The following is a 56995-nucleotide window of genomic DNA, read 5'->3' as shown; positions in this document are numbered from 1 at the left end:
GCCGGGCGACCGGCCACTCGGGGCCTGGGCAGTGACGTATGACAGTAAGCGCCCTCCGTCCCTGGAGAAGCTCGCCTTCATGACCACTCTGGCCGATCTGGCGGGCCAGGCCCTGAGGCGCATCAGGTTGCAGCAGGCCCACGTCGAGCTGTCCACGGCGGTCCAGCAGAGCATGCTCCCCACGCTCCCCGAGCACCTCCCGGGCCTGGAGGTCGCCGTCCGCTATCAACTCAGCCGGGACGGGCTGGATATCGGCGGAGACTGGTACGACGCGTTCTTCTTGCCCGACGGTGCGGTCGCACTCGAGATCGGCGACGCCCAGGGGCACGACGTGGATGCCGCGGTCTTCATGGGACAGGTGCGCTCGTCCATGCGCGCGATCGCCGCCCACGAGCCTGAGCCAGGAACGGTGCTGACACGCACCAACGAGTTGCTCACCACGATGGACGCACCACGCTTCGCCAGCTGCACCATGCTGCATGTCGATCCGCGCGACGGTCAGGTCATCGGCACCAGCGCAGGCCACGTTCCGCTAGTCCACGCACGCGAGGACGGCAGCCACTGCATCCGCACACTTCCCGGAGGGCCTGTCCTGGGAGTCCTGCCCGATATCGACTACCCCGAGGAGACCTTCACTTTGGAGGAAGGCACCGCGCTGGTCATGGTCACCGACGGCCTGGTCGAAGGACCGGGCCTGACGCTGGAAGCCGGACTGGAGCGAGCGGGAACACTGGCCGGCCGCGCCCTCCATGACCGCCTCGACGTCGAGGCCACGGCAGACCTCATCCTCGATGCCGTGCTCGCCGTAGACCACCTCGACGACGTGGCCGTGCTGGTCATCCGGCGCACCTAGGAGGTGCTCGGCTCGGGAAGGATCGCGGCGGTTGGGCGCAGGTGACCTACCGGCGCTACGCCCTGCGCCGGGTGCCGGGGCGAGCGTCCTGCCCTCGCTCTTCGTGAACGGCGTGCAGCCGACTGACGATGGCCGGGTTGTAGCGGCGCGGATGTCGTCGCCGTCTGCCGCTCCAGGGCGTGGCAGTTGCCCTCTGACCACGACAGACGACAAGTCGGAACAGGCTTTTTACCGTGAAAGCTAATTCTGCAGGAAGGATTGCAGCATGGCTGTCACTTCCTGTGGCTTCTCCTCTGTCACGAAGTGTCCTGAATTTTTCAGGACACGTCCCTCGACGTTCTCGGCGTAATCACGCCATTGGTCAACGATCATTCCACCGAAGGAATCCTGCGCGCCGACGGCGAGGATGGCCATCTTCAGTTTGCCCCGGGCCAGGAACTCCTTGTTCTGCTGAACGTTCGCGCGGAGCTGACGGTATACGCTCATCCACGCCGTCGTGCGGCCGGGCTCCTTCAGGAAGTGGGCGTAGTAGTCATAGTCCGACGGCGTGAACGGTGACTTGTTGCCCACCAGGTACGCAGTGATCATTTCCTGGATGAAGACACGCTCGTGACCGGCGATGAGGTGTTCGGCGAGAGGCATCTGGAACATGCCCCAGTGCCACGGCGAGGGCTTGTTCGGGTCAACGTTCAGAACGGGGAAGCTGTAGGCGCTGTCATCCGCAATGGGGGCTTCCATCACGGCCATGCGGCGCACCTCCGACGGCCACTGCGCCGCGTAGGCATAGGCGACCCACACGCCAACATCGTGGCTGACTACCTGGATGCCGTTGTTGAGTCCCAGCTGCTCGAGCAGTTGATGCACGTCCTCAGCCAACTGCGCGGCCTGGTAACCACTCTTCGTGACCTGTGAGTCGCCAGTGCCACGCAGGTCGACGGCGATCACGGTGTGGGTCCTGGAGAGCGGACCCATCTGCTGCCGCCACTCGGCCCACGTCTGAGGGAACCCGTGGATCATTACCACGGGCGAGCCTTCGCCGCCCTGCATGTAGTGCATACGGAAGCCATTCACTTCCGCGTACTTGGACCGAAAACCAGCAGGTGGTTGAGATTGCGGGTAAGTCGACGGCGACGGCTCCACCATTGAACTATGCCCGCGGCTTTCGCCCCATCCTCCGGAGCCCGAGGTGACGGAGATTGCCAGGAGGGTCTTCAATGCCGCGATGAGCCTGTTGGTCTTTCCTATTCCGATGCTCATTGATGCACCTACTTGGAGTCGCTATCTCGTTATTCCACACTAGACGTGTGAGTACGGTGAAGCCACCCATCGGTCCGGCGCAGTACCTTACCGAAGGTCTCACGCCACAGGCCGTTCAATACCCCTCGGAGTCACTGCCCGGCGGATGCGGAGCTTCGCGTCAGTGCGGCCCCCTAGGCGCCGCACTGACCTGTCCGGGACTCTCCACCGGGAGCTGAGTCACGGATGGAACCGCCACCGGCCTTCAGAGACGACATCCATCTTGCCGTCCCTGACACGAACGGCTGTCTCGTCGTCGATGAAGTAGATCGGAAAGTCCGCCCGCGCAACGATGCGATCAGCCCAGGCGTCATCCCGCTCGGGAAAATCCGGCGAGTACAGGTGGGGCTTGAGATACCAGTCGAAGAGGCCGAACGGCGGCTCCACGGTCGTCGCGCCGAGCACGTGGAGGTCCGCAGTGTCCCCGATGACGTCGGCGGAGTGCCCGGTGAGATGACGACTGAAGATCATTGATCCGGCGCTGACCCCCACATAGACCCGGTTCTCCAGCGCCTCCAGGAAGCCGTCGGCCAAGCCGTTGCCGGTGATGCTGCGCGCAAGGTGGTAGTGGTTGCCGCCCTCGACATAGATGACGTCGGCGTGGAGCAGTCGGTCGAGCACCATCTGCCGGGGCAGGCCGTTCAGCTCCAGGACGTCGAACTCCCGCCAGCCGAGGCCGTGCAGCCGGTTCATGTCCTCGACCACCCACCCGTGGTCCCCGGGCTCGGCGACCGACGCCGTGGGAACGAACACGACGTTCGCCGATCCGAACGGCTTTCCCAGCATGTCCCGCAGCGCATCCCGCAGTGTCTCGTTGCGCAGGCCACTTGCCGTCAAGAGAAAGTCCATCGGGCGAGCCAAGCACGACTGGCGGGCGCGCGCAACGGACCTAGGTTCCACCCCCTCGTGGCCGACCGGGGCGGACCGCCCAAGAAGCGCCTGGGCTGGGCACTGAGAGCCGTCGGGGGGACCATCCCCTCAGGACTCGTCGGCGAGGAAGTGCTCGGCCAGGGGGGTGCCGGCGAACTTCTTGTTCATCTCGCGGGAGAAGAGCAGCAGCGTGTTTCGCGGCCGATGGAGCACCGCGAGTTCCTGGGCCTGGCCGGCGGCGTCGCAGGTGACCGTGACGACGACCTTCATGGGCTCGCCGAGGACCGAGGCCTCGTAGATCTCGAGGAAGCCGTTGTCACCGAAGTCTCCGGTGAAGCTGAAGTCCTGGAACTCATACAGTTCACGGGCCTTGACCACGATGGCGCGAACCGCTTCCGCGCCACGCGCGGTGCCGTTCATGGCAGCGCCTTCCAGGGTGACGTCGTCGGCCAGGTTGTCCAGCCACCACGGGTAGTAGCTGAGTCCCTGGCGGTCGGTGTCACTGCTTTCCACGTTCGCCATGTCGTGTCTCCTTCGAAGATCCGGCCGGGGCGGCTTGCGTATCGGTCGGTTGCCGGTGATTCCGACGACAAATACGAGCATATGCTCTTAATTCATCGAGGGCAAACCTGCGATCCGGCCGTGCGGGGCGAGGCCTGTCGGGGACCTCGACACTAAGCGTATATGCTCCTATTGCTGAGGCCCGGCGAACCCGCTGGTCACATATCGCTCGACGTTCCGGCAGAGGCGCCAGCGCACGCTGCCGCCGAGGCGACATGTGCACCGAGCCCTCGGGCGCGACTGACAGGTCTGCACGACATGCGCCTCTCTCAACATGTACTCCCGGTGCAGGGAGGTGCTCACCTGGACACCGGGGCGAAGGAGGCCACGTCGATGGACGTGAGGCATACACCCAGGCCACCTGGGATGCTCGAGGACGAGTGGGAAGCCCTCCGGCCCGCCGTCTTCGGAGCGGCGTACCGCTTGCTCGGTAGCGTGGCCGATGCCGAGGACGTGGCCCAGGACGTATGGCTGCGGGCAGCCACAGCCGACCTACGCGACGTCCGTGATGTGCGGGCCTGGCTGGTCACGGTGGCAGCGCGACGGTCGTATGACATCCTCAAGTCCGCCCGCGCCCGCAGGGAAACCTATGTCGGGCCGTGGTTGCCGGCGCCCCTGCTGACGGGGCCGGACGCCTCTGAGCCGGTGTTGGTCGACGAATCGGTCGGATCCGCGATGCTCCTGGTGATGGAAGAACTGAAGCCGCCCGAGCGTGTGGCCTTCATACTCCATGACGTGTTCGGTCTCGAGTTCAGCCGCATCGCCGACGTGCTCGGCGTCTCCGTGGCGGCCGCCCGACAACTCGCCTCACGAGCACGGCGGAAGGTGGCCGGGGCCAGGCAGCGCACCGTAGCCGCCTCCCGGGCGGAGCGCGAGCGCCTCATCGCCGCCTTCCGCAGCGCCTACGAAGCGGGGGACATGGCCGCCCTGGTGCGTCTGCTGCACCCCGATGCCGTATATGTCACCGACGGTGGCGGCAGGGTCGCCGCGGCGCGCAAGCTCATCCGGGGCGGCGCGCGCATCGCCATGGTCATGATGCGGGCGGGGCGCCTGTTGCGCGCGGACGGTATTGAGGTCATCGAGGTCGGAGGCGAGCCGGCGCTCCTCCTCCGCAGGGATGGGCGAGCCGTCTCCGTGGACACGGTGGAGATCAAGGACGGCCTGATCACCGCCTACCGCAGGGTCCTCAACCCGGACAAGCTTGCGCACGTGTGATCCTCACGCCGGGCGGGGCGCTCCAAGGACACACCGTGCTCTGCTTGACCGGCATTCTCCGCGAGGCCGGCCGGTCCGGACGTGCCCTGGCACCGGGCAGGAGGCGTGCCACCCGCGGCAACGCCTCCTGACGCGGGGTGGCCTCAGACTTCCGAGTGCAGGCCGTCGTTGGGTATGTGGACGCGCTGGACCGGCGTGTGGGTGCTGCGGTCAACCAGCGGTGCGGTGGGGGTGCGGTCGATCTGCAGGCTGAGGAATTCGGGGCGGCTGTAGTGGCCCCGGGCGTCCATCAGGCGCTTGCGCCGGTCGATCATCGTGAGGTCCAGGTCGGCGATCACCTCTCCCTCACCCGAGGTGAGCGGCTCGCCGATGATGCCGCCTTCGGGGTCGACGATGGCGGTGAAGAACCCCTGGGAGAACACCCCGGCCGGGGCACCGGTGTCCGCCGCGAGCTGCGCCCGCTGGTCGGCGTCGAGCCAGGCGGTGGCGTTGACGACGAAAGCGGCTGCCTCCAGCGCGTGCTGACGGATGGCCACCTCCATCTGCGGCGCGAACAGCGGACCCCCGAACGCGCCGGGGAACATGGCGGCGTGGATCTGCTCAACGTCGGCGATCAGGGCGTAGCGGGCGAGGGGCTGGTAGTGCTCCCAGCAGGCGAGCTGGCCGACGCGGCCGACGGCGCTGTCCACGGCACGCAGCCCGGAGCCGTCGCCCTGACCCCAGACCATGCGCTCGTGGTACGTCGGCGTGATCTTGCGGCGGCGCTGGAGCAGCGTGCCGTCGGCATCGAACAGCAGCTGTGTGTTGTACAGGGAGTCGCCATCACGTTCGTTGACGCCGATCGAGACGACCACACCGGCTTCGCGGGCCGCCGCGCCGATCGCATCCGTGTCGGCGGACGGCACGGTCACCGCCTCCTCCATCAGCCGCAGGTGCTCCTTGGCCATGGTGTAAGGCGGCTGCACGAAGGAGAAGTAGGGGTAGTACGGGACAACGGTCTCCGGGAAGACCGCGAACCGGACACCCTTCCGTCCCAGCTCACGGATCTTCTCCACCACCTTCCCGACCGTGCCCGCACGGCTGTAGAGCACGGGGCTGATCTGGACGGCAGCTGCCTTCACAAGGGTCATGACGGGGTTCCTTCTCACGATGCGGGGTCAGCGAACTCTCGGCGGTTGCGATGACCGGAGGCGGGGCTCGGCAGGCACTGGAACCGGCCTCTTCAAGAGGCCTGGAGCCGGGGAAGGCGCTGAGCTGCGCGCTGACCACTCTCTTCAGGCGGCCCCTGCGGGCCACCACCTCACCAATAGGAGCACATGCTCCTATTTGTGGAAGGGCAAGAGAACGACACGTCTGCACCACGTTGCCACGAAAGACCTCGCCTGTGCGCGACGGACCCAAGCACAGCCGCACGAGCGCCCAGCACAGCTCAGTCGCAGTGTTCACTCAGCCCAGGGATCGAAGCCGGTGTCGAGGACGGCATCGAGCAAGGCGCGCATCCGGGCCGCGTTCTCGGCACCGAACTCCTCCTCGAATTCGGCCTGCACCCCTTCCCACCGCGGGAGTGCCGCCTTCATCCGGGCCAGGCCGGCGGGCGTGACGGCGACGATGCGTGCACGGCGGTCGGTTGCCGACGGCTCGACGGTGACGAGTCCCTCGCGAGCGAGGGGCTTGAGGCAGGAGGCCATGGTCGTGCGGTCCATGGCGATCACGTCGGCAAGGGCGGTGATCGTCATCTCTTCGTGAACGCAGAGCTGCTGCAGGATGCTGAACTGCGTCGCCCGAAGGCCGAGCGGGGCCAGCGCCTTGTCGTACGTCGCGCCGAGGTACCGCGACGCCTTCCGCAGCGCCAGGTTGTTGCACAGGTCCGCCTTCGACGTAGCACTTGCCATTGCGTCCTCCACAGGCTTCCCGTGCACTATACGAGCATCTACTCTTAATTGGGAAGGCCCACCAGCCGTGCCGACGTGAGGTCGGACCCCTCCTCCTGAATGACCCAGAACACATCGCATTGCCCTTCCGAAAATTGGAGCATATGCTCCCATTTGTTCCTCGTGCGTGCACGCATGCCGCATGCAGGGACGCAAGGCAGCTCGTACAGGCGCAGCGTCACGCCATCGGGCACTGGCCGCGCCCCGTCGCCTGGCGTCTTGCCCCGCCGGCGCCGTTTGATCACCACCGCAAAAGGAACCGAGTGTGAACCCCTCCCCCATCGAACCGCCCGGCCAGGTTGGTCCCGGCATGCCGTCATCGCACCCGGACCAGCCGCCGCGCCAAGTCTCCCGGCGCGCTTTCGTCGGTGGCGCGGCAGCCGTGACTGCCGGTCTCGCGCTCACCGGTGTCTCCGCTCTGCCCGCCACGGCCGCTCCGCGGCAGAACCCGAAGGGCTTCGGATCCGTGTCCGGTGTTCCCGGGCTCCCCGAAGGGTTCCTTCGGACGTTCACCAGCCGGATCATCCAGGCCGGTGGCATACGTCAGCACGCCGTCGTCGGCGGCGACGGGCCGCCCCTGCTCCTGATACACGGCTGGCCGCAGAACTGGTACGCCTGGCGCATGGTCATGCCGGTGCTGGCGCGGAACTTCACCGTCATCGCCGTGGACCAGCGCGGGATCGGGCTGACCGACAAGCCCCGCGACGGCTACGACACCGCCACCCTCGCGAACGACCTGGCCGCGCTGATGGACACCCTCGGCCACGAACGCTTCGCGGTCGTCGGCCATGACACCGGCATGCCGATCGGCTACGCGCTCGCAGCGGACCACCCTCACCGCGTCGACCGCCTCGCCGTCGCGGAAGCCATCATTCCCGGTGTGACGCCCTCGCCGCCTCTGCTCGGCCCCGCCCAGGCCAACAACATGCTCTGGCACTTCCCCTTCAACCGGCTCGACGACGTCAACGAGCTCCTGGTCGCAGGCCGGGAGGACGTCTACTTCGGGTGGCAGCTCGACACCAAGGCCGCGCGAAAGCTGCCCGACTACGCCGTCCGGTACTACATCGAGTCCCTCACCTCGCACCGCCACGCGCTGGGCGGCAGCTTCGGCTGGTACCGCGACCTCGACACCACTTTCGCGCAGAACGCCGACCGCGTGAAGCGACGCCTGACCATCCCCGTCCTCGCCATCGGTGGAGCGCAAAGCGTCGGAGAGGGAGTGACGACCACCATGAAGCTCGCGGCCGACGACGTGCAGCCCCTGGTCATCCCGGGCAGCGGCCACTGGGTTGCCGAGGAGGCCCCACAGGAACTGCTGGCGGCACTCACCGCGTTCCTGGCCCCTTACCGCGCCACCGCCGCGGCAAGGAACCGCGGGTAGGCGCCACAAGGGCGACCTGGACCGTCTGTCGTAGCGAGCGCGGCAAAGCCGCCCTGCCTCCAAGCCCGCACCCACCGGTCCAGCGTCCACCGGGTCACGGTTCACCTGCCGCCCGAACGGATCGGTGTGCTCGGCCTCGGCGATCTGCCGACACAGCCTGCCGCGCTGTCCGGCCGAGAGCTGCGGATCGACCAACTCCTGGATCAGCGAATACCGGAACAGGGCCACCTGCCGCGTCTTCTCCGCCCGGCGGCGGTCCTCCTCGACGGACACCATGCGGCCTCCACGCTCCCCTCTGGGTCACGACCACCCGGTGACAGGTAGTCACGACACAGCGTCGGCGCCGACACGGTGCGTGCCCAGAGGCGACTGGTGTTGATCGACTCCCACGGACCGGCCCGGACCAGGCCCCGCCCGCGGCCCCCCGGGGCGGCCGGGGCGGCCGGACTCAGACCGGCGTGGAGAAGCGGCGGCAGACGTGGACCCGGGCGAACTCGCCCCGCAGTCCCTCTTCGTCGGCGAGCGTGGCGTGCAGGAACAGTGCGATGGGCCGCAGGCCTGCTCGGGCAGCCTCGATAGCGTGGCCGGGTTCACCGGACGAGGCGTAGTGGTCGGCGTAGACGTGCAGGTAGTGGTCGCTCTCGGCGAAGCCCATCGCCCGATACCAGGCCAGGGTGTCCGCGTCGTCGCGCGTCCAGGCATCCAGCATGGAAGCCCCGGCGGCCCGGGCCCGCGAGCGGGTCTTCTCCAGCAGTCGGCGGCCGATGCCGCGGTGCTGGTGGTCGGGGTGGACTGCGACGGTGTCGATGGTGGCCAGGTCGCCCTCGACGCTGGTGTCCATGATCCCGACGAGGCGGTCGTCCTCATCGACCGCGACCAGGTCCAGGCCCGGGGCCGACGTGCCGGGCCTGGCCTGCAGAACGTCGTCGAAGTAGGCAGTGGTCAAGAAGGCCAGCACCCGGCAGTGCAGCCAAGCGGTCTCATCGGCGGGCGTGTACTCGCGGACGGTGTAGTTCACAGTCGTGATCCTCTGCAGGCGTGGTGGTGTGCGGACGGTGGCTGCAGAGGCGAGAGATCACGCCGCAGATCCTGGCCGACCCCGCTGACGGTCGGCAAACGAGTTTCCCGCTCCCTCGGACCCGGTGCCGGCTACCTGGGGTCGGCCGCTGGTGCCAGCAGGGCGCCGCGGCTGAACCGGCATGCGAAACGCCAGGTCAACAGTCCCTCCTGGCTCCATCAGCGCCGGGCCGCCTCCGCCGCCACAGCAACCGCCACCACCGCGTCCGCCATCGGTGACCCGGCAGGTGGCGGCCATCTCCAGCCCCGCGCCGACCACCTCTGCCGCATCCGCCCTGCGCGGCAGCACCGCCTCCGGCAGCAGCACATGGGTCGTCGCGCAGGCAGGGCACCGCGTACGGCGGGGCCTCAACATCAGCCCCGCACCGAACCGGCCCCGGATCCTACGAGGCCACGCATGCCACCAGCCCGCCAACGGCCGGGCGCACCTCGGACAGGCCAACTGGTCCTGACGCAGCACGTGTTCCACCCGAACCGGGTCCATGTCCACGATGAGCACCCGGCAGCTCCCGCCCCGCCCGCCGTGTGCACCATGTCGTCGCCCACGAACCGCAAGAAGCCTGCCCCGACCTCCACCGAGTCAAGTGCACTGTGAATGTCGCGGACCCGCCCCTACGTCGTCATCCAACGTGTCGTCCAACGAACAGCGGGCACCCACCCAAGGGATCGCGTCGCCTCCCTTGGCCGGCACACCGGCCCCAGGGATGTTCCGCCTCCTGCCAAGACGCCCTTGGCCGATGGCACGCAAGCGCTCCTTCGTCACCAAGTCCCTCCGCACCCGTCACATTGGCGGTGGCTGTCTCGTCCACCTGAGGAACTGGCAGTGGAGCGGGCCTGCGGATCGCGCCGCCCGGCCAACTCCTGACCGTATTCGCTCAAGGGCAACGAAGTTGCCTGGCTGCGCACTGAGCCACCCGTAACGATCACAGGAAGGGGCGGAATCATCGTGATCACAACTACCGGGCACGACAGGGGATCTGCCGGACTGGCTGCGGTAGTCACTGCCGCGGCACAGGAGATAACTCCATGACGGCAGTGCCGGAATGCGCGATATACGCGATAATCGCGGTGTTGTACATCTATGCTCTGGTTGACTGCATCAGGACCCCCGAAGCCCGCATTCGAATGCTGCCCAAGGCGGGCTGGCTCGTCATCATGGTCCTGACCCCGCTCCTGGGCGCCATAGCCTGGCGAAACCTGGGCAAGCGGTCCCTTCCTGTCGAGGGCCGGCCGTCCGCGGACTGAGCTCGGTTACTCGCGGCTCCCTGTCGGGTCGCAGCACCGATCACACCCTTTGCTCATGACTGCGACCAGCACGGTCGCTTCGCGGCGGACGGCGGGCTGTCGCGCCTTCGCGCGGCTCACGGCCGTATCCGCGGAGGGGTGACGAAGGCGCCGGGCAGCGCTCCGAGCCATCGGTAACACCCTCGCGCGCCTGCGTAGGCGCCATGCACGATACGACCTCGCAACCACAAAGACCCGAAAGGCCGCCAATGAAACTCCGCAAGGTAATTGCCAGGACCGGTTGGGGCGTTGCAGGTACGGCCCCTGTCCCGAGCGGCTGCGGAGCCGGATGACTACTCGCGGTCACGCCCTGGATGGTCGACGATACGTACGCCTTGATCGCGGAGACTCCGGGCACGGCGTTGCCCTACACGATCCAGAAGTGATCACTCCGCGCATCCTCCGGCGGAACACGGGCCGTTGGCGGATCGAAACCACTCCCCTCCGCCGAAGAGCCTGACGGTCCACCTTGCGTCACAGGCCCGCACGGACGGCTGTGACGCCTTCCATGTCAATCCCCGCCAGACTTCGAGGAACCAATGACCTTTTCCTTGGCCGATCTCGACTCACACGACCCGCACTGGAACAAGCGCGGCGCGTTCCACGTGCCGTCAGGCAAGGGCCCGACGGTGTGGGCCGCGGGTGACGTCTACACGATCAAGGCCACGGGTGCGCAGACGAACGGCGGGATGGGCTTCATCGAGGCCACGGTTCCGGCCGGCGGCGGACCCGTTCCTCATGCGCACCCCGAGCAGGAAGAGACGTTCTACATCCTCGACGGGGAGTTGGAGTTCCTCGACGGGGACCATCTCTTCACCGCGGTCGCGGGCGACTTCATTCACATCCCCCGGGGGGTCCGTCACCGCTTCAAGAACAAGGCCAGCCACGCCGCAAGGATGATTTTCATCTTCACGCCTCCGGGTCTGGAACAGATTTTCGTCGATCACGCCCTCCCCGCCAGGCCCGGTGAGGCGCCACCGTCGGTCATCGACGACGACCAGCTCGCCCGGTTCGACATCATGGCCGGGCTGGCGAAGTCGATCATCCTTCCAGAACCCTCCTGAACTCCACACCACCCAACGGCCCGGCCGCGTTGCGGCAAACGAGGGCGCCAGGTGGCCGTCATGCACGGGGGCATCCGCCGACAAGGCCGCCGCTCACCTGGTCATGGCCCGACTTCCGCCAAGTGACCACATCGCACACAGGAGTACCAAGCATGCTCGAAGGATTCGAAGACGGCTACGCCGAGGTGAACGGCACCCGGCTGCACTACACCACTGGAGGCGAGGGCGAGCCGCTCGTCCTCATGGACGGATGGCCGCGCACCGTGCACGCTCTGCGCGAACTCCTCCCCCCACTGGCGCGGCGCTTCCGCGTCATCGCCGTGGACTACCGCGGGCAAGGCGCCTCGGACAAGCCCGCCGGCGGCTACGACAAGAAGAACATGGCGCAGGACGTCTACGAACTGATCCGCGGCCTGGGCCACGAGCAGGTCCACATCGCCGGCGGGGACATCGGGGCGATGGTCGCCTACAGCTTCGCCGCGAACCACCCCCGGGCCACGAAGAAGCTCGCCATCTGGGAGGGCGGACCCTTCTCCCAGATATTCCTCGACGTCATCAGCCCCTTCCCCACCCCGGAACAGCCGAACGCCTGGTGGTATCCGCTGAGCCAGGTCGACGGCCTGCCCGTCAAGCTGCTGGCGGGACGGTTCCGGCACATCATCGACTGGTCGACCGAGCACCTGGCGCTCCACCCGGAGCGGATCAGCGAGGAGAGCCGTGCCCTGTACGCCGCGGCTTACGACGCGCCCGAAGCGGTGGCCGCGGCCTTCGGCGTGTACCGGACGTTCCACCAGGACCTGGCCGACAACAACTCCTACCCGCCGCTGACGATGCCTGTCCTGGGACTGGGTGGCCAGTACGTCGCCGTGGTGCAGGCGATGATGGAGGGCAAGGCCACCGACATCCGCTACGCCACCATCGCCGACAGCGGCCATTACATCGCGGAAGAGCAGCCTGCAGCGCTCGCCGCCGAGCTGGAGAAGTTCTTCGGCTGACGCCTTCGCACTCTCGCGGCGCGTTGTCACACCCGTGCGGGCAACGTCGTCTTCTTGACGGCGCTCAGACCTTACGACGGTATCGGGGACGGCGGCACCAGCCTCACGGCGGCAGTCCTCGCCGCCCGTGAGTCCCGGGCGGCGAAGCATCGCCCGATCAAGGAGCGGCCCCCGCACTGCCGAATGGGCGCCGCCTCCGGTCGCCGTTCGACTGTCGGCGGGGCACCCGTGCGAACTCCCTCGTCGACCTGGCAAGAGTCGAATTTCGCATGTGCCGAGGCCCCGAGCGACCCACGCCTTCCGATCGGAGAAATACTGTTGAATTCCTTTGCCCTGCATGCCGGTTCGATGTTCGACGGATACACCCTGTCGGGTCCGGCCACTGTGCATGTTTCGGGGGACCGTATCGTGCGCGTCGACCGAACCGGCGCGGTGCCCGCCGACGGCAGCGACGTCATCGACTTCGGCGCCTCAGCCTGTCTGCTGCCCGGCCTGATCGACACTCACGTCCATCTTGCCTTCGACGCCGGACCGGACCCTGTGACATCCCTGGTCTCCGCCTCCGACAGTGACCTGCTCGCACACATGCGGGCCGCCGCCCAGTCCGCCCTACTGGCTGGCATCACCACGATGCGCGACCTCGGCGACCGCGGCTACCTCTCGCTGACTCTCGCGGAGGAGATGACCAAGCACACGGAGCAGGGTCCGGAGATCCTGGCCGCCGGCCCTCCGCTGACCACGCCCGGCGGCCACTGTCACTTCCTCGGCGGCGAGGTCGAGGGCGCCGAAGCGCTCCGTGCCGCCGTCCGCGAGCGTCACACCCGCGGCTGTACCGTCATCAAGATCATGGCCAGCGGCGGCCACATGACACCCGGTTCGGTGCCGCCGCACGCATCCCAGTACAGCCTGGACGACCTGCGTGCCGTCGTGGACGAAGCACACCGCCTCGGGCTGCCGGTGGCCGCCCACGCCCACGGCATCCAGGCCATCAGGGACGCCGTTGAAGCAGGCGTCGACAGCCTGGAACACGTCTCCTTCCTGAGCGCCGACGGCGTCGCCACCGACCCCGATCTCATCGACACCATCGCGAGGAAGGGAACCTTCGTCAGCCTGACGCTGGGCCTGGCCCCCGGACAAGCCGTGCAGCCGCCGAAGGCCATGACCGCACATGCCATGACCGCACATGTCAACAGCGTCTTGGACACGTACCGCAACCTGCACAAGCACGGCGCGCAGGTCGTCATCGGATCGGACGCCGGCATCGGGCCCTGGAAGCCCCACAACGTCCTCCCCCACGGCGTGGCCGACCTCGCCCGGCTGGGCGTCGCGCCGCTGGACGCGCTCAGGTCCATGACCAGCTTGGCGGCCCGCCTGTGCCACGTCGAGGGCCGCAAGGGCCGCATCTCCGTCGGTGCCGACGCGGACCTTCTCGTCGTGGGCGGCGACCTTGCGCATGATCCCGCAGCCGTCCTCGACGTACAGGCAGTCTTCCGCGCCGGTACCCGCGTGCGGTGAGCTGACGGTCTTCCGCCGGAGCGATCTCTCCAACATCCGGCCGACGCCGCTCGCCGAACGGACAGCAAGCACCGTTCGCCTGCGAGCGGCAACCGGCCACCACCGCCCACCAGCCAAGACGGCGGCGCGGCACCTTGGCCGGCACGAGTTCCTGCGCGGAGGCTTCTTCCGCCAGTTGCCCAGCTCGGCCCCCACGGTGTGGGAGCCGGTGATGCCTGGCGACGAAGGCCGGCTGTCCGGCTGCACACCGACGTCTCGCTGGTCACCCAGATCGCCGGGACGATCGTGCCCGCCGACCTCCGCGGCCGGATCTTGGGCCAGCCGACCAGTTCCAGCACCGCGCCAGGACTGGTGGTGCGCATGCTGGAAGACCTCCAGGTTGAAGACGGCATGCGGGTCCTGGAGATCGGCACCGGCACCGGCTACTCCACCGCGCTGCTGTGTCGCCGCCTGGGAGACGACCTGGTCACCTCCGTCGAAATCGACCCAGCGGTGGCGGCCGCGGCCGCAACCACGCTGGCCACCTTCGGCCACGCCCCCGACCTGGTCACCGGCGACGGGCTGGCCGGGCACAAGGACGGCGCCCCGTACGACCGGGTCATTGCCGCCTGCGGCGTGCTCACCATCCCCGTGGAATGGACGCCCAGACCCGCCCCTGCGGCCAGATCCTGGCCACCCTGTCCGGGTGGATGCACGCCTCGGAACTGGCCCGCCTCACCGTCCACGACGACGGCACCGCGACCGGACGGCTCCTGGACGGGCAGGTCTCCTTCATGCTCGCCCGCCCCCACCAGCCCCCGTCCCTCGGGATGCTCCCCGACCTCGACGCCAGCATCGATCGCGACACCACCATCGACGCCAGCAACCTGGACGACTGGACGGCCCGGTTCGTCGCCCAGACCGCCGCACCCGCTGCGCAACGCCTCCACCTCGGCAGCCGCGGCCAGCCGCTCATGGACACCGACGCGGGGAGCTGGGCCCTGCTCCAGCCCGGCCCGCACGGCTGGCGGGTCCGCCAAGGCGGCTCCGAACGCATCTGGGACCCCATCGAAGACCACCTCCTACGGTCGCGTCACGACGGATCCCCCGCCCTGAACCAGTTCCGCATCACCATCACACGCGACGGGGGCCATTCCTTCTCCTGGTCCCACACCAGGTGACACGGGCCAAGCCCAGCCGCCCGCCAAGAAGGAGCACCAGGAGAGCCCGACCGCTGCCGCTCGACGCTCATGCGCGCCGAAAGCCACAGCCGCACCGGAGTTGAGGTGCCCCTAGGGCGAGGCGGCGCCGCGGAGTCCCGGTACTGCGTCACACGGGGTTTCGTCGCGGTCTCCGTACGGGACCGCACTTCCCCCGACGGGCGAAGGTGGCCCAGCAGGGTGCGTGACCACGGGGGGACGCTTTCGTCCACTGGATCCTGCGCTTCAGCCGCCACAGAGGGCTCCTACCTGTACAGAAGCTGGACGCCTCGCGGGAACGAGAGGACCATCCGGTCCGAAAAAGTCGCCGATCTGCGGTACGTTTGGAGAAGGCGGTTCCCTGCGGACAGCCAAGCAGCGACACCTCACAAGGATCTCCAGGGCGGTAGCCACCATGCATGCAGGCGTCGAGTTCTCAGTGCTCGGCCCAGTCCCGCTGCACAAAGAGGAGGTCGAGGCCAGAACCGGTCAGCCGAGGCACTGCGACGTCCCCGCCGACAGCTCGGCCGGTACGCCCGGCTGATTGCCGGGACCCCCGTCGAGGCTGCGCACACAGCCGGTGGACCCCTCACCGTCCAAAAACGATCACTCGGGAAAGGTTCGACATGCCGGGCTCCGACCTCTACGAGAAATTCATGGCGCTGCACACCCGCGACGGCGGTCTCGTCATGCCGAACGCATGGGACGGCCTATCGGCGCTGATGCTGGCCGATGCCGGCTTCGAGGCGATCGCGACGTCATCGGCGGCACTCGCCACCACACTCGGCCGCTCCGACGGGCGTCACGAAGTCACCTGTGGTGAGCACCTTGAGCATGCGCGGCTGCTCGGCCGTCTCACCGGGCTGCCCGTTAACGGGGACTTCGAGGACGGCTACGGCGACACGCCCGAAGACGTCGCTGCGACCGTGGAAGCCGCCGTCGAGTCCGGCCTGGCCGGTATCGGGATCGAAGACACCTCGGGCAATCCCGATCAACCGATCCGCGACTTCGACGAGGCGGTCAACCGCATACGGAGCGCCGTCGAGGCTGCCAAGGGGCGCATCGTCGTCACCGGCCGCACCGACAACTTCATCCAGGGACGGCCCGATCTCGACGACACCATCCGGCGTCTGACGGCCTTCGCGGAGGCCGGCGCGGATGTGCTCTACGCCCCCTACCCACCCGACCTCGACGCACTCGTCGCGATCGTCACCGCCGTCGCACCGAAACCGGTGAACGTCCTCATCTCGCCGGCGGACAAGGTGCTGACCGTCGCTGAACTGCAGAAGGCCGGGGTCAAGCGCATCAGCGTGGGTCCAGCGCTCTACACCCACGCAATGGAGGCAGTCGACCAGGCCATCAAGGCTCTCGTCGCGGGTGACCTCACCACCGCGACGACAGGAACCAGCTTCGAGCGCATCAGCGAACTACTTGCCCGCGGAACGAAATAGCCCAGACCCTTCGAATCGCCGCTCCTCACCCACCCACCGCAAGAAGAAGGCATATTCACGTGAATCTCGATAAGCTCATGAACAAGCATCTCACCAGGTATTTCGATCCCAGCAAGACCATTCCAGGGGAAACCCTTCAGCAGCTGCTGCGATTCCTGCGTTCCGCGCCGTCATCGGTGAACGTACAGCCCAACCACTTCTACGTCCTCGCCACGCCCGAAGGCAAGGAGCGGCTCGCCGACAACCTGGGCGAACGATTCCGGGACAACGCCGAGAAGATCCTCAACGCGTCGCACACCATCATCCTCACCACCCGGGCAGATCTGCCCGACACCCACCTCGAGGCGGTGTTCGCAAAGGAGAGGGCCGATGGCCGGTTCCCTGATCCGTCCAAGCAGGAGCTGTGGGAATCCATGACCCGGGACTTCCTCAACCTTCGCAACTACGGCTACAAGGACCTCAACCATTGGATGGAGAAGCAGACCTACATGGCGGTGGGCCTGACCATGATGGCGGCCGCCGAGCTCGGCGTCGAAGCCACGCCGCTGGAGGGATTCGACCCGACCAGCGTCGACAAGGCCTTCAAGATCCGCGAGAACGGACACACCACGACAGTGCTGCTGGCCCTCGGCTACCCCGACCCGGAGAGGGTGTACACCACCCCGATCTCGCGCTTCGACCCGGACCAGCTGTTCACCTTCGTCTAAAAACCCATCCGGAAACCAAAACTCACCACGCCTACCAGGAAGAGCCATTTCAATGAAAGCCATTGTGGTCACCGACCAGGCCGCGGGAACGGCCGGAATGACGCTGACGGAACGGCCTGAGCCGCTCCCGGCGATCAACGACGTCATCGTTCGGATCCACGCATCGGGCTTCGTCCCCACAGAGATGGAGTGGCCGTCCACCTGGGCCGATCGCGCCGGCCGTGACAAGACCCCGTCGATCCCCGGTCACGAGCTGGCCGGAGTGGTCACCGCTCTCGGCTACGGCACGACGGGTCTCTCGGTCGGGCAGCGGGTGTTCGGCCTCGCCGACTGGCACCGCGACGGCACCCTCGCGGAGTACGTGGCGATCGAAGCACGCAACCTCGCACCGCTGCCAGGCGACGTCGACTTCACGGTAGGCGCGTCCCTGCCGATCTCAGGTCTCACCACGTGGCAGGGCCTGTTCCAGCACGGCCGCCTCCAGGCCGGCCAGACTGTCCTCGCTCATGGCGCAGCCGGGGCAGTCGGGACGATGGTGACCCAGCTCGCACGTGAAGCCGGCGCTTACGTCATCGGCACCGGACGCGCCGCCGACCGTGAGAAGGCGCTCGACTTCGGCGCGCACGAGTTCGTCGACCTCGAGAACGACACGCTGAAAGACGTCGGCGGCGTCGACCTGGTCTTCGATGTCATCGGTGGCGACGTTCAAAAGCAGTCCGCCGCCCTGATCAAGGCCGGAGGAACACTGGTGTCCATCGTCGGCCCGGTCGAAGCACGGCCCGCTGACGGCCTGGCCGTGGACTTCGTCGTCGAAGCCGATCGCGCCGAACTCGGTGAGATCGTGCAGCGGGTGCGGGACGGACGACTGCGCACCAACATCGGCGACATCGCGAGCCTCGACGATGCCATCGGCGCCCTCAACCCGACCACCCGACGCCTCGGGAAGACGGTCATCCGCGTCCTCCCGTAAGTGGTGGACGGCCACCGCCCGAGCGGCAGGTCACGGTCCTGATCTACGCCACGGCCATCAGGCACCGACCGGTGCAAGGACCCGAACCGACACACGCCGGCACTCGAACCAGAGGAGTTGATCACCTTGGACGGACAAGAAGTGCAGAAGATCGCGCGTGACTACACCGCGGAACTGCCCGGCACCGACCAGGAGCATCGTTTCGGCCCCGACTGGGAGCTCCACAAGGTGGGCGGCAAGCTCTTCATGCTCATGACCGATATGCCTGGACGCCCCGTCCTGATCCTGAAAGCCGATCCTGACGACGCCACAGCCCTGCGTGAGCAGTACGCGGGCATCACCCCCGGCTACCACATGGACAAGAGGCACTGGATCACAGTGGAAGGCGGAGACACCATCGACGACAAGTTGGTGAAGGAACTCGTGACCGACTCCTACCGTCTCGTGGTCGGCGGGCTTCCCAAGTCCAAGCAACCCGTGGATCCACACACCTACGACCGCCACGCCTGACCCTCTGAATGCCCATCCTGCGACGCAGCGTCGCAGAAGTCATCTGGAGCCCCCATGCGCGTTTTCGTCACTGGCGCCAGCGGCAGCATCGGCTCCGCTGTCGTTCCCGAACTCATCGCCACCGGTCACGAGGTCATCGGCCTCGTCCGCTCCGATGCCGCGGCTACGGCCGTCGCCGCCGCCGGCGGGACGCCGCTCCGCGGCGACCTCACCGACCTTGACAGCCTCCGTACCGGCGCCGCGCAGGCCGACGGTGTCATCAACCTGGCCTTCAGCAACGACTGGAGCAACTTGGAACAGGGCATCGCCGAGGAAGCGCGCGCCGTGCAGACCCTCGCCGCCGCACTCGAAGGCAGTGGCAAGCCGTTCGTGCATGCCGGCCTCACGCCGATGGTGCCGGGCCACACCTCCACCGAGGAGGACCGCGACACCACCAACGGTCCGGTCGGTGGCCGCGGCCGCACTTCCGACGTGGTGCTGACCCTGGCCGCCCAGGGCGTCCGATCCTCCGTCGTGCGGCTGCCGCGCTCCGTGCACCAACGCGGGTCGGCATACGGCTTCTGCTCGGTGCTCATCGCCGCCGCGCAGAAGACGGGCGTGTCAGCGTACGTCGGCGACGGCACACAGCGATGGCCGGCGGTCAACCTGCTTGACGCCGCGAGGCTGTTCCGCATCGCACTCGAGGACGCTGCGCCGGGCACGGTCCTGCACGCGGTAGCCGACGAGGGCGACACCATGAGGTCGCTGGCCGAGGTTATCGGCGGTGTTCTCGCGGTGCCGGTCGAGTCGGCGCCGCCTGAGCGCTTCGGCCTCATCGGTCGCGTGTTCGCCCTAGACATGCCATCGTCGAGTGCACTGACCCGGGAACGGTTCGGATGGGAGCCCACCCACCCACGCCTGATCGACGACCTCGCTGCCGGCGACTATCCCGCCCTGGGCTGAAGTCCTCGGGATGCCGCCGGGACCGGACAGGGTGAGTGACCACTGACCTTCCGCACACACCGGGTCTCCCTTGCCTCCGTCCGAGTGCTCGGCCAGGGCGCTGGCTGCACCAACGCGTCCGGCGGATCTGGCATGTGAGGCCGGCCACGGAAGGGGAGTGGACGCTGCCGGGAATTGCTGATCCTCGCACCCCATACGGCGGTCGGCCCGATGGGGCTCGGGATCGACCGGGCTAGGCTGCGGGCATGGTTTGGACGGGGCCGACGTATCGACTGGTGGATGGGGAGCGGATCCACGGGGCGTGGTGCCACGTGTGGACCAAGTCGTACGCGGGCTACTACCCGGCTGATCTCTTCGTCTACGCCGACGGCGCGATCCGCTGCGTGGGTGAGATGGATCTGCAGGGACTCCGGGAGCGGCTGACGTCCGGATTGATCGCTCTCACCGACCCTGAACGCCTGGCCCCAGCGCCGACCCGGGAGGGTCCCCGGTGGTCCGCCCGCTATCCGGAACCGCTGACGGACGAAGGCTTCGTGGGCGAGGTGCAGGACGAGATCGAGTCGTTGAACGGGCGGCCGACCAGTTCCGACCGGTGCTGGGGGGCGATCAGGCACTATATGGAGGAGCCCACCGAGGGCAATCGCCAGGATGTCCGGGCGGCGTATCTGACCATTCCGGCGCATCGGCGGGTCTATGTGCTGGGCGACATGGACCTGCAAGACGTCCCTTTGCGGAAGCTGATCACCGATCTCGGCGAGCCCGTGGGTGGCGACGGCCCGATTGCCACGGCGGAGATGCACCGCGAGGTTCTGGAGTACTTCCGTGCCGGCGACCGGGGCGTGGAACGAAGCCGTGAACTGTACCGAATGCTGCATGCCGATGATCCGCAAGGGGCGGGGGTTCCCGCGATCACGTCGAATGAACGGGTCAACCCACCCAACGAGCCGCCGGAGCGAGTGGACTTGTTCGCCTTGCGTAACGAGTTCCCGGCGCCGTTCTTGTACCGGGGCCAGCGGTATCCAACAGTGCTGCACGGTTACTGGGCCTTGGCGGCGGCCGACCGCTCCGACCACGATCACATCCGTGATGCAGCCACGGTTCACGAGGCCCGTGAGGCCGGAGGTCGCGTCCCGCTGCGGCCCGAGTGGCTTCTCGTCCGCACCGCTGTCATGGCCGCGCTGTTGCGTGCAAAGTTCACCCAGCACCCGGAGCTCGCCCAGGTGCTGCTGTCCACGGGCGACGCCAGAATCAGCTACACCGGGATCTCCGAGTCGCCGCACGGGACCGACCGCGGACCGCGGGAAGGCCGGAACTGGGTGGGTCGCCTGCTCGAACTCACCCGAGCTGAACTCCTGGCAGATCGGGTCGTCAACGAGGGAGGGTAGCCAACCCGGGCAACCGTGCCGGCATCCGGGTCGGCGAGCGCGACCTGGTACGTACGCGAAGCGATGCCAAGTCGACTTAGGGCACTGGCTTCTTCGTCCCGAAGCCGCGCTGAGCCGGGCGCCATCACGCAAGGAATCAGTAGACACTCACCGTTGTTGCCCGTTGATTCCCGGTCGATCGGACATACGGTGGATACGACGGAGTCGCCAGGCGTGGATCTCGCCGTAGAGCACGGATGCCGCAAATATGGCGAGCATGGTCTCCATGCTGGCTGACCACGGTTCAGGCACCCACCAGTGACCTATGACCGCCCACCCAGCAAGGATCGGCACGGCGAGGAGGTAGCCGCGCAGCCGCACACGCAGCCGTCGCACATCATGCCGTGGTTCAACTGCCATGATGGCCCTGTGTCATCGCTGGATGATGCCTGATCACAAGCGTATGCTGCTCACCTTTGCCGGGTAGGTCAATGCTCCAGCAGGGACTCGGTGCTGGATCACGTATCGGCGAGTTCTTCTGGAAGTGGTGAGCGAGCGCCCCACCTGCGCGCTTCCATCCCCCTGACTCCGTTGACCTGCGTAGACGCGCTCGTTGGCTGTCATCGCTGGTCAACGTCCGGTCGCCTTGGACGGCCCAGGAACGGCCCGACCATGCCTCCTACAGGGCGATCACCAAGGGACGGGCGTCGGGTCGCCCGTAGGTCAGGATGCGCGCAAGAACTTCGAGCATGCGAGCCACATCCGGAGCCGGCGCTCGTAGGACGGCTTCGACTGTCGGGTCCTCCAGCCCCAGCGCATCCACGGACTCGGGGTCCAGGGTGATCCGCAAGACATCGGCGTCCAGTTCGACCCGGCGCACACACCCGTACGCCGTGTTCTGGTCGGGCGTGACAACACAGTGCGAGTCAAAGCCGAGACGCACGTCCTGTTCGTCGGGCTCGTCAAAGCGACACATGAATGACAGCGAGAAGTCCTCCTCGTCGTCGGACTCGGCAATCCCAGCGCTCACGGTGCCGTCCGGCTCGGGATCGTCGAACCCGAACGCGACGTGTGCTTCAAATCTGAAAGTCATGGGGCGTGTTCTACCAGCGGCCGCTGACACCGAGGGGAACTCCCGCGTGTGGTCGGTGGAACGGATTTGGGCTGGAGTCTCAACGGCTGAGGCGACCCGGCCCGGCGCCGTACCCCTCGATGCGAACTATGGGCAGGGCAATGCCCGTCCCCACTCTCGCGGTGATCTGTAAATCGGGTCAGGTCGCTCGTCGATGGCCATCACAGCCCGCTCGTAGAGGATGCCGAGTGCGCTGGCGCTGGTCACTCGAGTCGTTCGATGGCGACGGGTTGCCCCAGGTGACCGCCGTCTGGATGATCTCCGGTGTGATGAACCTCCTCGCCCCCGTGCATAAGGCCCGCCTCGAGCGATGGGTCCGCACCCGCTTCGACCCCACCGAGTACGGGATGGTGCCCGCCGCGATGCTCGACGCCCGGCGGGCCGGGCCGCCCCTGCCCACTCACCGGATCGACGAGATGCAGGCGGTCGCGGACGCCGCGTGGGGAGGCGACTGGCGCACGCCGGCCTCCTACGTGAACCGCACGGGTGAGGAATGGGAGGAGCGCTGGCACCGGCTGGAACTGCTACAGGAGATCGCTGGTCAGGACGACGCCTGGCTGGACGAGTGGCGCCGCAACGACCCGGACAACGGGGACGCCGCCACACTCCACGCACAACTGCTCGTGCACCGGGCTTGGGAGGCCCGGGGACCCGGCTACGCGAACCAGGTCCCCTCCGAGCGCATGCGGCGCTTCAAGCAGATGCTGCCCGCCGCCATGGAAGCCGCGCGACACGCTTCCGAGCTCGCGCCCCGCGACCCCGGCCCGTGGGTCGTCATGATCACCGCCGCACGCGCCCTGAAGTACCGCGGCATGCAGTTCAACCCGCTGTGGGAGGGACTCGCCGAGCGCGCCCCGCACCACTACGCGGGGCACTGGCAGGCACTGCAGTACTGGAGCGCCAAGTGGTGCGGCACCGACAAGCAGATGATGGACTTCGCCGAACGCGCCGTGCACAACGCCCCGGAGGGCAGCCCCCTCTCGGGCATCTACCTGCACGCCCTGTCCGAACTCACCGAACGGCACCGCGCCATGGCGCCCGTGACCACGGCCAGGGTCAAGGGCGTCCTGGCGGAGGTCACCCGATCTATCGGTCAGGTTCCCGAGGACGCCCGGGAGCTGCCGCGCCTGCGGCACCTGCTCGCGCACTACCTGGGCGAGAACGGCGACCACGACGCCGCACTCGAGCAGTTCCGGCTCATCGGCCCCTGGTGCGGCGCGGAACCCTGGACCGACAAGGCCGACCCGGTCGCCGCCTTCCAGCTCGCCCGCGGCATCGCGGCCGCCAAGGCCGCGAACGGCAAGCTGCCAGCCGACGGGGACGGTGCCACCCGGTGGGGCCGCACCGGTGGGTGACGGACGGTCAGGCCGGCTCTGGATGCTCCGGCAGCGTTGGGCGGCCCACCTTGCCAGGATCCGTGCGGGCGGCCTGGGCCTCACGCGCCAGAGCTGCTGCTCGAGGCGGTGCGCCGCCTGTGACGCGCCTCACTGCGGGCGGTGAGGGCGATGAAGGCTTCCGGTCGGCGCCGGGAATCTGGGGGCGCAGAGGCGGCGCCGTTTTCACAAGATCACATGATTCACCAGGGAAATCGCCGCCCCGCTCAAGAGGCCGGGCCCTCGGTCGGAACGGGCCCTGACGCCGAACATGGGGCCGCCTGCCGCGACGGGGCCGCTCATGCCTCAGGTTGCTCGCGGCAATCCCTTCTCGTGAACAGAGCCGCTCGTCGCCGACCGGGGCGTCGGGCCGCAGTCGCCGCTGAACTCAACGGCCGTCCACGCAAGACGCTCGGCTGGGAAGCCCCAGCCGAGCGTCTGTCCAAACTGCTTGCGGCTTGATCAACTCACCGCGGTGTCTCATCGACCCCTGGAATGCTCCCGGGGCGGGCGCCTTCGCGTCGTTGCACTGAGGTCCGCGGAACCCGGAGGGGGCCGCGGGGCCGGAACCGCGGTGGGTGCGAGCCCTGAACCGTGGTTCCGGCCCCGAGCGTGGGCTACTTCGTCAGGTAGGCGTCGACGATGGTCTCGTCGACGGTGTTGCCCTGCTTGTCCATGGCCTGGGCCTTGAACGAGACGCTGCCGCCGGCCTTGGGGTTGGTGACCTGGACCCGGCCGTCGCACACGCTGAGCTTCTGCCAGTGGGCTCCCTTGTCGTAGGAGGCCCACACGCTCAGGGACTTGAGGTTCCTGCCCGCGGCGGTGCCGTGGACGGTCACCGGCACCCACACCTTCGCCCGGGCCTTGCCCGTGTTGTCGAGGGACAGGGCGGGGGTGAAGCGCACGACGGAGGTGGGGAGCTTCTTGATGCCGGGGGCGTACTCGGAGGAGAACGTCCAGCTCGTCGTCATGCTCGTGGAGACGTCGGCGACCGCACCGCGCTTGACCGAGACGGTCAGCCGGTAGTCGGCCCGCTCGTTCTCCGCGATGTAGAAGACGTCCATCGGGTAGATGCTGGAGTTGACGAGCTCACCGTTGCGGTAGAGGGACGTTCGCGCGCTCTCGATCGGCGAGTTGTTCTCGCTGATGTTCCCCTCGCTGTCCGAGAAGAGCGGAAGCCGTCCGTCGATCGCCTCGTCCGCACGGAGCAGCCCGATGAGTCCGGCGCCCTCCGGGAGATCCGGCCCGAAGACACCGACGTTGAACACGTGCTGGTAGGAGCGTCCGGGATTGAACGTCCTCGGCAGCGCGTCGTAGCTGGTCTCGTAGGAGTCGTTCGCGTCGACCTGCATGAAGCCCAGCTGCCACGAGGGGTTCCCCGAGAGCAGGTGCAGGGTGCCGGTGTAGGGCAGGGCGTGCACGGTGCCGAGTCCTGCACCGCCCTCGGTGCCCGGCGTGATGAATCCGAACTTGCCCTTGGCGGGTGCTCCGAGCTTCACCTGGACCTGGGCGAACTCCCGGGACTTGGCGTGGTGGGTGAAGCCGGTGAGGTACCTGTCACCGGTCGGCTGGTACACCAGGTGGTACTCGTCGTGCCCGTTGACGCCGGTGGAGAAGGTGGTCATGAGCTGCTGGGTCAGCCGGTCGCCCGCGGCCGCCTTGGGGCCGAGGTGGCCGGTGCGGTACTGCGCGAGGGATTCGGTGAAGACCCCGTAGCGGGTGCTGTATCCGTCGGCCAGGTCGATGCCCGCGCTGAAGAAGCCGAGGACCGACTGGGCGGCAGGGTCGGGGACGGTGATGTCCAGCGGCTTGGCGGTGCGTGCGTCCACCGTCACCGTGGTGTCCTGGGTGACGTCGAGGTTGGGCTGGTTGAACCAGTCACCGCCCTGGTCGTACGAACCCGCCGGGTCGACCCGGACCATGCTGTTGAGGAAGTACCGGCCCTTGGGGACGCGTACCGAGTGCGTGTCGCCGCTCAGCACGGTGTTGGCGCCCTTGGCGGCTCCTTCCAGGCCCTGCAGTTGAGCGTCCCAGGCGGGGGCGGGTGCGGGCTTGCCCTTGCGGTCCAGGGCCTTGACCGTGACGGTGTACATCTCCGACTCGCGGTCCACGGCCAGCGCGGTGCCCACGGTCTGCCCGTCGCCGGTGGCCGTGACGCGTCCGGTGAAGGCACCGGTCGTGTCACCGCCGAGGCGGGTGTCTGCGGTGACCTTCACCGTCGCCTCGCCGTGCGCCCGGACGGTGACCTGGTCGTCCGCGGTGAACATCCCGGCGGGCGCGGGAGTGCCGTCCGGTCCGGTGGCGTCCACGGTCAGCTTCAGGGTGACCGGTGAGTCGCCCATGTTCTGGTACGTGAGGTTCTTGGTGAGCGGCTGGTCGTCGGTGTGCGGCCACTGCGCGACACCGTACGAGAGCGAGGTCTCGCGGGCGACGACGGTCTGCTTGATCGCGTTGCGCAGGTCGACTCGGCCCGAGCCCTGCTCGAAGGCCGTGTAGCCGACAGGCGTCGTCGAGGAGACCAGCGCGTCCTTGATGTCGTCGCCGGTCCAGTCGGGGTGCTCCTGGGCGAGGATGGCGGCGGCGCCGGCGACGTGCGGGGTGGCCATGGAGGTGCCGTTGAGGGCGATGTAGCCGTCCGCGACGGAGGGGGCGACACTGGCCAGGTAGCTGTCGTGCGCGGCCGCGGCCCCGATGGCCACGCCGGGCGCCGTCAGATCCGGCTTGATGCCGCCGTCACCGACGCGCGGGCCGGTGCTGGAGAACGGGGCCAGCTTGTCCTGCTTGTCCACCGCGCCGACGGTGAGGGCGGCGTCGGCGCTGCCCGGCGAGCCGACCGTTCCGGATCCCTGCTCGCCGTTGTTGCCCGCCGCGATGACGAAGAGGGTTCCGCTCTCGGCCGACAGCCTGTTGACGGCCTCCTCCGCCGGATCGATCTCCGGGGAGTCGTAGGCGCCGAGGCTGAGGTTGACGACGTCGGCCTTCTCGGCGACGGCCCACTCCATGCCCGCGATGATCTGCGACATGCTGCCGCTGCCACTGTCGCCGAGGACCTTGCCGCTGAGGATGCGCGCCCCCGGCGCCACACCCTTGTACGTGCCACCGGACTTGGCTCCGGTGCCGGCCGTGATGGATGCGACGTGCGTGCCGTGACCGAACCGGTCCTCGGTGTCCGGCGAGTCGGAGAAGTTCCGCTCCTCGACGACCTGTCCGGCCAGATCGGGGTGCGTGGTGTCGACACCCGTGTCGAGGACGGCGATACGCGTACCGGTGCCGTCGAAACCGGCCGCCCATGCCTCGGGGCCGCCGATCTGGGGGACGCTCTTGTCCAGGCTCGCCTGGACGACGCTGTCCAGCCACACCGAGGCGATACCCGGTGCGACGGTGCGCTTCATCGCGTCGGCGGGCCCACTGGTGACCGCGGACCACAGTTCCGCGGTGCCGTTCGCGGGCGCGGTGACGGCGTCGGCGTTGACGCTCGACAGGGTGCGCTCGACCTCGGCGCCACCGGTGGAGCGCAGGGCCGTCCTGGCCGCCGGACGGGCCGCGTCGTACATCACGATGAGCCGCAGGTCATGACGCTGCTCGTAGGCCGGCCCGCTCAGTGTGGTGATGTCGAACAGACGCCGGTCCACCCGGCCGCTCTGTACGAGGTCCCGGGCGTCGTCCGGCATGGCGTAGGTGTGGCCGTCACGGGTCTCCACCCGGATGGGTATGTCCTCACGGCCCTTGGCGGGACGCGCGGCCACGATCTCGCCCTTCGCGTTCACCGCGATCCGGTCACCGGTGATCAGTGGAATCCACCGCTGCACGCCGGTCCCGGCCGCAGTCCCCTTGACCTCGGGGCCCGTTCCGAAGGCCGAGGCCGAGAACGGCGTGGCCGACGATGCCGTGCCGGTGGGCGCCGAGAGTGCCAGGGACGCCGACGGGGTAGCGGCGACCAGCAGCATGCTGATTCCCAAGACCGTGCCGATCGCAGGTCTCTTGGACGTGAATTTCACGGTTTCCTCTCGTTCATTCACCCCGCGCCAACACGTGGGTTTCACGGTGGACTTGGGGTGCGTCGCACAGCGAAGCACCAGCCCCGAGAGGGTGTCAATGGGGTGATCTTGGATGGCGAGCCGGTAAACAGGTCACCAACCGGTGAATTATGCCCGGCATTAGCGCACTTATCGCCCCCAATGCATCCGCCGTCCGGCAGGACAGACACAGACGGCGTGCCACCTGCCACGATGCATGCAGCGAGACACTGGGAGCCGGCCACCGCGCACGAGGGTCGGCAGCCCTCACCCCGACCTCGTGGGGAATCTGTCCGGAATTCGAAATTTCCCGCCCTCCCCATTCGGTTCGGCCGGATTCGAAGGGCCGAAATCCGCTGAGGGCGCGGACCTGGCGATAAGAGGCCTAACAGTCGGCGAGCGACTCAGGCTACCGAAGGAATCTCGGCAGGTTCGGACCGCCTTCCTCACGGCTGTCGATGCAGACGCCGTCGGCTGGGAGCGACCGAGAGGACTTCGCGCAGCCGCGGCACGTCCTCATGGGCTGGAGCGGGGCCGCCGCGGGGCGACCGGGCGGCAGGGCCGCACCGGGTACGGCTGTCAGGAAGGCGCCCTGCAGCGGCGCGGCCGCGGCCTTCGAGCGGTCCTCCGCCTTCCGCTCACAGGTCCGGCAGGCCTCGCCGGTGTCGAGGTCGCGGCCGTCGTCGCAGCGGGGCGAGGTGCGGGCGCCGCGGCGGACTTGACGAGGCCTCCGGCGACGAGGTCGATGAGGAGGCGGGCGGACTGCCCGGGCCAGGGCGTGGTGTCCGTCGGCGCGCCGTGCGTGTCGGAGACGGACGGGCGCGGGCGGCGTGGAACTGCTCGCGGCCGACGGCGCTGAGCAGGGCGGGGAGTTCGTCGACCGGCCAAGACGGCAGTCACACGGGCATCTGCTACTGGCGATAGTCCATGACGTGTCCGCACGGCGGTTTGCCGTGCGGACACGTTGCCTGTCGTACTGTCTGGGCGATCGTGATGGACGCCCGCATACGCGACCCGGGGAGCGGGGATGCCGGTGCTCGTCGACGTCGTACCGGGACGCCACGAGGTCACCGCTGTGCTCGAGGGAGCGGGGGCCGGCGCTTCGGCCGGGGCGGCGGACGCGCAGCCGGGTGATGGCCGCGCTCGAGGCCGGCATCCGGGGGGGAACAAGGGCTTCCGGAATCCTGACGGTCACCCTGTCACTCGAATGCACCTTCCTGCTCAACAGGATTGCTGCCAGGGCCCCGTGGAGGGTTCGTCACGAGAGACCCCGGCTCCCGGAGTTCTGGTCGAGGAATCGGGCCACCACCTCGTTGAAGCCGGCGGCGTTCTCCCAGAACATCAGGTGGCTCCCCTTCTCGCGCTCCGTGAAGACCCGGCACTGGGCGCCGGGGATACATGCGGCCACCTCCGGGGCGACCGCGGGCGACAACATGCTCGCCTCGCCGCCGACGACCAGTGTTGGCACGCCGACCCGGGGAAGTACGTCCCGCCAGTCGTTGTGGACGTAGTCCAGCAGGAGAGCGGCGGCGTGCGCGCCTGCCAGGGTGAGGTTCTCGCCGAGCAGCCAGTCCGCGTCCTCGGGGTCGAGGTCCGCGGTGTGCATCTGTCGCAGGAGGGCACGCGCCACCGCCTCCCTGTCTTTCCCGCGCAGTCCGGCAACGAGCTCGGCGGTCACCCCGGGGGTGAGGAACGCGCCGAGTCGCTCGGCCTCGTCCCCGGATGCGGACTCACCGATAGGGCCCTGGTCGACGAGGACCAGTCGGGAGATCCGGTCGCCCCCGTAAAGGTCCCAGTAGGACCAGATCACCGTGCACGCGAGCGAGTGGGCCAGCACCGCCACGTCCCACAGGTCGAGCCCTACCAGGAGGTCGCGCAGATCAGCCGCGAACCGCGCGACGCGGTAGCCGTACGCGGGCTTGTCCGACAGGCCGTGCCCGCGTAGATCGACGGCGAGCACCCGATGGCTTGCGGCGAAAGCGTCGGTCTGCTTGCGGAACTCGGCCGCGGTCTGCGAGAAGCCGGGCAGGAGGACGAGAGGGGGCCCGTTGCCTGCCTCCGTGTAGCGGATCGTCACGCCGTCGTTCGTGCGGATCCCACCGGCCGTGAACAAGATGCCTCCTCATGGCAGAGGTGGACAAAACGGGCATTGTGATAATACTGCTGCGGGAACGTCGCACGCGGACCGCCGAATACCACGACGAGTACGCCACGGCGCTCGAGCAACTGGTGGCGGCCAAGATGGCCGGGCCCGAGGCGGAAGAGCCGGCCGAGCCGGCCGAGCCGGCCGAGCCGGCCGAGCCGGTGGAGGTTGTCGCCCTGATGGCAGCCTTGGAGGCCGGCATCCGTGAGGCGGGCTCGCGGCGGGAGCCGTGATCTCACGGTCGCCGATACGCCTCCGCGCGTTGCCGGTCCGGGCTCCGGCGGCTCCGCACGACGGGAGCCGAAGCCCGGGAGAGGCTGCGCGTCAGGGCACGAGATGCCCGCCGCTCGCCCGAGCTGGCGGATGTTGAGGCGGTCCCGCAAGGGGGCAGGTCTACAGCCGAGGGGCTCCTGCACGAAGCCGGCCTTGTCACCGCGTCCGGACCCTAGCCGCGGTCGGGGACCGGTGGGCGAAGCGTGTTTACGGGTGGGGTCTGCTGGTGAGGCCGAGCAGGGTGAGCCGCTCGCCGGTCGCGGTACCGGCGACCGGCGAGAACAGGGCGAGGACCTGGGTGCGGTCCTCGTCGACCAGGGACTGGCAGTCCAGATCGAGCAGGCCGACCTCGGGGTGCAGGATCCGTTTGCGGCGGCACCGCATCACGGCGACGTCGTGCAGATCCCACAGCGCGGCAAACTCGGGGCTGGCGCTGCGCAGCTGGTCGACCAGAGTGCGGGCGGGGTCGTCGTCACGGCGGCCGACGGCGGCCCGCAGGTCGGCGACCAGGGCCCGCGACTCGTTGGCGTGGTCTTCGACCGGGTACCCGCAGCGCGTGCCGGGGTCGGTGAACCAACGGTAGATGATGCTCGCCTCGGGACCGCTGCGGCCGGTGAGGTCACCGAACACAGCGCGGGCGAGGTGGTTCTGGGCCAGCGTGTCACCCGGCACAGCATGGCACCCGAGTCAGACACCCTGTCTGACTCGGGGTGCCCTCCCGTCGCCCGAAAGGACACCGACGTCCCCGACACGTGATCGAAGGCAATCGGGCGTAAGAAGGAGTTGCGACACCGACGAGGCGAATGCCTGGACGATAAGGATCACTCCGGGCGTCCGGATGCTTCCACCGGCCGGCAAAGGGACCCGGCCGATCGGGTCAGGATCCTCGACCCTCGACGTGGGTCCAGTGTGGCCAGCCAGGCGGCAGGTGCGGTGGTTGCGTCGCAGTAGCGGAAGGCGAGCCGTAGGAACAGTTCAGCGTTGCCCGTGGTCGCGGTGAACACGGGTTGCGTTCCGGTTCGGGAGAGCGCGGTCCGCAACAGGGCCGAACCGATGCCATGGCCCTGGCTACCGGGTGCGACGCAGAAGTTGTAGAGGACCGCGGCGGCGCAACCGGCTCCCGCAGGACCTGCCTGCCGAAGGCTCCTGTACGCGGGCGGTCGTTCCTGGTAGCGGTGCACCGCGACACAGCCCTCGACCTCCCCTGCCTCGTTCTCGGCTACGAGGAAGTCGCCCGTATGACGGGCATAGTGGTCGAGCGGGCGCTCTCGCAGCGCGCCGCCGGGGACGAACGCCGAGGACAGCTGATGCAGAGCCCAGGTGTCCGCAAGGGTGGCGGTCCGCACCGTGCCCGGACGGCCGAGGCGGCCGGTGAAGTGGGGCGCCGCCGTGGTCAATGCCGTCTCGCTCTCATGACGTCGGGGGAATGCAGAGGGGAATGCAGAGGGTTCACGAACTCCGCGAGGAGATCGCCCTCCGGCACGTGGGTCGGGCACCTTGCCGCAGGCAGTGATCGATCTGTTCACCGGTGATCGGTGCGGCACCGACGGGAACCGCCACGGGCCAGGGCCATGAGGTGCGCGACCCGTTGACCGATGTCGGCTGCGCTGCGGGCCGGAGAGTGGAAGGCAACCCGGACGTCCTGGTGCCCCCGGGCGTACTCGCACCGCAGGGTGAGTCCGTGGCGATCCAGTGCGATCGGGCGCAGATGAACGACGTCTTGCAGGACGTTCCGGTCGAGGAGCCTGCCGAGTTGGGCGATCACATCGCTGTGGTCCCGGTCGAGATGGGTGAGCAGCGCTGTCTCTTCGATGGCCAACGGGTCGGTCTGCGCGGCGGCCAGTTCGTCAAGGTCGACGCCGGCGGTCGTCCCGTCCCGTTCGATGGCGGCGCGGGCAGGATCGAGCCGGAGCACAAGCACCTCGGGCGCATCCTGGATCTCGGCTGGGGTGAGGAAGCCGGCAAGGGACACGCGGGCCCGGACCCGGTCGCGGACCGCTGTGGGGGCAAGGTCGGTGAACTCGACCAGACTCGCGAGAATGCCGCGCGGGGTGAACGCTGCTTCGTCGGCAAGCAGGCTGTCCGAGGGGACGTGCAGCCGCAGCGTTCCGCTGCTGTCGACCGTGTGCAGGGAAATCAGGTCGTAGCAGTTGCCATCGGTCGTAAGACTCAGGGAGTCGGAACGTGCCAGGACCGAACGGATCCGCTCTGCGTTGGTGGGGCAGGCCGCCTGGACGAATGCAATGGCCATCAACGCTCTCCTTAGGTTAGCCTTACCTAAGTTAGCATGCACCGCTGGCGCGTCCTGCCTATGGACTCCGGCTGACCGAGGCCTTCCGCGTCGACCCGGGCTTCGTATCCGACCGGGACACCTCCCGGCTGGTGCCCGATCCACGTGAAGCCCTCGCAGGAGAGGTCGTCCCGGGCCGGGTGTCCGCATCGGACCTGTCGGAGTTGGCGTCCCGTATGCCCACGGTCGCCGAACGCCTGCTGGACCTCGGCCGCCGCTCGCGGGCGCTGCCGGAACGCCTGGCCCAGGGCCCAAGGTCCCGGAGGTCGGCTGCACGCGCCCCGGTGACCACCACACCGGACGTGAGCGCCCTCGCACGGCGCGGATGACGCGCGCGGCTCAGGGGTAGAGGCCGGCCCGGAAGGCGAACGAGACGAGCTGCGCCCGATCGCGTGCGCCGACCTTCGTCATGGCCCGCACCGCATGCGTCTTCACGGTGAACGGCGACACGTACATCTGGGCCGCGATCTCGTCGTTGCCGAGGCCGCTTGCAATGAGAACGACCACGTCCCGCTCCCTGGGTGTCAGAGCGCCGAAGCGTCGCAGCAGCTCCTGGTCGATCACCGGGGGCGGCTTGTCGGTCATGTGACCGATGAGTGCGGCCGTCGCGGCGGCCGACAGCGCACCGCCACCGCCGACGACCTCGGTGATTCCGGCGACGAGTTCAGCGGGGCTCACGGTCTTGCTCAGGAAACCGTTGGCGCCCGCGCGCAGGGCGGCGAGAACGATGTCGTCCTGGTCGAAAGTGGTCAGCACGATCACCCGCGTCTTTTCGGGTGGATGCTCTGCGCGGATCCGGCGGGTGGCTTCGACACCGTCGATGCCGGGCATCCGGATGTCCATCAGGACCAGGTCGACGGGGTGCTCCCGGAGGAAGGGGACGACCTGGAGTCCATCGGAGAGATCATCCACGACGACGAGACTCGGGTCGAGCCGGAGCATCGCCCGGATCCCGGCCCTGATGTCGTCCTGGTCGTCGACGATCAGAATCCGCGTCATCGGACGACGGCTCCCAGGGGGCTGAACTCCGCGTGGACCCGGAATCGCCCGTCGTGACTGTCGATCGTCAGGCGCCCGCTGGAGGACTCCACGCGTTCGCGCATCCCCACGAGTCCGAGTCCGCTGCCCGAGTCGGAGCCGCGGGGTGAGCGACCGACGCGGTTCTCCACGGTGACGCAGATCCTGCCGTCGTGCTCGCGCACGTCCACCGATGCCGTCCCCTCTCCGTGCCGGTAGGCATTCGTGAGTGCTTCCTGAACGACCCGGTAGACCGTCACGCCGACGCTGGGCTCCACGAAGCCGGCGGGGATGTCGATGGAGGGCCGGATGTCGAGGCCGATGCTCTCGAACGAGGCGATGAGTCCTTCCAGGCCGCTGAGCGCCGGGGTCGGCCGGAGCGCCTCGTCGTCGGAGACGTCGTCCCCGAGGCGGAGGAGCGCGAGGATGCGTTGCGTTTCGACGATGACGGTGCGGGCGCTGGACCTGGCGGAGACGAGGGCCTGCCGGGAGGACTCGGCGTCTTCGGGCAGCCCGATTTCCGCTGCACCGAGGTGCAGGCTCAGCATCGCGACCTGGTGGCCGATGACGTCGTGGAGGTCCCGGGCGATGCGGAGTCGTTCTTCGGTCACTCGTCGGGTGGCTTCGATCTCGCGGGTGGCGATGGCGCTTTCGGCCCGTTCCTCCAGGGTCCACCAGTGGTCCCGATGGATGCGGAGCGCGGCCCCTGTGGCACCTCCTGCCACAGCGGAGAAGACGGCGGCGACTCCCACGACCGCGCCGCCACGGAATCCCCCGACCGTCATGAACGCCCCCAGGAAGAACGCCGCCACGATGCCGGTCCCGGCCAGCGGCTGTTTTCCCCTGAGGGTGACCGAGAACAGCACGAGTACCGCCATCATCCACACCGACAGGGGGTCGTGGCCCACCGCTGTGACGGCGAAGGACGCCGCGCTCGTCACGACCAGTCCCGACCACGGCTTCCACCACGAGAGGGCGACACCGCCGCCGGCGAGGAGCACGGACAGGGCCGTCGGCCAATCCGCACCCCTCAGGATCACCGCCACGATCTGACCGGTGAACGCCAGCGCGGCCAGCGCATAGGCACCTCGGTGCAGCACCTCGGGGCGGCGGACCCACAGCGGTGCCGCGAGCCCGTCCTGACTGTTCTGCGCCTTGACCATGAACCGATTCTCGTTCACGTGTGCGGCCGCCGTGTACTTCGAATGATGTAGACCGCGCAATTGCCTCGGTCGATCGGGACGGCAGAGCGCCTGCCGTCGAAGCGGATGGCAGAACTACTTCGTTCGAAGTACACGGCGCCTCCTGAGGCCCCTGAGACTCGTCATCGAGGCGACCGCCTCACACCGTCACAATCACCACGGGACACCCGATGACTCAGACCACCGTAACCTCGGCCTCTTCGACCTCGGCCGCGCCGACGCCTTCCGGGCTCCGATCGCTCCACCTGATCCGAGTCGTCTTCTCCCTGATCTGGGTGGCACTCGTCTTCACGACCTCCGCTTCGCTCGTGTCGGCGGACACGCCCACGGTGATCGCGGCCGTGCTGCTCGTCGTCTACCCCCTGTGGGACGCCATCGCCACGCTCCTCGAGCGTCGCCTGGCCGGCACCGGCTCCGCGAACCGCGTCAGTACCGTCAACCTGGGTCTCGGCCTCGCCACCACCGCCGGAATGATCATCTCCGTGTTCTCCACCATCGGGACGGCCCTGCTCGTGTTCGGCGTCTGGGCCCTGCTTTCCGGAGCCATCCAGCTCGTCGTGGCGATCCGACGCCGGCGCGCCGTCGGCGCCCAGTGGCCCATGGTCATCAGTGGTGCACAGTCCGTACTCGCCGGCGCCACCATCGCTGCCACGTCCGCCTCGGCGACGAGCAGCCTGTCCACCGTCGCCGGATACTCGGCCTTCGGTGCCTTCTGGTTCCTTGTCTCCGTCATCGCCCTCAGCATCCGCAGCCGACGCGACAAGCGTTGACCACCGCCGTAGCGGCCACCGTCTCGCCCGGAGGCGCGGCGTCTTCACCAGAAGTCCCACCGCCTGAGGAGAGACATGACCATCGACATTCAGCTGAACAACGGACTCGCGTGTCCAGGCCGAAAGATCGCCGCAGCTGGGCCGAGCGCGGCGAGCCAATCCAATGGGCGTTCACTATGCGGGCCTGTCGAGGGGATGACGACGCTGCGGTCCTCAGGATAGGCATAGGAGGCGGCGGCCTCTGCGGCGTCCGGGTGTTCGCGGGACAGCAGGATCTCCAGGGCGCTGCGCGCCTCGTCCAGCACCCCCAGGGCGGCACCCACCCGAAGAAGTAGTCCCATTTTCCGGGCCGGATTACAGTCCGCCGAAAGCTCCTGAAGTTGAACGCAGCCACATGTGATCCGGTGGCGTCCTGGTCCCGGCAGCGACTCGGTCCATGACTACGCCGGACACGTCGAACCCAACGTCTGGGTCCTCATCACCCCTGACGGGTCAGCAGCCCCGGTCGTAGATCGCCCGCAGCCATGGTTCCCCGACGGCGGGCATCCGCGCGAGCGTGTACCGGAACGCCTCCGTGGACGGCTGGAACGGGTACCACGCGTGCGGCGGCAGCGGGTCGTCCCGCTCCACCCCTGCCGGCAGTCCGCCGACCACCGGGAGCCGGGTCCGGTGCGGAGGGAAGGCGAGCTCGGCCCAGAGCGCGGCATCCATGGGCACCGGCACCGCCCCGGCACGCGGCTGCCACATGTCTCCGGTCTGCGGATGTACCGGCACCAGCACCAGGTCAGCGGTCGGCTCGCCGAACCCCGGTCCCGCCAGGTCCAGCCGCTTCGCACCTTCCCCGGCGGGCAGGAGCGCGCCGAGTGCCCGACCGAAGAGCTCGGCGACCGGGCCGGGCGCCACCTCGACCGGCGTGCCCCCGGCGGCCACCACCACGTGGGCGAGGGCCGCGCCCGCCGGGATGTCCCGGTACCTGCTCAGCCGGTGCCACAGCGCGCCGGTGGCCAGCAGCTCCACCCAATCCATGATCTGCCGCTCCGGCGGGCCGGGCAGCCGCACTACTGCCTGCGGGACGAGCCGGACGACCTGCCAGCACCCGCAGTCGTCCATCCTCGTTCCGACCGGCAGATCGCAGCCCAGGCAGGCAAGGTTCGGCCCGTCCCTCCCGTCGATTCCCATGCAGTAGCCCCCGGCCCGCTCGACGATCAGCCTGGTGCCGCGCATGTCACCGGGCGCGAGCAGGACGGTGCCCGACGGTCCGTCGGACAGCGCACCGAAGGGCGCGAAGCGCCCCCGCTCCGCCGCCTCGCGCGCCCCGACCTCGTCCCATTGCCGCCATGGCGGCCCGTACGGCGCAGGGTCGACGGCGTAGGACCCGACCTCCAGCAGGGGCGGGTGCAACTTCTCCCAGTGGGTGTCGGCCAAGTGGATCGGCAACGCCACCTCCGACACCGCCGCCGTCAGGACCGCACCGCAGCCCGCACACCCGAACACCGCCAAGCTGTCCCCTCCCGCTGTCGAAGCCCCCGCATCCCATCAAGCGGGCCGACCGGGGAGCAACGGGTTTTCAGACGACGCTGAACGCCCCGCCGATAGGCAGAGTGGCAGCATCCGATCAGCACTTTGGAAAGCAGCGTGATCCGAACGGTCAAGGGTGCAGCGAACGGCAGGTGATGCGGCAGCGCGGGCCTCCCGGCCTCGGGATCGTGATGCGAAGCCGTTGCCCTTCTCTTGAGGCGCCCGCTGTGATCAGAATGCCGCCATGACGACGATCTCCATCGGTGCTGAAGAGGTTGCCGCCGCCATCGACGCCCGAAGCCGCCAAGGAGTGTTCCTGGTCGCCATCGATGGCATGGGTGGCTCCGGCAAATCGACCTTGGCGACGGCCCTGGCGGAGTCGCGCGGCGCTGCGGTGGTTCACGGTGACGACTTCTACCGCCCCATGGACCTGGAGGAGCGTGCCGGGCTGGAGCCCGAAGAGGGCTACCACCGCTACTTCGACTGGCAGCGGCTGCGCGAGGAGGTGCTTGTCCCACTCGCAGCCGGCCGTGATGCCGCCTACCGGCGCTACGACTGGGCGACCGGTGATCTGGCCCCGGACGAAAGCCATGGTGTTTCCGCCTGCGGCATCGTCGTCGTGGAGGGCGTGTACACCGCCCGGCCCGAACTCGCCGACCACTACGACCTCCTCGTTTACGTTGACACCCCGCGGGAGGAATCCATGCGCCGACTGCGAGAGCGCGGTGACGACCACGGCCCGATCGACTGGGAGTCTCGCTGGCGCCTGGCCGAGGAGCACTACCTGGCCCTGACCCGTCCCTGGGAAAGGGCCCACCTCGTGGTCTCCGGGCACTGACCTGCCCCTGGCCATCCTCCGTCGTGCCAAACCCGACATGATGCGAGGTGGGTGCTCAGCGCCCTGGGTGAAGGAGAGCGTCGGCCGGACCGCGAGCCGGACATCGGTGGCCCCGCTACGATGCGCCCATGCCTGAGCAGTTGTTCGACCGCACGAGCCGCGGTTGCACGGTTGAGGATCTGGATTCCCGGTTGCGTACGACGATTCTGGCCGTGGCCGAGACCGAGCTGCTCGGTGATGCCGCGTCGGCCGCGATCGCCTGCGTGGAAACCCGCAGTGTGCCCCGTCGCCGGCCCGGCGTCTTCGCGCGCTTGCTCGGGGACGGCCCACAGCGTGAAACGCTGACTGCTGCCGTGTTGCTGCCGCGGCATCTCCTGGTCTCGGTCACCGACATGCGCACGGGGAGGACCACAGCACACTCCGGGCGGCTGGCTGATATGACCGTCACCGAGATCGATCAGCGACTGGCCATTGACCACGGGGTGTCGGTCTTCACCCGCTGGTCGAACCGGTCCGAGGCCGAGTCGATGCACGTCGCGCTCGGTGATGGTCCCGCCGGCGTCTCGTTCAAGGCCATGCTGCGCCACGCCGTCCAGGCGGCACAGAGCGGTTGAGTCGATCGTGACGTCCTGACGCCCTCACCGTCGTGCCGAAGAACCCCATCGGTACCGGAGCCCCCAGAACCGTTGCCGGCGGCGCTACGCGCCCAGGTGGTTGATGTCCCGGCTGTGGAGGATCCGCGGGGCGGACGTGCCGGGGCGGGTGACGGCGAGCATGGCGCGGCCGAGGTGATCGGTGGTCGTGGTGTGTTTCGGCGCGATGCGGTGCAGCAGCGGGTAGAGCCAGGAGGTGAGGGCGTAGGTGAGGCGGTATGCCGGGGTCTTGGAGACGGCTCCGTGGCGGGGCTGGATGTAGCCGGGGCGGAACATGTAGGCGTCCATCGGCATGGCCAGCAGGGCGTTCTCGGTGCGTCCTTTGACCCGGGCCCACATGGTGCGGCCGCCCTCGCTGCTGTCGGTGCCTTCGCCGGAGACGTAGGTGAAGGTCAGGCCGGGGTTGGCGGCGGACAGCGTGTTCGCCGCGGCCACGGTGTAGTCGTAGGTGATGCGGGTGTACTCGGCTTCACTGCGGCCGGTGGAGGAGACTCCGAGGCAGTAGAAGCAGGCGTCCACGTCCGTCAGTTGCTCGGCAAGTCCGGACAGGTCGGCGAAGTCGTGGTGGATGATCTCGTGCAGCTTGGGGTGGGTGACGCCGAGCGGACTGCGGTTCACCACCAGGATGCGGGTGACCGCGGGATCCAGCAGGCAAGCGCGTAGCACACCCTGTCCGACCATGCCGGACGCGCCGAAGATGACGACGTTCACGAAGGGGTCCTCCTGGTCAGGCGCGGATGATGGCCGCGGCGGTGGCGACGATGGTGGCGCGGCGGCGGTCGCGGTCGGTCTCGGATGCGATGGTGGGCATCAGCGGCGTCTTGCTGACGGAGAGCAGGACCATGAGGTCGCGCAGTTCCTCGGCGGGAAGCGTGGCGGGGATGACACCGGCCTTCTGGGCCTGCGCGATGCGCTCCGCCTTCTCCCTCTGGGCGTCGTGGACGACCTGCGGCACGGCGTGCTCGGGTCGCTCGAGCAGCTGCCAGGCGGCCAGCCGCACCACGTGGGGGTGGTCCTGGTAGTAGTCGAACAGGCGCCCCACATAGCCGGGCAGGTCGGCGGGGTCCAGCGGGACGGCGTCGACGATCTCGGTGACCAGGTCGCTGTAGGCCTTGTCGAACAGGTCGACCTTGCTGCCGAAGTACCGGTACAGCAAGGCGTTGTTGACCCCGGCGTTCTTGGTGATGCGCTCCACCCGGGCGCCGGCGATGCCGTACTGGGCGAACTCCTCGGTGGCGGCCTCCAGGATCTTCCGCCGGGTCTCGTCTGCGTTGCGTGCCATGGGTGCAGTGTAAGTAAGTAGGCAGTCACTTGCATAGCGCTGAAGTCCGCTCTACCGTCGAATGTAGGTAACCACTTACATTTCCGCGGGGCGGAGCCCCGGGCACCCACCGTTCGCGCCCCCAGCCCCTCACCCAGCAGCCGCACGCGACAGAAGGCATCAGGGAATCATGATCAATTACGAGAAGCTCTACGTCGGCGGCCACTGGGTCGCCCCCTCCACCGACGAACCGATCGAGGTCCACTCCCCGCACGACCACACGCTGGTCGGGCGCGCTGCCCAGGCAACACCCGCCGACATCGACGCCGCGGTCGCCGCCGCACGCCAGGCCTTCGACGAGGGCCCTTGGCCGGCCCTGCGGCCCCAGAAGCGCGCCGCGCTGGTCTCCAGGTTCAACGACCTGCACGCCGCCCGCGCCTCACAGATCGCCGCCCTGATCACCGCGGAGAACGGCACCCCGGCCTGGTTCACACAGACCCTGCAGGCCTCACTCGCCGAACAGACAGCCGCCTACCTCCGCGCCGGCGACACCTTCGCCTGGGAAGAGGAGATCACCAACCCCGGCGGGGCCAGGGCCGTCGTGCGGCGCGAGCCGGTCGGCGTGGTGGCCGCGGTCATCCCGTGGAACGCCCCGCACCAGTCCGCACTGGTGAAGATGATCCCCGCACTACTGGCCGGCTGCACGGTCATCCTCAAGGTCGCGCCCGAGACGCCGCTCGACGGCCTCCTGCTGGGAGAGTTGTTCACGCAGGCCGGTTTCCCTGAGGGTGTCGTCAGCATCCTGCCCGCCGACCGGAAGACCAGTGAGTACCTGGTCGCCCACCCGGGAATCGACAAGATCGCCTTCACCGGCTCAACGGGCGCCGGACGCCGCATCGCGTCGATCGCCGGTGAACAGCTCAAGCGGGTCAGCCTGGAACTGGGCGGGAAGTCCGCCTCGATCATCCTGGAAGACGCCGACCTCGACGCCGTCGCGCAGGCCGCACCCCTCATGGCCTTCACCAACAGCGGGCAGTCGTGCGCCGCCCACACACGCCTGCTGGCACCCCGCAGCCGTTACGAAGAGATCGTCTCCGCGGTCGTGGCCGCCGCCGAGAAGGTGACCGTCGGCGATCCGGCGGATCCGGCGAACTTCGTCGGCCCGCTGGTCACCCCCGTTCAGAAGGAACGGGTGCTCTCCTACATCCGCTCCGGGCTCGAGGAGGGCGCCCACCTGGTCTTCGGAGGCCTCGGCGCCCCGCAGGGCCTGGAGCAGGGCAACTACGTCAGGCCCACCATCTTCGCCGACGTCGACAACTCCATGCGCGTCGCCCAGGAGGAGATCTTCGGCCCGGTGCTCGTCATCATCCCGTTCGACGACGAAGACGACGCCGTCCGCATCGCCAACGACTCCCCCTACGGGCTCAGCGGCGGCGTGTGGACCTCCGATGCCGAACGCGGGCTGGCCGTGGCCCGCCGCATCCGCACCGGCACCTTCCTCGTCAACGGCGCCCCAGCCGGCTTCGACGCCCCCTTCGGCGGCTACAAGGCCAGCGGCATCGGCCGCGAATTCGGAACCGTCGGCCTCACCCACTACGTCGAGCACAAGTCGATCGCCCTCTGACCCACCGCCTCGCACCGCGATCACCCGAAGACCGGAATGCAACGATCTTCATCAACAGGTTGAGGAACTCCCGTCCGCCCAAGGTCCCCTGCCCCTGACCCACTGGCTGTGGGCGCCGGCGTCGTCCCGGGCAGCGCCGGCGCCCACGGTGGTCTGTGCGATCAAGGGCGGCGACGGTTTCGTGGCTCAGACGACGTGCTCCAGGTCCGACAGCGCCTTCGGCGCCCTGTAGCCGGCCGAGACCCGCCTCCAGGACAACCCCTGACCCACCGCGCCCGGCACCACCGCACCCCACGGCGCGCGAGCCCGAGCGGAAGCCCGCCCGCACCCGGGCCGTCTACCCCCGGGCCGGGGCTACCCTCGGTTCCGGCCCAGCGGCCCCACCCCGCTCCTTGCCCTGTGCCACCTCCTTCGCACCGAAAGGTGACCGCAATGAACTTCCTCACGGAGCTGCTACGCGAGTACGACCGAGCCCGCGCCTACACCGACAGCCTGTGGCAGGACCTGACGGCAGACGAGGTGACCTGGCGACCACACGAGGACTCCAGCGCGATCGGCTGGCACCTCGGCCACCAGGCGCACGTCGCCCACTTCATGGTCCGCAACCTCACCGCCGCCGAGCCCAGCCCCGACCCGGAGCTGGACGCGCTCATGGACTCTGCGAACCCGGAGAAGTTCCGCGGCGCACTGCCCACCGTCCAGCGCCTCGCCGCGTTCCGCGACACCGTCGCCGAGCGCGTCCACACCCGCCTCGGCGCCATCGCCGCCGGCCGGGTCGGCGCCCCGGACCAGATGACCGTCATCGGCACCGTCCTGCTGACCGCACTCGTCAACCACGAATACCAGCACGACCAGTGGATCGGCGAAGTCCGCCACCAGAGCCTCGGCCACGCCCTCCCTCCCGACCCCGCCTCCGAGCACCTGAGCCGCATCGACGGCTACCTCGTCCTCAACCCCCGCGCCTGACACCCACCAGTAGCAGCACCACGATGTCCAGCGCCCCCGACCTCACGGCAAGAAGGCCGTCGTCATCAGCGGCACCAAAGCGCACCGACTGGGTCACCGGCGCCGTATGTCATGTCGACGGCGGCGTCATGGCCGGACGTAATCGATCAACGTCAGTGGCGGAGTAGTGTGAAAGTTCAACGGCAGACGGCAAGGTCGCCCACCTGTGCGGCGACGAGGCATACCGTCCGCGCGATGCCTGGCAAGGGAGGGCAATGTGAAGATCGGAGAACTGGCCGCGAAGACCGGTGTCGCGCCGCGGCTGCTTCGTTACTACGAAGAGGTCGGCATCCTGACGCCGTTCCGGAGCCCCAACGGATACCGCACGTACGGCGAGCCGGCCATCGACCGCGTACTGCAGATCCGCGAACTCCTCGAAGTCGGTTTGACCACGGAGATGATCCGCGAGGTCCTGCCCTGTTTCGAGTCCGCCGAGGGCGATGCGCACGCCCGGGAGTGCCCGGACGCACAGGACCTGGACGGTCTGCGACGTCAACTCAGCAGCATCAAACGGCGCATCGACGTGCTGCAACGCAACCAGCGCGCGATCGAGGCATACCTGCGCTTCCAGGAGGACGCGACGGCCCCCATGCCTACGACCGCGGATGGAGTCCTGGTCTTGGTTGCGGAGTGACAGCGGCGGGACTCACACGGCCGAGCGCTCACCTGCCGGAAGGCGCTAACGTGCGGCGCGAGGCTGCCGCTGCCGGTGAGGCGGAGGCGGAGGCGGAGGCGGGCTGGAGGACGCCGCAACGGCCGGATTCGCCAGTGGCGGGGCTCCGGTCCCGTCGACCGTCGTCCCGGCACCGGAGCCCCGCGCGTCATGGGTGCTGCTCCCGGATCAGATGCTGTATCCGCCGTCGACGGTCAACCGTGCGCCTGTGATGTAGGCAGCGTTCTCACTGGCGAGGAAGACGACCGCCTTGGCGATGTCCTCGGTGGTGCCCATGCGCCCCAGGGGTGTCATGGCCACCTGCGGGGCAGCGTTCGGCCCGTCCGCAGGGTTCATGTCCGTGTCGGTCGCCCCGGGCTGGATGACATTGACGGTGATGCCGCGCGGGCCGAAGTCGCGCGCCCACCCGCGGCCGAGCTGGTCGATCGCTGCCTTGCTCGCCGCGTACTCGGCGACGCCAGGGACAGGAACGCGGTGGGCGACGATGCTTCCCACCAGGATGACGCGCCCGCCGTCGGGCAGATAGCGCGATGCGGAATGCGTGGTGACGACGGTGCCCATCACATTGGTGGCCATCATCTGCTGGACCCCTTCGAGAAGGTCCAGGTCCAACTGGTCGACGGTGCCCATGACGGCTACTCCGGCAGAGTTCACCAGCACGTCGATCTGGCCGCCCAGGAACTCGGCAGCCTGCTCGACAGCGGTCGACGCCTCGTGGGGAACGGACTGATCCGCCTGTACGGCAAGCGCCTTCGCCCCAAGTGCGGCCAGGTCGGCGACGACCTCTTCCGCCTGCTCGCGCGACTTTCGGTAAGTGATGACGACGTTTGCACCCTCGCGGGCCAGTTCACGAGCGATCCCCGCACCGATACCTCGCGACCCTCCGGTCACGAGCGCAGTCCGTCCTGTCAGAGCCTTGGGCATGGCGATGTCTCCTTGCGCCGTTCAGTTGGCTTTCAGCTACTGAACCGAAGCTAAAGGTTGACATTAGTGTGAACGTCAAGCCGGGACGCCGTGACGCCCGCCACTCGCGCTTGCGCTCATGAGGTGCACATCCGTGCTGATGACAGCGCTGTCGCGCGACCCGGGTGCACCGAATGTCCCCTGCCAGCGACCGTCAGGTTCGGACACCCCTCAGCGACCGCTGCGCCCGCAGTTCGCATCGAGAGGGTCAACATGGCGGAGTCCGCGCCACTCTCGCGCCGGAACGGGCGGGGAGTCAGGGGGAATCGCGACCCCGCATCCGATGCCGACGGTGCGCCTGTCGGCGGACACCGGGGAGTTTGGATTAGGCACCGCCCCTGATTTCAAGTCATCCAATTTTTTGATCCGCACTGCTCGGGCCGCAATTGTTGCACAGCGATACCCTGTCAAGGGAATCCGAAGTGGCGTATTCTTTGCCAAATTTGGCTCGCTTGAATGAATTAATTACATCCTCTCCCGCAACGTCTTATCTACGTTGAGAGCCTGCACCGGATTCACTCCAAGGTGTATCAACGCGGAACCCGAGAAATCTCGCGCAGCAGGACGAGATGGGGCCTGAGCTCGGGAAACGCCAGGGTTGCGACCTCCCGGGAGCCGTCGAGCATTTCTCGGTGGTGCCCTGTTTGGCCGACCTTCACCGCGAAGCGTGAATGACTTCCGAGTGGCCATCGGCTAGCTTCAGTTTCGCATCAGGAAATTCCTGACTCCAAGGGAGGAATGCAGTGAAAGGTCTTGCTCGAGCCGCGGCTACGGTCGCATTGGCGGTATCAGCCATGGGGGTTCCCCTGGCCGGTACGGCGCTGGCCACTTCCGCGACCTGTTCGGGGGATGGCTGGGACAACGGCTACGGTGGCCGGGGCTACGACCGCGGGGACCACGGCCGTGGAGGCTACGGCCACGGAGGTCACGACCGCGGAGACTACGGCCGCGGGGGGTACGGCCGTGGAGGCTACGACCGCGGAGGGTACGGCCGTGGAGGCTACGACCGCGGAGGGTACGGCCGTGGAGGCTACGACCGCGGAGGCTATGGCCGCGGAGGGTACGGCGGTTGGGGTGAGGACTTCGGCTACTTCCGGCTCACCAACAAGTCGCTCAAGTCTGCGCACGTGAAGGCCCGCAACGAATCGCTGTCGGCCAACGTCGCCTCCCCGGCGGCAGTCGCACAGTCCGAGGCGATCCAGGCCATCAACATCCGTCAGTAGCTCCCGAAGCCGACCGTCGTCCTGGGCAACCTGCCGTGCCAGGGCCCGGTCACATTCGAAGGGGTCAATGGACGAAGGCCTGACCGCGACCGTTCCTGGCGGGTCGGTCGCGGTCAGGCTCGTCTCGTCACGGCCGGCCATGCTCAGCGTTGAAGTGCCGGGCCATCGGGTGAGATCGCGCAAGACGCGCGTCTGGTCCGGGCGAGTTTCCCCTTCAGGGACATCACAACGATCGATCATGCTTACCCCCACGGCGAAGAAGCCCTGTCAGGGCGCTCACCACGTCCTGGTGCTCTGACCGGGAAGGCGCACTCCGCCACCGGCAGCACCAACCGTGAGGGGCGGGCTGCGGCGTGGTGGATACGGCGCGTGCCCGCGGTGTCGGGGACCTCCCAGCGGGGATGGGCGGAGGCGGTCACCTGGAGGCGGAGCCGGTGGCCCGGACGGAACACGTGGGCCGCGGACCACAGGTCGACGCGGACTTCCTGGGGGTCCGCATCGGCGGAGGCTTCGGGGCGGGCGACGCCATCGGCGAGATTGATCGACGTGCCGTCCGGGTGGACGTCGCACAGCCGGGCCACCCAGGCGCCCGGGCCGTCGCTCGTGGTGGTGAGGACCGCGGTGATCCGGCCGGCGACCTCCAGGGGGGCGGTCAGCTAGGGGCCGGTCCAGGTCAGGACGTCGGGCCGGGCCTCGATGGCGCGCTGGTCGAACGGGCCCGCGGGATGCCCGTCGGTCAGCAGGAGGGCGCCGCCGCACCTTCGCCGCCTGGCCCGGCGCGACCGCGTACGGCCTGTGCCGCCTGGGCCGCCCGGACCTCGCCGCCGGCATCCTGCGCCGGGCGCACCGCACGACCTCCGGCGCCCTGTGGGGCCAGGCCATGGAGGTGACCGCGGACGGCACCTACCGGGTCGCCGAACGCGGGGTCTCCAACCGCGAGGGCGTGGCCGCCGTCGCGGTCACCGAGGCCGTCCTCGCGGGCCTCTTCGGCATCGCCGCGGAGGTGCTCCAGCCCGGTGCGCCACCCCTGGAGAACGCCTTCGGACGCCTCACCGGCGTCCGCGCGGCCGGCCACGACCTGCCGGGTGCCGGCGCGTGACCTGGTGCGCCAGGGGTTCCAACGCACCAGGCTCGCGACTGCCGTGCCCAGGAACGCCGGGGCAGGTGAGGCCGTCGCCTCGGCGTTGCAGGGGTCTCGGCGAACAGGGAAACACCGCCGGATCCAGGGGCACCTACGGCGACCACCACGACCAACTGGCCCCGATAAAAAGGAGCTACGGCCCCCACGACTTCTTCCACGCCAACCAGGACATCCCGCCCCCCACCTCCTGAGCGGCCTCCCCACCACCGCACCCGCGGCTGCGGGGAGGAGGGCACCTTCGGCGCCCTCCTCCGCCTGACGGTGGGGACCTGGTGGCTCTACGTCCCGCGGGCGCGTGAAGGGAACGCCGCGCGAGACCGCGCCTGCAGGCCGCGCGCGGTCGGGCCGCCGCCCATGTCCTCGAAGCCGGTCAATCGCCTGAGATCACGCTACCGGGATCGCGGGCTCGTCGATCACGCTTGCGTCACCGCCGCGGATGGGGCCGGCGATCCACGCGTTCAGCTCGTGCGGGGTGCCGAGCCGGATCGCGCTCACCTCGTTCAGCCGGGCGAACTGGGCCGGGGTCAGCGTGACGTCCAGCGCGTCCAGGTAGTCGTCGAGCTGCGCGACGCTGCGCGGGCCGATGATCGGCACGTACGCCGTGGCCGTCCGCGCGCCCTGCTGCCGCATCCAGGCGATGGCGGCATGGGAGGCCGGCACGCCGAGTTCGGCCGCGACGTCGAGGACGGCGTCGACGATCGCGGTCTTCTGCGCGGTGTCCTCGAAGAACCCGACGGCCTTGAGGTCGCTGATCCGGCCGGTGGCGCCCTGGCGGTACTTGCCGGTCAGCAGACCGCCGCCGAGCGGGCTCCACAGTGCCGCGCCCAGGCCGAGCGCCTGCGCCATGGGCAGCAGCTCCCGCTCGGCGGTGCGATCGACCAGGCTGTACTCGACCTGGATGCCGGCGACCGGGGACCAGCCGCGCAGCTCGGCGATGGCGGCGGCGCGCGACACCCTCCAGGCCGGGAAGTTCGACAGCCCGAAATAGCGGATCTTTCCGGCGCTGACCAGGTCGTCCAGGCCGCGCAGGATCTCCTCCATCGGGGTCAGGCCGTCAGGGGCGTGCACCCAGTACATGTCCAGGTGATCGGTGTTCAGGCGGCGCAGACTGGCCTCGAGAGCCTGGACCATGTACCGGCGGCTGTTGCCGGTGTTGGAGACGGTCAGCGGTCCGACGCCGTTCATGCTGTACTTGCCGGCCAGCACGAAGTGGTCCCGGTCGGAGCCCAGGAACTCGCCGAGCAGCTGCTCGGATTCGCCGGCCTGGTAGCTCTCGGCGGTATCGATGAGCGTGCCGCCGGCTTCGGCGAACCGGTCGAAGACCTTGCGCGCCTCGGCGGGCTCGGCACCGGGGCCCCAGCCGCCACCGGCGCGCCAGCCGGTACCGAAATTGGCGGTGCCGAGGCCGTACTCGGACACGCGCAGGCCGTTGTTACGCCCGAAGGTGGTGTATCGCATGGGTGGACTTCTTCCTAAGACGAGTGACAACTTGCTTTTGTGAAGGCAAAGGCGCGGTTCTTGGCGCCTCTGCGGGGTGTCGGGTCAGCGGGGGACGGCCACGATGATCTTGCCGACCTGGGACCCGGACTCGAGGCGACGGTGGGCCTCGACGATGTCCTGCAGCGGGAAGACGGTGTCGATGACCGGTCGCAGGGTCTTGCGGGCGAGGCCGTCAAGGATCCAGTCGACGGCGGCCTCGCGGCGTTCGACGTCGGTGGTGAGTTCGTGGACCTTAAATCCCCGGATGGTGAGGGTCTTGAAGATCAAGCCCCACACGGGCACCGTCGTGGGCTCGCTGCTCAGCGCACCGTAGATGATCACGGTCCCGCCGTGCGCGGCGGCGCCGACCAAGCCCGCCAGGGCAGGTCCTGCCACGGGGTCGAAGATGACACGCGCGCCGCGGCCGTCGGTGAGCTCGTTCACGCGGGTGACGACGTCTTCCTCGTCCGTGACGATCACTGCCTCGGCGCCTTCGTCCAGGAGCCGCCGGCGCTTGGCGCGGGTGCGGGTCAGTGCCACGGGCCGGGCCCCCACGCTGCGGGCCACCTGGATCGCGGCCAGCCCGACGCTGCTGGAGGCGGCCGGGATGAGCACCGTGTCGCCGGCCTTCAGGTCCGCGGTCTCGATGAGGGCGCCATAGGCGGTCAGGTACTGCCCCCACAGGGCCGCGGCCTGCTCCCAGGACAGGGTGTCGGGGTGCTTGACCACCGCGCTGGCGGGCGCGATGACCAGCTCCCCGTGGATGGGGTAGTTGATCGGCGTGTTGATCGGCGTGGGGATCAGGCTGACGGCATCGCCGACGGTGAAACCTTCGACGTCCGGGCCGATGGCGTCGACCTCACCGGAGGCCTCCCATCCGATACCGGAGGGAAGCTCCACGAGGTCGTTGTCGCGGAGCACGGCATCCGCTCGGTTCACCCCGAGAGCACGGGTACGGATGCGGATCTCGCCGTGCCCGGGTTCGCGGACCTCGACGTCGTCCAGGGTCAGGACCTCGGGGCCGCCGGTGGCGTGAAATCGGACGATCTTGCTCATGTGAGTGGTCTTGCCTTTCGAGTCTGGGATGGCTGGGCCAGTTCAGGCCCAGCGGTCGGCCGTCCCCCGGTGACGTCAGGTGACCTTGCCGAGCTCCCGTCGGTCGGTGCTCCTGTCCTTCTGCGCAGTCACCCCGCGGCGTCCCAGCGATCCGGACAGGGCGACGAGCAGGCCGACGGCCGCGAGCACGGTGACGGTGATCATTGCGGGGGTGAAACCGGCGAGCAGGGTCTCGGGCCCGCTCTTGCCGTCGTTGCCTGCGGTAAGGACCGCGGTGACGATGGCGAGGCCGATCGCGCCGCCGATCTGCATGGAGGTGTTCAGCAGGCCGCCGGCCAGGCCTTGCTCGTGGTCGGGGATCCCCGAGGTGCCCTCAAGCTGGAAGGGCGCGAACGCCAGCGTGAAGCCGATGCTGAGCAGCAGCATGCTGGGCAGCACACCCACGGCGTAGGGATGGTCCCGGGCGATGGCAAGGAAGAGCGCATAGGCGGCCACGTGCGCGATGACGCCGGCGATGATGCTGCGCGCGGTGCCGAATCGCGCGATCAGGTACGGGATGCGCGGCGACGCGACGGTGACGATGGCGGCGGCGGGAAGGAAGCCGAACGCGGTCTGCAGCGCCGACCACTGCAGCACCTGCTGGAAGTACAGCGTCACCACGAACTGGAAGCCGACATAGGCACCGAAGAACACGGACAGGCCCACGTTGGCACGCACCAGGGAACTCGAGCGCAGAATGCCCAGACGGACCAGGGGCTGCGCCCCGCGCAGTTCGATCACCACGAAGGCGGCCAGCAGCGCGGCAGCGAGCCCGAACTCCACCAGCGTGCTCGCCGTGGTCCAGCCCTTCTGCGGCGCTTCGACGACGACGTAGACGAGCAGCAGCATTCCGGCGACCAGGGTGAGTGCGCCGGGCAGGTCGTAGTTGCCGACGGTGCGCGGGCCGTCCTTGGGCAGGACACGGATCGCCGCCACCAGGGCGATCAGCGCCACGGGCACCGGCAGGAGGAACGTCCACCGCCAGCCGACCTCGGTCAGCGCACCGGACAGCACCAGGCCCCCCGAGAAGCCGCTGGAACCGAAGAGCGTGTAGATCCCGATCGCCTTGTTGCGGGCAGGCCCCTCGGCGAACGTGGTCGTGATGATGGAAAACGCCGCAGGTGCGGTGAACGCCGCCGACACGCCCTTCAGGACACGGGCGACGATCAGAAGGGTCCCGTCGTCGACCAGGCCGCCGACCAGCGAGGTCACGGCGAAGACGGCGACCGCCGCCAGGAAGACACTGCGGCGGCCGAGGATGTCGGCGGCGCGTCCGCCCAGCAGCAGGAACCCGCCGTAGCCAAGGACGTAACCGCTGACGATCCACTGCAGTGCGCTGGTGGACAGGCCCAGGTCGTCCTGGATCGAGGGCAGGGCGACACCCACCATGTTCACGTCCAGCGCGTCGAGGAACCCGACGATCGAGACGGTGAGCAGGATTCCCCACTGCCGCGCGTTCCATGTGGGCGAGGAAGTGGACAAGGGCGATGGAGCGGAAGGACTCATGGGCGATACGCTGACATGCTCGTACTTTAAATGCAAGTGCATCTAATGCATGAGCATCAAATGCGTCGACCGCCTCCACGGCCGGTGGCGCGGCCGGTGACGGTCGGCTGGCTGCAGCGGTTGCGGAAGAGCGAACCTCCTTGCGGCGGAGCGTCACGGCGAGCGGCGCCCGCAAGGCCGCGCGTGCTATGGCCCTTTTCGCGGTGTGTGGCATTTGCCCCGATATCAGTGCTTACTGGTACATACGGGGTGGAGGTGCATTGGCCGCGGGCGGTATGCCGGCGGCGACTCCGGCTCTGCGGAGATCGCGATGGAGTGGGCCGCTCACCACATGCAGAGGAACCACCTGACGTCGACGCTCAGAACGGCACCCCGGGCGGCCCATGGGGTACGGCGGTCGCCACCCGCTGCGAGCGGCGCAGGCCGCCGTGTTGACGGCCTCCGACCTGGACACACCTGCGCCCCGCGCGGGTTCCACGTCGGGCGAGGCGCTGTCGGGTCCGAGAAGCCTGGGAATTCGAACAAACCAAACGTCACCGGCTGACCATGGGTCAGATCGCTCCAGCACGGCAGGCTCCCCTGCCGCGATGCGCGCGGCGTCCTCAACACCCGCGCCATCTCCGCGAACACGAAGGCGACCGGCAACCGGGCCCACGCCTCCGCGCAGTCCGCGCAGTCCGCGCAGGCGATCCGCAGGCCCGCGCCACGGGTGCATACCCGGGCGCCGTCCTCGATCGCGTGCTGCTTCACCGGGTGATCACAGCGGGGCACGCCTGGGGGTAGACACTGCGGCGAGTGCGGCGGCCCCGTCGACGCGTTGCTCACCGTGGCAGGCTCCGAGTGGGACGGAGTCTCCGACAGCCGGATCCCCGTCGAATGCAGGGAGGCAGCCGAGAAGCCGAAGGGCCACGCTTAACAGCGCTTGATGGAGCCCACCATGGTGACCATCGGCCGTGGCTACACCAGTATCCGCTGGTCGTCGGCGACGACCTGACGGCGGTCGCGCACCTGCGCACCACGGCTCCGACGTACGCAGGACTGCGGGCGACCCTGATGGCTGCAGGCATCTGAACTCGCAGCAGGACGGCGGATCAACGCCAACAGCAGGTCATGCAACCTCATCCGACGAATCGCACCGACGAGGTCTTCTGAGGCGAGTTCTGCTGGACGGAAGGCCTCTCGGACACCATCACGTGGCCGGGTCCCCCATGAACATCATGGGGGACCTGGCGTCTTGCGGAAGGGCCATCTCTGCAAGGCAGGCGTGCTGTGGCCGTGTGGCCACCACCAAGCCCTCGTCAGGAGCGAGTTCTACGGCACGGCCGAGCCTTGGCGGCGCCGGCCTCCGCATCCCCCAACCTCTCGCCGTCATACGTCAGCCGGTGATCTCCACCCGACCGTTGGGCGTCTCAGGGTGTACCGGCGCCTCGGATCCGCGCTTGGTGATGCCCTTGAGCAGTTCGGCGAGGTCGACTCCCGTGGTGGAGCTGAGCAGTTCCATGCCCTGCGCCACGTTGTCCGCGACCGTGCGGGTCAGCTGGCTGGCGCCGTCGGTCGAGATCACGGTCATCTTGTCCACCGCGGCAAGCGGTTCGGACGCCTTGGCGACGACCTGGGGCAGCACCTCGACCAGCATCTGCAGCACCGCGGCGTCGCCGTACTGGGCGAAGGCGTCAGCCTTCTTCTGCATGGCTTCCGCCTCCGCCGACCCCTTCGCCGCGATGGCCGCGGCCTGCGCCTCGCCCTCGATCCGTACGGCATCGGCGAGTGCGGCGCGGTGCGCCTTCTCACCTTCACCCGTCAGCCGGGAACGCTGGGCGTCGGCCTCGGCCTCCTTGACCAGGGCGATGCGGCGGGCCTCAGCCTCCTGCTCGGCCTGGTACCGCGCGGCATCGGCAGGCTTGCGGACCTTGGTGTCCAGCTCGCGGTCGGTCAGCGCGGCCTGCCGGGCGGCGACCTTCTCCTGCTCGGCGAGGACTTCCTGGCTACGGGCGGCCTCAGCGAGCGGGCCCGCGGCAGCGGCGCGGGCAGCGGCCTCATCCGTCTCCGCCTTGATCTCGGCCTGCTTGAGCGCGAACGTCCGCTGCGCGATCGCGATCTCCTCCTCGGCCTTGAGCCGGGCCTGCTCCGACGCCTGCCGCGCCACCGCCTCGGCGATGTCCGCCTCCTGCTTGGCGCGGGCTGCCTCCGGGCGACCCAGGTCCTCCAGGTAGGAGCCCTCGGTGGTGATGTCCTGGATCTGGAAGGCGTCCAGCACCAGGCCCTGCCCGGACAGACTGGCCTCCGCCTCCTCCGCGACCTGGCCGGCGAACGCCGCACGGTCGCGGATGATGTCCTCCACGGACATCCGTCCGACGATCGAGCGAAGAGCACCGGACAGGACTTCCTGGGTGAAGCCGACGATGCCGTCCTGCTGCATCAAGAAGCGCTGGGCCGCCGCCCGGATCGAGTCCTCGGTGCCGCCGACCTTGACGATCGCGACACCCTCCAGATGGGCCTTCACCCCTCGCAGCGTGACCGCGCCGCGTACGGCGACGGGGATGTGCCGGCTGGACAGGTCCAGGGTGAACTTCTGCTGGACGAACGGCACGACGAACACGCCACCGCCGACCACGACCTTCTGACCGCTGTTGTCGGTGAAGATCCGGCCGGTCTCCGGGTCGGTGGACTTCTTGCCCCGCCGGCCGGTGACGATGAACGCCTCGCTGGGACCCGCGACCTTGTAACGGGTGACGACGACGAGGGCGAGCAGTACGACGAGTACGACGATGCCCACCACAGCGGTGAGTACAGGGCTCATGCCGGAATCCCTTGATCAGAACAGCAATGACAAAGACGTGGTGCGGACGCCTCGGGCGTTCAGTGGTCGACGGGACGCACCGCGACCGATGTGGTCGACAGTGCCTCCTCGACCCACACCCTGGTGCCCCGCGGCAGCGAGACCGTGCTCCTGGCGGCGAGCTTGACCGGCTGGCCGGCCAGGTACGTGAGCACCTCGCCGTAACCGTCCGCCGGAATCGCGGTGACCACCGTGCCCGAGCCGCCGATGAGATCGTCGCCCCGTGGCGCGGCCGAGGTCCCACCGCGCATCAGGGCCTGACTGAACCTCCACGTCAGCCATCCCGCCACGCCACCGGACGCCACCCCCACCCCGGCGGCGAACGCCGTCCCGAGCCCGGTGGTGCCCAGGACGATCGCGCCGGTGAAGCCGAGCATCGACACGAACCCGGCGATCACCGGCAGGGACAGCAGTCCGTCCAGGCCGCCGAGCCCGTCAAAGAGTCCATCCAGCACGCCGTCGAAGACGAGCGCCAGCGCCAGCACCACCAGACCGGCGATGCCGAGACCGAGAAACCACCCCATCCTGCCCCCCACCCCCCAGCACGCCGATCGCCCGAAGGCATCGCGATGGTGTCATGAAGCAGAGCGCCATGACATTGCCGGAACCCGGCAATCTTTACGCGTTCTTTACGACCTGCTGACGGTGCAATTGCTGCCGGCAGCCCAGGCCGACCCGCGTCCCCCCGGCGGCTGCCGGTAAGCAGCGGCAACCGGCCCGTGCCGACGATGTCGGCGCAGGGCTTCGCCCCGGCCGAGGCATAGGCGCTGCGATCGACCAACTTGCCGCCCCACCCTGTTGAGATGGCCAGGGTGGAACGCGTGCCGTACCCATAGGGCCTGCGTAACAAGTCGGAGTATTCGCCGCGGACGCCGGGCCCGATCAGCGAGTCATCGGGAGCAGTAGCATCCACGCGTGCGAACCATCGAGATATTGGTGCCCCACGCGGGCAAGGCGGACGCCGCCGGCCTGAATGAGCTCGATGCCGACGAACTCGCTCGGTACGTCGCCGATCCGACACAGCCGTGGTGGCGGCGCAGGCCTTGCACGCTCGCCCTGGCCGGGCGGGTACCGGAGCGCCATGTCGCCGACTTGATCGCACGCGTCGGCGACCCTGACGACGTAGCTGAGGTGCGCATCGCGCTTCTGGACGTTCTCGCAGGCCGAGCGGAGCTCCTGCCCTGGCTGCAACACGAGGACCGGCGGCGCGAGCGCTCCTATGGTGTGCCCGAGGCCATCCTCAAGGCACGTGGCGCGCTCGGCGACCGCACCGCCGCACGTGAGTTGGCGACGCTCGCGGCCTCTCCGTGGCCGCATCGGCGGGCGGTCGGCGAACCCGGGCTGGACGCGCTCGTCACCCGGTACGGGGTCGGGACGGTCCTGTCCGACCTCGGCGACATGCGGCCCGAGGACCGGGTCTTCCACGTCCGGATGCGGCATCGCGCCGGAGATGACGTGACCGACGCGCTGGCGGACCCCGATCACGGTGTCGCGCACCTCGCCCAATCGCTGTTGTCGGACCCGAACCGGCTCCGCAACTACCTCGACGAGGCCCCGACGACCGAGGCGAAGCTCTGGGCCGCGTACGCGCTGCATCGCCTGACGCGCGACACCGCGGAGACCCGAGCGGTGTACGACGGCCTGGGGCGCCCGCGGGTCGAGGTAGCCGGTCTCGACGACGAACTCCGCGGCGCGATCCTGCATGAGTACGCGAGCGGGTGCCAACGACAGAGCGATCCACGGTGGCGCATCGAAGCGCTGTGCACCGAGCCACCCATCCGCCCCGATCAGGACGAACAGCTGCGCCGCGCAACAGCCGCGCTGACTGCGGCGGGTCTCGATCCGAAACGCCCTGTCTCCTGCGGCGAACACAACCAGCAGGGCGGTGGAACGTACCACGTGATCGAGTGCGACGAGAGCGAGCTGTTCGTCAGCACTCTTGGGCGGTTCGTCACCGGCCACGACACCGACCCTGCCGCGCGGCATGCCCTCGAATCGGCCGGCTTCCGCTGGATCGACGCGCCTACCAGCGAGATCCAGGTCACTGACCTCTGCGTGTACTACTTCGGCAAGCGTGACCCACTCAGCGTCGACACGCTGCTGTTCTACTGGCAGGACTAGAGGTGGTTGGTCGGCTGTGCTCGACCACGGTGTGTCTCGATACGTCGGGTTGAACAGCGGCGGTGCGCTGAATGTTCGCGGCCTGCCACCTCGTATCGGTTCGGGGGTTCCAGGCAGTGCGGTAGACGCGGACCACGCCCGCGACGGCGTCGGCGACGGCTTTGCCTGGAGCGGAAGATCATCCGCTGGGATGTTCTGGTTGCGTCCGGTCACCCCGGTTCTCATTGAAGTGCGTGAACACCGGATGGATCACGGGACGGCCGGCCCGGTTCACCGGCCGGCGGCCACCCGCGTCGCTTCCCAGAGACGTAAGGCTCCAGGACGCTGGAGGGGCCTGCCCCACCCCCAGCGCCACGTGCGGATCGGACTCGGGGCCGACTCCTCCATCCCGGGCGGCAGCCCGTTCGCCGGCGGCGTGACGGCCACGGCCGCCGGCCGGACTTTTCAGGCGGCGCGCTCGTGGCACCCCGATTGGTCGGTCAACGCACAGCGATATTTAATTTCCCGGCATCTTCTCCTTACCAGAAGCCGGGACATGTCGGGAATGCCGATCCAGAAATGCATGCTTGCGCCACCGGATCAGCCTCGGATAACTTGTCGACGCGTCAACAGGCGGAGGCGCAGCCGGAGATGGACCTCCGGCCTTCCGGAACGCCGGGCACTTCGTCGCGCAGGGCGTCAGTCGTCGGGCAGGGATTCTCGATAAAGGTCCTCGCTCGCCTTTCATGTCGAGGAGTTCTCGTGCGCAGCCTTAGGTCAGCGAGAAAGAATCCAGCTGGAATTCCCTCCAGTTCTCGGCTTTCCAACCGTCTACGTCTCGGCGCCGTCGCGACCGCGCTCGGCGCGACCGTGGTCTTGGCCTTCCCTACGCAGGCGAGCGCCTCAGTCCTGCAACTGCTGCCCCAGAACGCCGATGGCCTGGAGCAGTCCTTCTCCCCGGCTTACGACTACGACAAGGACGGCTGCTACACCACCGCCGCCATCGGCGCCGACGGCACCCTCAATCCCGGCTTGAAGCTGGGTGGGGACGTCAACGGGCACTGTCACGACTACGCCCAGCTGGCCAACGCCAACACGTACTCGCGCGAGAAGTGCAACAACGACTGGTGCGCCGTCGTCTACGCGAGCTATTTCGAAAAGGACCAGGCCACGCTCGGCCCTGCGGCCATCGGCCACACCCACGACTGGGAGCACGTCGTGGTCTGGATCCACAACAACCAGGTCGAGTACGTCTCGGCGTCCCAGCACTCCGGTTACCAGATCGCCGCCCGCTCCGCGATCCGTTTCGACGGCACCCACCCCAAGATCGTGTACCACAAGGATGGCGCCTCGACACACTGCTTCCGCTTCGCCAACACCAATGACGAGCCGCCGGAGAACGCCACCGGAGGCTGGTTCTACCCCCGCCTCGTCGGCTGGGAGGGCTACCCCGCGGGCTACCGGGACAAGCTCATGAACGCGGACTTCGGCTCGGCCACCATCAAGATCAACGACGCTCGCTTCAACTCCACCCTCGCCAACTCCAAGCCCTCTGGCATCCCCTTCGATCCCAACGCCTGAGCCGTGGGGGGGGGGGGGGGCGCCCCCCCGGCCGGCCCCCGGGGGGGGGGGGGGGGGGGGCGCCCCCCCCCCCGCGGGGGGGGGAGGCGGAGGAACAACCGGAGGGGGGGGGACGC

At 68.6% G+C, this 56995-nt stretch carries 52 protein-coding genes and 1 pseudogene (1 of these 53 cut by a window edge); 27 read left to right on the top strand and 26 right to left on the bottom strand.

The genetic code is table 11. The annotated features are described in order from the left end of the window. A protein-coding gene (locus tag ACFV3E_RS12470; protein ID WP_500534648.1) for a SpoIIE family protein phosphatase crosses the window boundary here: on the top strand, positions 1 to 853 show its final stretch. 1112 nt of this gene lie to the left of the window's left edge; only the last 853 of its 1965 coding nucleotides appear in the window; its start codon lies beyond the left edge, outside the window; its stop codon occupies positions 851 to 853. Between the two features lie 240 nt (positions 854 to 1093). Here the strand turns inward: ACFV3E_RS12470 and ACFV3E_RS12465 are convergent, their stop codons facing one another. From ACFV3E_RS12465 to ACFV3E_RS12455, 3 genes are all read right to left on the bottom strand, one after another. Next, positions 1094 to 2110, bottom strand: a complete 1017-nt coding sequence (locus ACFV3E_RS12465; RefSeq protein WP_500534647.1) for an alpha/beta fold hydrolase — start codon at positions 2108 to 2110, stop codon at positions 1094 to 1096. 219 nt (positions 2111 to 2329) lie between these two features. Beyond that, positions 2330 to 2998, bottom strand: a complete 669-nt coding sequence (locus ACFV3E_RS12460) for a Type 1 glutamine amidotransferase-like domain-containing protein (RefSeq protein ID WP_500534646.1) — start codon at positions 2996 to 2998, stop codon at positions 2330 to 2332. Positions 2999 to 3127: 129 nt separating this feature from the next. Beyond that, positions 3128 to 3541 carry a hypothetical protein gene (locus ACFV3E_RS12455; RefSeq protein ID WP_500534645.1) on the bottom strand — a complete coding sequence of 138 codons (414 nt, stop codon included), beginning with the start codon at positions 3539 to 3541 and terminating at the stop codon, positions 3128 to 3130. A gap of 405 nt (positions 3542 to 3946) precedes the next feature. Between ACFV3E_RS12455 and sigJ the strand changes: the two genes are divergently transcribed. After that, on the top strand, positions 3947 to 4795 hold the full coding sequence (sigJ, locus tag ACFV3E_RS12450) for an RNA polymerase sigma factor SigJ (protein WP_500534644.1): 849 nt from the start codon (positions 3947 to 3949) through the stop codon (positions 4793 to 4795). Between the two features lie 143 nt (positions 4796 to 4938). Here the strand turns inward: sigJ and ACFV3E_RS12445 are convergent, their stop codons facing one another. Both ACFV3E_RS12445 and ACFV3E_RS12440 read right to left on the bottom strand, forming a co-directional pair. Then, on the bottom strand, positions 4939 to 5925 hold the full coding sequence (locus ACFV3E_RS12445) for a nitrilase-related carbon-nitrogen hydrolase (RefSeq protein ID WP_500534643.1): 987 nt from the start codon (positions 5923 to 5925) through the stop codon (positions 4939 to 4941). Between the two features lie 312 nt (positions 5926 to 6237). After that, on the bottom strand, positions 6238 to 6687 hold the full coding sequence (locus ACFV3E_RS12440; protein WP_500534642.1) for a MarR family winged helix-turn-helix transcriptional regulator: 450 nt from the start codon (positions 6685 to 6687) through the stop codon (positions 6238 to 6240). Between the two features lie 304 nt (positions 6688 to 6991). Between ACFV3E_RS12440 and ACFV3E_RS12435 the strand changes: the two genes are divergently transcribed. Beyond that, entirely contained in the window at positions 6992 to 8107 is a 1116-nt protein-coding gene (locus ACFV3E_RS12435; protein ID WP_500534641.1) for an alpha/beta fold hydrolase, read from the top strand. A 448-nt stretch (positions 8108 to 8555) separates the two neighbouring features. Here ACFV3E_RS12435 and ACFV3E_RS12430 read toward each other — a convergent pair whose 3' ends face one another. After that, on the bottom strand, positions 8556 to 9125 hold the full coding sequence (locus tag ACFV3E_RS12430; RefSeq protein ID WP_500534640.1) for a GNAT family N-acetyltransferase: 570 nt from the start codon (positions 9123 to 9125) through the stop codon (positions 8556 to 8558). Between the two features lie 57 nt (positions 9126 to 9182). Continuing rightward, a complete protein-coding gene (locus tag ACFV3E_RS12425; protein ID WP_500534669.1) occupies positions 9183 to 9668 on the bottom strand; it encodes a DUF6431 domain-containing protein in 486 nt (161 codons plus the stop codon). A gap of 542 nt (positions 9669 to 10210) precedes the next feature. On the opposite strand from ACFV3E_RS12425, the gene ACFV3E_RS12420 reads away from it, so the two are divergent. The 12 genes and pseudogenes from ACFV3E_RS12420 (at position 10211) to ACFV3E_RS12365 (ending at position 21185) form a co-directional block, all read left to right on the top strand. Beyond that, a complete protein-coding gene (locus ACFV3E_RS12420; RefSeq protein WP_500534639.1) occupies positions 10211 to 10429 on the top strand; it encodes a PLD nuclease N-terminal domain-containing protein in 219 nt (72 codons plus the stop codon). Between the two features lie 590 nt (positions 10430 to 11019). Continuing rightward, positions 11020 to 11532: a cupin domain-containing protein gene (locus tag ACFV3E_RS12415; RefSeq protein WP_500534638.1), complete on the top strand. Its 513-nt coding sequence runs from the start codon at positions 11020 to 11022 to the stop codon at positions 11530 to 11532. A 152-nt stretch (positions 11533 to 11684) separates the two neighbouring features. Beyond that, positions 11685 to 12527: an alpha/beta fold hydrolase gene (locus tag ACFV3E_RS12410; RefSeq protein WP_500534637.1), complete on the top strand. Its 843-nt coding sequence runs from the start codon at positions 11685 to 11687 to the stop codon at positions 12525 to 12527. Positions 12528 to 12935: 408 nt separating this feature from the next. After that, positions 12936 to 14042: a metal-dependent hydrolase family protein gene (locus tag ACFV3E_RS12405; RefSeq protein WP_500534636.1), complete on the top strand. Its 1107-nt coding sequence runs from the start codon at positions 12936 to 12938 to the stop codon at positions 14040 to 14042. Between the two features lie 360 nt (positions 14043 to 14402). After that, a pseudogene (locus ACFV3E_RS12400) lies at positions 14403 to 14624 on the top strand (rRNA adenine N-6-methyltransferase family protein); the annotation flags it as partial. 53 nt (positions 14625 to 14677) lie between these two features. After that, positions 14678 to 15202 carry a methyltransferase domain-containing protein gene (locus tag ACFV3E_RS12395; protein WP_500534671.1) on the top strand — a complete coding sequence of 175 codons (525 nt, stop codon included), beginning with the start codon at positions 14678 to 14680 and terminating at the stop codon, positions 15200 to 15202. Positions 15203 to 15846: 644 nt separating this feature from the next. Beyond that, positions 15847 to 16671, top strand: a complete 825-nt coding sequence (locus ACFV3E_RS12390) for an isocitrate lyase/PEP mutase family protein (protein ID WP_500534635.1) — start codon at positions 15847 to 15849, stop codon at positions 16669 to 16671. Positions 16672 to 16748: 77 nt separating this feature from the next. After that, positions 16749 to 17378 carry a nitroreductase family protein gene (locus tag ACFV3E_RS12385; protein WP_500371247.1) on the top strand — a complete coding sequence of 210 codons (630 nt, stop codon included), beginning with the start codon at positions 16749 to 16751 and terminating at the stop codon, positions 17376 to 17378. 52 nt (positions 17379 to 17430) lie between these two features. Next, positions 17431 to 18348 (top strand): NADP-dependent oxidoreductase, encoded by a 918-nt coding sequence (locus tag ACFV3E_RS12380; RefSeq protein ID WP_500534634.1) that lies wholly within the window; start codon positions 17431 to 17433, stop codon positions 18346 to 18348. A gap of 126 nt (positions 18349 to 18474) precedes the next feature. After that, a complete protein-coding gene (locus ACFV3E_RS12375) occupies positions 18475 to 18858 on the top strand; it encodes an MmcQ/YjbR family DNA-binding protein (protein WP_500534633.1) in 384 nt (127 codons plus the stop codon). Between the two features lie 54 nt (positions 18859 to 18912). Then, a complete protein-coding gene (locus ACFV3E_RS12370) occupies positions 18913 to 19800 on the top strand; it encodes an SDR family oxidoreductase (RefSeq protein WP_500534632.1) in 888 nt (295 codons plus the stop codon). A 245-nt stretch (positions 19801 to 20045) separates the two neighbouring features. Further along, positions 20046 to 21185, top strand: coding sequence for an NADAR family protein (locus ACFV3E_RS12365; protein ID WP_500534631.1), 1140 nt, complete (start codon positions 20046 to 20048; stop codon positions 21183 to 21185). 658 nt (positions 21186 to 21843) lie between these two features. Here the strand turns inward: ACFV3E_RS12365 and ACFV3E_RS12360 are convergent. Continuing rightward, positions 21844 to 22257, bottom strand: a complete 414-nt coding sequence (locus ACFV3E_RS12360) for an Imm10 family immunity protein (protein ID WP_500534630.1) — start codon at positions 22255 to 22257, stop codon at positions 21844 to 21846. Positions 22258 to 22535: 278 nt separating this feature from the next. Here ACFV3E_RS12360 and ACFV3E_RS12355 point away from each other — a divergent pair, with 278 nt between their 5' ends. Beyond that, positions 22536 to 23651, top strand: a complete 1116-nt coding sequence (locus tag ACFV3E_RS12355) for a hypothetical protein (RefSeq protein ID WP_500534629.1) — start codon at positions 22536 to 22538, stop codon at positions 23649 to 23651. Positions 23652 to 24286: 635 nt separating this feature from the next. Here the strand turns inward: ACFV3E_RS12355 and ACFV3E_RS12350 are convergent. Next, positions 24287 to 27616 carry a S8 family peptidase gene (locus ACFV3E_RS12350; protein WP_500534628.1) on the bottom strand — a complete coding sequence of 1110 codons (3330 nt, stop codon included), beginning with the start codon at positions 27614 to 27616 and terminating at the stop codon, positions 24287 to 24289. 1327 nt (positions 27617 to 28943) lie between these two features. Next, positions 28944 to 29798, bottom strand: coding sequence for an alpha/beta fold hydrolase (locus ACFV3E_RS12345; RefSeq protein WP_500534627.1), 855 nt, complete (start codon positions 29796 to 29798; stop codon positions 28944 to 28946). A gap of 11 nt (positions 29799 to 29809) precedes the next feature. On the opposite strand from ACFV3E_RS12345, the gene ACFV3E_RS12340 reads away from it, so the two are divergent. Next, positions 29810 to 30061: a hypothetical protein gene (locus ACFV3E_RS12340; RefSeq protein WP_500534626.1), complete on the top strand. Its 252-nt coding sequence runs from the start codon at positions 29810 to 29812 to the stop codon at positions 30059 to 30061. A 247-nt stretch (positions 30062 to 30308) separates the two neighbouring features. Here the strand turns inward: ACFV3E_RS12340 and ACFV3E_RS12335 are convergent, their stop codons facing one another. From ACFV3E_RS12335 to ACFV3E_RS12315, 5 genes are all read right to left on the bottom strand, one after another. Beyond that, positions 30309 to 30773, bottom strand: coding sequence for an MmyB family transcriptional regulator (locus ACFV3E_RS12335; protein WP_500534625.1), 465 nt, complete (start codon positions 30771 to 30773; stop codon positions 30309 to 30311). Positions 30774 to 30922: 149 nt separating this feature from the next. Further along, complete coding sequence (locus ACFV3E_RS12330; RefSeq protein ID WP_500534624.1) at positions 30923 to 31498, bottom strand: GNAT family N-acetyltransferase; 576 nt, start codon at positions 31496 to 31498, stop codon at positions 30923 to 30925. A gap of 125 nt (positions 31499 to 31623) precedes the next feature. Next, positions 31624 to 32352: a DUF2470 domain-containing protein gene (locus ACFV3E_RS12325; protein WP_500534623.1), complete on the bottom strand. Its 729-nt coding sequence runs from the start codon at positions 32350 to 32352 to the stop codon at positions 31624 to 31626. A gap of 378 nt (positions 32353 to 32730) precedes the next feature. Beyond that, positions 32731 to 33390: a response regulator transcription factor gene (locus ACFV3E_RS12320; protein WP_500534622.1), complete on the bottom strand. Its 660-nt coding sequence runs from the start codon at positions 33388 to 33390 to the stop codon at positions 32731 to 32733. Next, positions 33387 to 34571, bottom strand: coding sequence for a sensor histidine kinase (locus ACFV3E_RS12315; protein WP_500534621.1), 1185 nt, complete (start codon positions 34569 to 34571; stop codon positions 33387 to 33389). The genes ACFV3E_RS12320 and ACFV3E_RS12315 overlap by 4 nt, the downstream gene beginning before the upstream one ends. Positions 34572 to 34780: 209 nt before the next feature. Here ACFV3E_RS12315 and ACFV3E_RS12310 point away from each other — a divergent pair, with 209 nt between their 5' ends. Next, a complete protein-coding gene (locus tag ACFV3E_RS12310) occupies positions 34781 to 35380 on the top strand; it encodes a DUF308 domain-containing protein (protein ID WP_500534620.1) in 600 nt (199 codons plus the stop codon). Between the two features lie 89 nt (positions 35381 to 35469). Here ACFV3E_RS12310 and ACFV3E_RS12305 read toward each other — a convergent pair whose 3' ends face one another. Both ACFV3E_RS12305 and ACFV3E_RS12300 read right to left on the bottom strand, forming a co-directional pair. Further along, complete coding sequence (locus ACFV3E_RS12305) at positions 35470 to 35721, bottom strand: hypothetical protein (protein ID WP_500534619.1); 252 nt, start codon at positions 35719 to 35721, stop codon at positions 35470 to 35472. 151 nt (positions 35722 to 35872) lie between these two features. Next, on the bottom strand, positions 35873 to 36823 hold the full coding sequence (locus tag ACFV3E_RS12300) for a hypothetical protein (RefSeq protein ID WP_500534618.1): 951 nt from the start codon (positions 36821 to 36823) through the stop codon (positions 35873 to 35875). A gap of 319 nt (positions 36824 to 37142) precedes the next feature. Here ACFV3E_RS12300 and ACFV3E_RS12295 point away from each other — a divergent pair, with 319 nt between their 5' ends. Together ACFV3E_RS12295 and ACFV3E_RS12290 are read left to right on the top strand one after the other, a co-directional pair. Beyond that, positions 37143 to 37736: a uridine kinase family protein gene (locus ACFV3E_RS12295; protein ID WP_500534617.1), complete on the top strand. Its 594-nt coding sequence runs from the start codon at positions 37143 to 37145 to the stop codon at positions 37734 to 37736. A 128-nt stretch (positions 37737 to 37864) separates the two neighbouring features. After that, positions 37865 to 38350, top strand: a complete 486-nt coding sequence (locus ACFV3E_RS12290) for a hypothetical protein (protein ID WP_500534616.1) — start codon at positions 37865 to 37867, stop codon at positions 38348 to 38350. Between the two features lie 84 nt (positions 38351 to 38434). Here the strand turns inward: ACFV3E_RS12290 and ACFV3E_RS12285 are convergent, their stop codons facing one another. Both ACFV3E_RS12285 and ACFV3E_RS12280 read right to left on the bottom strand, forming a co-directional pair. After that, positions 38435 to 39100, bottom strand: coding sequence for an NAD-dependent epimerase/dehydratase family protein (locus tag ACFV3E_RS12285; RefSeq protein WP_500534615.1), 666 nt, complete (start codon positions 39098 to 39100; stop codon positions 38435 to 38437). Positions 39101 to 39116: 16 nt separating this feature from the next. After that, positions 39117 to 39671, bottom strand: a complete 555-nt coding sequence (locus ACFV3E_RS12280) for a TetR/AcrR family transcriptional regulator (RefSeq protein ID WP_500371225.1) — start codon at positions 39669 to 39671, stop codon at positions 39117 to 39119. A gap of 169 nt (positions 39672 to 39840) precedes the next feature. On the opposite strand from ACFV3E_RS12280, the gene ACFV3E_RS12275 reads away from it, so the two are divergent. From ACFV3E_RS12275 to ACFV3E_RS12265, 3 genes are all read left to right on the top strand, one after another. After that, positions 39841 to 41274, top strand: coding sequence for an aldehyde dehydrogenase (locus ACFV3E_RS12275; RefSeq protein WP_500534614.1), 1434 nt, complete (start codon positions 39841 to 39843; stop codon positions 41272 to 41274). A 432-nt stretch (positions 41275 to 41706) separates the two neighbouring features. Beyond that, complete coding sequence (locus tag ACFV3E_RS12270) at positions 41707 to 42240, top strand: DinB family protein (RefSeq protein WP_500534613.1); 534 nt, start codon at positions 41707 to 41709, stop codon at positions 42238 to 42240. A 256-nt stretch (positions 42241 to 42496) separates the two neighbouring features. Continuing rightward, on the top strand, positions 42497 to 42913 hold the full coding sequence (locus ACFV3E_RS12265) for a MerR family transcriptional regulator (RefSeq protein WP_500534612.1): 417 nt from the start codon (positions 42497 to 42499) through the stop codon (positions 42911 to 42913). A 207-nt stretch (positions 42914 to 43120) separates the two neighbouring features. On the opposite strand, the gene ACFV3E_RS12260 is transcribed toward ACFV3E_RS12265, so the two are convergent. Further along, on the bottom strand, positions 43121 to 43876 hold the full coding sequence (locus ACFV3E_RS12260; RefSeq protein ID WP_500534611.1) for an SDR family NAD(P)-dependent oxidoreductase: 756 nt from the start codon (positions 43874 to 43876) through the stop codon (positions 43121 to 43123). Positions 43877 to 44709: 833 nt separating this feature from the next. Here ACFV3E_RS12260 and ACFV3E_RS12255 point away from each other — a divergent pair. Next, positions 44710 to 45138 carry a hypothetical protein gene (locus ACFV3E_RS12255; RefSeq protein WP_500534610.1) on the top strand — a complete coding sequence of 143 codons (429 nt, stop codon included), beginning with the start codon at positions 44710 to 44712 and terminating at the stop codon, positions 45136 to 45138. Positions 45139 to 45380: 242 nt separating this feature from the next. Here ACFV3E_RS12255 and ACFV3E_RS12250 read toward each other — a convergent pair whose 3' ends face one another. Beyond that, positions 45381 to 45782, bottom strand: coding sequence for a CocE/NonD family hydrolase C-terminal non-catalytic domain-containing protein (locus ACFV3E_RS12250; RefSeq protein WP_500534668.1), 402 nt, complete (start codon positions 45780 to 45782; stop codon positions 45381 to 45383). Positions 45783 to 46018: 236 nt separating this feature from the next. On the opposite strand from ACFV3E_RS12250, the gene ACFV3E_RS12245 reads away from it, so the two are divergent. Then, positions 46019 to 46237 (top strand): hypothetical protein, encoded by a 219-nt coding sequence (locus ACFV3E_RS12245; RefSeq protein ID WP_500534609.1) that lies wholly within the window; start codon positions 46019 to 46021, stop codon positions 46235 to 46237. A 426-nt stretch (positions 46238 to 46663) separates the two neighbouring features. Here ACFV3E_RS12245 and ACFV3E_RS12240 read toward each other — a convergent pair whose 3' ends face one another. From ACFV3E_RS12240 to ACFV3E_RS12220, 5 genes are all read right to left on the bottom strand, one after another. Next, positions 46664 to 47737, bottom strand: a complete 1074-nt coding sequence (locus ACFV3E_RS12240; protein WP_500534608.1) for an aldo/keto reductase — start codon at positions 47735 to 47737, stop codon at positions 46664 to 46666. Between the two features lie 84 nt (positions 47738 to 47821). Continuing rightward, a complete protein-coding gene (locus ACFV3E_RS12235) occupies positions 47822 to 48814 on the bottom strand; it encodes a zinc-dependent alcohol dehydrogenase family protein (protein ID WP_500534607.1) in 993 nt (330 codons plus the stop codon). A 75-nt stretch (positions 48815 to 48889) separates the two neighbouring features. Beyond that, positions 48890 to 50335: an MFS transporter gene (locus ACFV3E_RS12230; protein WP_500534606.1), complete on the bottom strand. Its 1446-nt coding sequence runs from the start codon at positions 50333 to 50335 to the stop codon at positions 48890 to 48892. Positions 50336 to 51734: 1399 nt separating this feature from the next. Beyond that, positions 51735 to 53159, bottom strand: a complete 1425-nt coding sequence (locus ACFV3E_RS12225; protein ID WP_500534605.1) for a flotillin family protein — start codon at positions 53157 to 53159, stop codon at positions 51735 to 51737. A gap of 59 nt (positions 53160 to 53218) precedes the next feature. Beyond that, positions 53219 to 53722 (bottom strand): NfeD C-terminal domain-containing protein, encoded by a 504-nt coding sequence (locus ACFV3E_RS12220; RefSeq protein WP_500534604.1) that lies wholly within the window; start codon positions 53720 to 53722, stop codon positions 53219 to 53221. A gap of 391 nt (positions 53723 to 54113) precedes the next feature. Between ACFV3E_RS12220 and ACFV3E_RS12215 the strand changes: the two genes are divergently transcribed. Together ACFV3E_RS12215 and ACFV3E_RS12210 are read left to right on the top strand one after the other, a co-directional pair. Next, positions 54114 to 55319: a hypothetical protein gene (locus ACFV3E_RS12215; protein WP_500534603.1), complete on the top strand. Its 1206-nt coding sequence runs from the start codon at positions 54114 to 54116 to the stop codon at positions 55317 to 55319. 780 nt (positions 55320 to 56099) lie between these two features. Further along, entirely contained in the window at positions 56100 to 56879 is a 780-nt protein-coding gene (locus tag ACFV3E_RS12210) for an NPP1 family protein (RefSeq protein WP_500534667.1), read from the top strand. The last annotated feature ends 116 nt before the right edge of the window (positions 56880 to 56995 follow it).

The sequence above is a fragment of the Streptomyces sp. NPDC059718 genome, from assembly GCF_042733315.1.
Lineage (GTDB): Bacteria > Actinomycetota > Actinomycetes > Streptomycetales > Streptomycetaceae > Actinacidiphila.
Note: the sequence above shows the minus strand (reverse complement) of the source record. Positions and strands in the feature narration are given on the sequence as shown.

What these genes read in the sequence shown, in the direction of transcription:
- ACFV3E_RS12465 (WP_500534647.1), bottom strand. Translation starts at nt 2,110, where the DNA reads ATGAGCATCGGAATAGGAAAGACCAACAGGCTCATCGCGGCATTGAAG.
- ACFV3E_RS12460 (WP_500534646.1), bottom strand. Translation starts at nt 2,998, where the DNA reads ATGGACTTTCTCTTGACGGCAAGTGGCCTGCGCAACGAGACACTGCGG.
- ACFV3E_RS12455 (WP_500534645.1), bottom strand. Translation starts at nt 3,541, where the DNA reads ATGGCGAACGTGGAAAGCAGTGACACCGACCGCCAGGGACTCAGCTAC.
- sigJ (WP_500534644.1), top strand. Translation starts at nt 3,947, where the DNA reads ATGCTCGAGGACGAGTGGGAAGCCCTCCGGCCCGCCGTCTTCGGAGCG.
- ACFV3E_RS12445 (WP_500534643.1), bottom strand. Translation starts at nt 5,925, where the DNA reads ATGACCCTTGTGAAGGCAGCTGCCGTCCAGATCAGCCCCGTGCTCTAC.
- ACFV3E_RS12440 (WP_500534642.1), bottom strand. Translation starts at nt 6,687, where the DNA reads ATGGCAAGTGCTACGTCGAAGGCGGACCTGTGCAACAACCTGGCGCTG.
- ACFV3E_RS12425 (WP_500534669.1), bottom strand. Translation starts at nt 9,668, where the DNA reads ATGGACCCGGTTCGGGTGGAACACGTGCTGCGTCAGGACCAGTTGGCC.
- ACFV3E_RS12420 (WP_500534639.1), top strand. Translation starts at nt 10,211, where the DNA reads ATGACGGCAGTGCCGGAATGCGCGATATACGCGATAATCGCGGTGTTG.
- ACFV3E_RS12410 (WP_500534637.1), top strand. Translation starts at nt 11,685, where the DNA reads ATGCTCGAAGGATTCGAAGACGGCTACGCCGAGGTGAACGGCACCCGG.
- ACFV3E_RS12395 (WP_500534671.1), top strand. Translation starts at nt 14,678, where the DNA reads ATGGACGCCCAGACCCGCCCCTGCGGCCAGATCCTGGCCACCCTGTCC.
- ACFV3E_RS12390 (WP_500534635.1), top strand. Translation starts at nt 15,847, where the DNA reads ATGCCGGGCTCCGACCTCTACGAGAAATTCATGGCGCTGCACACCCGC.
- ACFV3E_RS12385 (WP_500371247.1), top strand. Translation starts at nt 16,749, where the DNA reads ATGAACAAGCATCTCACCAGGTATTTCGATCCCAGCAAGACCATTCCA.
- ACFV3E_RS12380 (WP_500534634.1), top strand. Translation starts at nt 17,431, where the DNA reads ATGAAAGCCATTGTGGTCACCGACCAGGCCGCGGGAACGGCCGGAATG.
- ACFV3E_RS12370 (WP_500534632.1), top strand. Translation starts at nt 18,913, where the DNA reads ATGCGCGTTTTCGTCACTGGCGCCAGCGGCAGCATCGGCTCCGCTGTC.
- ACFV3E_RS12365 (WP_500534631.1), top strand. Translation starts at nt 20,046, where the DNA reads ATGGTTTGGACGGGGCCGACGTATCGACTGGTGGATGGGGAGCGGATC.
- ACFV3E_RS12360 (WP_500534630.1), bottom strand. Translation starts at nt 22,257, where the DNA reads ATGACTTTCAGATTTGAAGCACACGTCGCGTTCGGGTTCGACGATCCC.
- ACFV3E_RS12350 (WP_500534628.1), bottom strand. Translation starts at nt 27,616, where the DNA reads ATGCTGCTGGTCGCCGCTACCCCGTCGGCGTCCCTGGCACTCTCGGCG.
- ACFV3E_RS12340 (WP_500534626.1), top strand. Translation starts at nt 29,810, where the DNA reads ATGGCAGAGGTGGACAAAACGGGCATTGTGATAATACTGCTGCGGGAA.
- ACFV3E_RS12325 (WP_500534623.1), bottom strand. Translation starts at nt 32,352, where the DNA reads ATGGCCATTGCATTCGTCCAGGCGGCCTGCCCCACCAACGCAGAGCGG.
- ACFV3E_RS12320 (WP_500534622.1), bottom strand. Translation starts at nt 33,390, where the DNA reads ATGACGCGGATTCTGATCGTCGACGACCAGGACGACATCAGGGCCGGG.
- ACFV3E_RS12315 (WP_500534621.1), bottom strand. Translation starts at nt 34,571, where the DNA reads ATGGTCAAGGCGCAGAACAGTCAGGACGGGCTCGCGGCACCGCTGTGG.
- ACFV3E_RS12310 (WP_500534620.1), top strand. Translation starts at nt 34,781, where the DNA reads ATGACTCAGACCACCGTAACCTCGGCCTCTTCGACCTCGGCCGCGCCG.
- ACFV3E_RS12305 (WP_500534619.1), bottom strand. Translation starts at nt 35,721, where the DNA reads ATGGGACTACTTCTTCGGGTGGGTGCCGCCCTGGGGGTGCTGGACGAG.
- ACFV3E_RS12295 (WP_500534617.1), top strand. Translation starts at nt 37,143, where the DNA reads ATGACGACGATCTCCATCGGTGCTGAAGAGGTTGCCGCCGCCATCGAC.
- ACFV3E_RS12290 (WP_500534616.1), top strand. Translation starts at nt 37,865, where the DNA reads ATGCCTGAGCAGTTGTTCGACCGCACGAGCCGCGGTTGCACGGTTGAG.
- ACFV3E_RS12280 (WP_500371225.1), bottom strand. Translation starts at nt 39,671, where the DNA reads ATGGCACGCAACGCAGACGAGACCCGGCGGAAGATCCTGGAGGCCGCC.
- ACFV3E_RS12275 (WP_500534614.1), top strand. Translation starts at nt 39,841, where the DNA reads ATGATCAATTACGAGAAGCTCTACGTCGGCGGCCACTGGGTCGCCCCC.
- ACFV3E_RS12270 (WP_500534613.1), top strand. Translation starts at nt 41,707, where the DNA reads ATGAACTTCCTCACGGAGCTGCTACGCGAGTACGACCGAGCCCGCGCC.
- ACFV3E_RS12260 (WP_500534611.1), bottom strand. Translation starts at nt 43,876, where the DNA reads ATGCCCAAGGCTCTGACAGGACGGACTGCGCTCGTGACCGGAGGGTCG.
- ACFV3E_RS12255 (WP_500534610.1), top strand. Translation starts at nt 44,710, where the DNA reads ATGGGGGTTCCCCTGGCCGGTACGGCGCTGGCCACTTCCGCGACCTGT.
- ACFV3E_RS12245 (WP_500534609.1), top strand. Translation starts at nt 46,019, where the DNA reads ATGGAGGTGACCGCGGACGGCACCTACCGGGTCGCCGAACGCGGGGTC.
- ACFV3E_RS12240 (WP_500534608.1), bottom strand. Translation starts at nt 47,737, where the DNA reads ATGCGATACACCACCTTCGGGCGTAACAACGGCCTGCGCGTGTCCGAG.
- ACFV3E_RS12235 (WP_500534607.1), bottom strand. Translation starts at nt 48,814, where the DNA reads ATGAGCAAGATCGTCCGATTTCACGCCACCGGCGGCCCCGAGGTCCTG.
- ACFV3E_RS12225 (WP_500534605.1), bottom strand. Translation starts at nt 53,159, where the DNA reads ATGAGCCCTGTACTCACCGCTGTGGTGGGCATCGTCGTACTCGTCGTA.
- ACFV3E_RS12220 (WP_500534604.1), bottom strand. Translation starts at nt 53,722, where the DNA reads ATGGGGTGGTTTCTCGGTCTCGGCATCGCCGGTCTGGTGGTGCTGGCG.